This window comes from Chromatiales bacterium (genome assembly GCA_014323925.1).
GTDB lineage: Bacteria > Pseudomonadota > Gammaproteobacteria > Poriferisulfidales > Oxydemutatoraceae > SP5GCR1.
In genome coordinates, this window is the sequence record JACONC010000003.1 from 1 (window position 1) to 57,671 (window position 57,671).

Genomic DNA, 57,671 nt, shown 5'->3' on the forward strand with positions numbered 1-57,671 from the left:
TGTTTTCCTCTCATATACAATACCTCCTTTTAGATATTTAATACTAGTTTATCCGGAAAACTCTCTTTCGATGTGGACCGATTTTCGGGGGAAAGGTCAGTAGTCGCCTAAATTTTTCTTACTAATGCCTCTGTTATTGTATGCAGCAGCATTGTTTGGGTCTAATGCTATTGCTTCATTAAAGTCATCAATTGCGCCTTGGTAGTCGCCTAATTTTCCCTTACTAACACCTCTGTTACTGTATGCAGCAGCATCGTTTGGGTCTAATGCTATCGCTTTAGTGTAATCGTCAATCGCCCCTTTGTAGTCGCCTAATTCGCCCTTGCTCACACCTCTCAAATAGTATGCAAAAGCATCGTTTGGGTCTAATTCTATTGCCCTAGTATAATCGTCAATTGCGCCTTTGTAGTCGCCTAATGCGTGCTTACTAATACCTCTTTCAATGTATGCAGAAGCATCAGCTGGGTCTAATGGATCGGCGACTACCGTTGTATATACGACTGCAGACTGACACAAAGCAATCGCTGACAATAAGAATATACTTGCTAGCCTCTTTCGTGATATATATTCGTGCATGGGTTAATACTCCTTTTAGAACCACATTATACATACACTAAAATCTTTTATTTACAACCATCCATTACCTCGTCAATCGCACATGCTACTATTGACTCACTGCAGTTGGCTACTACTTTCGCTTTGCTATCGCCATCGCAGTACGCCGTGCAAATAGCCGTGCAAATAGTAATGCCGCCGCTGATTTTGCGAATCTAGTTGAAATCGTATTGCCCAGTAATACCACCCAAATACTTACTGATAACGCCAGCGATTTCTAAGGAGACTATGACGCTTATTTACAACAATGCCATATCAGAATGGCTATCCTTATCCTCGCAGCCCTAAAATGAATGCTCTCAACGAGAGATTCCATCGTACTATCCGAGAGGCGTTTGTGGCTTATCGTAAAGATTTACTAATGGAAGATATATCTGTGTTGAACGATGTCATTTGAACATCTTGGTCGCTTCAACTTTAAGCGACCACATCAAGGTCTAGGTTTTCAAACCCCAGTATAACGCTTCGCTGCTTCATTCCCCTCATTCGTCGCAAATGTTGTGGCATCGTGCACATACTTGACAAGATAGAGTAATTTTCTATCATAATAATTATAGTCAATCGTCTGTCCAGACTGGTTTTGTCATTAAGCTAAACTGGGAATGCCTTATCTGACAGGAAGGCTACAGCTAAGTTTTGGAAGCGTTCTTTAACAGCGGCTCCTTGATTTGGAACTTGATTTAGAGAAAGATACAAATATATAATTCTGAAAAGTAAATAATTTTCAAAGTAAAGTACAAATCTGATAATTAAATACGCAAGCTATCTTACACTATGGCAAATAATGAGATAAATTCTAAAAAGTATATTTCCTTTTCAATCGCACGCGGCGACATAGACGAAGTATTTAGGATTATAAACACTTTTTTTATCGAGGCCTTACACTTAAAACGAATACCTGTAATAGGCAAATTCACGGTGCCACCCTCTCAGGGCACTAAACGCAGGTATTTCTGCTTTAGCGATTATATTGATTTATCAAAAGGCACTGTGCGCAAACAAGATAGCGTAGATCGTATCATTACAGATCACCAAAACTGGATTGCAGAAGAGGATCTGAAGCTAGAGACCTATCCGGCAGACAGAGTGTGTCAGATAAAGAATAATATTATTTCCAAAGAAATGAACGAAAAATACGATGTTATTATTAGAAAAGATCTAACAAAAAAATACGTTTATAATTACTACAGACAACAACCGTCTGATGTTTTCTTGGATTTTCCCTACTCAGAGAAAGTAAATAAGCTCACCGACATCGTGCTAGATGCCTTCGGAACAACCCGAAAAGAGGCCTGGGCGACGATCTGCCACTTTCTAGATAAAGTCGGCACGATGCGCTCGTGCTTTGATGAGGGCACAAGAGCACGGGGCAGTAGCATCAGTTTACAAAGGAGAGGACATTATGCATGCCTGCGTATGCCAAACGCTAAAGAGATGCGCAATGCACAGCATCCAGTTCAGCTATTTTCATCGGCCGAGTCGCAAATAAAAGAAGTGCTTAGCTATGCGATTAGTAAAAAGTCGCGAATATATATAGCATCCGATATACCAAACCCGCACTATTTTGATTTCTTAAAGAAAGATTATGAGGTCTATCGTTATCACGATTTTCCACAATTAAAACAACTGATCTCCGACAACGATGGCAACAGCACTGACAGTGTAATGCTCTATTTGGTTGAAAAAAATATTATGAAGTATGCAACCGTTAAAATTTTGCCACCAAACCATGGTTCTACAATTTCCCACTTAAACGAAGTTTACAATATCTCCATACTAAAAAATCCACTGCTGGGAACCACGAAATCCAGCGCCGAAAACTAAGACTTTTTGCCTAAGCAACAAACAAAAATGGAAACGGCTATTGGTATAGTGTCACAAACAGGTATATAGATCAGGTATATTTAGATTAGGCTTATCTATGGCGTTAGAAAGTTTAGCTCTTTAAAGAAATTTCTCTATCGCCTCGAACTCTAACGAGTAAGTGTTCGTCACAGAATTTAGCTGTTTTCAGAGGAACTCTACTGCCCGGAATCTCGACAAGGACAGGCTGCATGCCAATTGCAACCACTTGGCATACACATGATACGATGCTATTTATTCTCGTCGTCTTGGGAAGGATATACATATTGTTGACGAGACCGTCCTTCTCCTTGCCCACCGCGCGTCTGTCGACTATCTTGTACCGATACCTGAACATTCTCGCTAGTCAATCGCTCGCCTAACAATTTTTGTATATCAGACTGCTTTTGTTGTATCAGCATTTGGCTATCTTGGGAGGAAGTTATAAACTCAACTTGAAGGCGGCCGGCGTGCCGGTAGATACGCACTTCGGTATTAGGTAATACCGATTCTTTTAGCTGTATACGAATTTCTTGCCCGCCGGCAGGATTGTTGTCCGGAGTAGAGACCAGTATACGATTGGCAATTTCACTAGCAACATTATTGATATCCGCAGGCGGTGGCTGTGTGTTTTGTACTGTAGGCGCAATATCTTGTTGTAACGGCTGGCTTTTGGCAACTATCGCGGCGATATCAAATGTGTCCAGGCTTTGCGGTAAATCATCTTTGCCCGCGGCTGCGGATGACTTAGATTTATCCGACTGCCTATTTGCTGTCGGATGCTGTTCGGTATCTTTATTTTTTGTCGCTTTGCTGACCTGTTTTAACTGCTCAGCGGCGGTTTTATCAGAAGATTTTTTCGTGTGTGGTTTAGATTTAGAATGTTTGCTTAATACTGGCTGTTCTTTTTTCCCTTTTTTATGCAACAAAGATGAGAATTCTTGTGATGCCTCTTGCGATACGGTGCTGGCATCAGGTTGCTTAGATGAAGCCTGGGTAGTTTTTTTATCGCTAGTCGGGGGAATGCCTTTAATCATGGTCGGTGCACAGTATGCAGGTTGAATTCTTCCGCTTCCAATTCTTCGCGTCTTTCTTTCTCTTTATTCTCCGTAGTTGCAATGATGTTTTTATATTCCTCGTATTTTTGGGTTGTTTTATAAGCATCCATCCGCGCTTCTTTGGCTTCCGCGAGACGCTCATTCGCATCTGTCACTGCTGCTTCGGCCTGTTCTATCTCTTCTTTTAGTTTTTGCTGCTTTTCTTGGAATGATGTTATTTGATCCCTCATAGTGTTGAGATTATAAGCGTGAACTGTCTTATTCAAAACCTCTGCATACAGTCGCTGCTCCTCAGCTTTGCGCCACTCTATATAATGATCGTGCTTGATAACTTTACGCTCTAAATCCTTTCTACACTGCTCAAGTTGCAACTGTTTCTCGTTCATTGCTTGTATCGCGGCGTCCTCCCTTATTCGTTTTACGCGTAGCAATTCGTCTATTAACAATAGCACTATAGTGTATCTCCTACAACCTCTTCTAGTGCTTCCAGAACCTGCTGCAGAGTAAATACTTCGTCGGTTGCTTGCGTTAAGAAATCGTTGATATGATCGATTTTAGCTACCGCTTCATCAGCTACTTCGTCGGCTCCCTCTTTATATTCTCCTATCTTAATCAACAGCTCCACTTCCTTATATTTAGCAAGCAGCTCACGCATTCGTCCGGCCATTGCTATATGTCTCTTATCAGCGATGTCACTCATCACGCGACTAACACTCGCCAATACATCCACCGCAGGATAATGATTGGCACTCGCCAACTGGCGCGACAATATGATGTGCCCATCTAGTATCGAGCGGGTTTCATCGGCAACCGGTTCGGTCATATCATCACCTTCTACGAGCACTGTATACAGCGCAGTAATTGAACCTTTATCGGATTGGCCGGCGCGCTCCATTAGTTGTGGTAAAGTTGCAAAAACCGACGGTGGGAAACCGCGCCGGGTGGGTGGCTCACCAGCGGCTAAACCGATTTCGCGTTGCGCTCTGGCAAAACGAGTAACTGAATCCATCAAAAATAAAACCCGCTTGCCTTGATCTCTGAAATACTCGGCAATTGCAGTTGCCACATAGGCTGCCTTGACGCGCTCCATAGATGGACGGTCAGATGTTGAAACCACGACAACCGAATGTTTAAGATTCTCCGCACCAATGTCACGCTCTATAAATTCCCTCACTTCACGCCCGCGCTCACCAATTAGAGCAAGCACTGTTACATCAGCATCTGCGCTTCTAACAAGCATTGACAGAAGGGTACTTTTGCCACCGCCGGCGGCAGCGAAGATCCCCATTCTTTGTCCTTCTCCGCAGGTTAATAATCCATCTAGCACCTTTAATCCCATCGGCAAAGGCTTATCGATGATTTTTCTTTTCATCGGCTCAGGTGGGTCGGCATAAACTGGATAAAAAGTAGAAGTCTCTAATGGGGGGCCGCCGTCAGAGGGGCGGCCGAGACCATCAAGCACCCGTCCTAAAACCGCCGCACCCACCGGCACCCGATGTGAATGTCCGCTTGGGTAGACTTGCGTGCTGTTGGAAACACCTAGCATATCACCCATCGGCGTCAACAACACTCGCCGGTCTTCAAAACCAATGACTTCAGCCATCAAAGAGCCTTTCTCACCAGGATTGCGCAATGTGCATAACTCGCCTATTTTGACACCCGGCACCACGGCGCGTATTAGGGTGCCAGTCACTTCCAATACGAAACCACGTACACCAAGCAATTCGGTGTGCTTGATAGTATCCTCAAGTGCTTCGGTTATATAATTAAAGCCGGTATTAATATCGTCCCTCTCTATTAGTTATGCAATTTCTTTTCAACCATTAAAACATTATGCCCCACAGAGTGTGTATAAGCAATATGATCTATTATTTGTTGTGCTATATATATACCACGCCCACCCTCCTGCTGCTGATGCCCATCTTCGTGCATATCAAGCACCCACGGTTTTGAAGGATCAAAAGCGTTACCTCTATATTCCAGCACCATAAATGCGCTATCGCCTTGCTTGGCGATATGTAATTTAATCTCCGTAGCCTGCTCCGAGACTTCGTTGTGACGAATGATATTGGATACAAACTCATCTGCGACTACACATAAATCGGCGGCTATTGGCTCTTTAATACGGTAATCCTGGCAAAATGAATCTATTAATTTCATGACCTTCCCGATTGCCTCAATATCATAACCGATGGCGATTTGGTGTTGAAAAGTTAGATTGCGCCACTCGCTAATGTCAATGCTCGTATCGTCCAGCGAGCGATTAGCAGTAATGCGCTGTCTCTCCTCACTTTCCTCTTTTAGCATCGCGCATAGTAAAGTCATATCGTCAAACTTTGTTTGGCCACGTGCAAATCGACTAACACCGGATAGAACATTCTGCACACACCCCATAGCCGACTGTGCTGTAGCCATCTCTTTATACCGGCTTAAACAGTCAAATAGCCGTTGCTCTCCGAATTCCTCCGCATTTATATTATGGGCTTCGGTGATGCCATCGCTGTACAACAGTAGTATGTCGCCACGCTTAAACTTAACTTTGTGGGTCTTATAACGGGCGTTCTCGAGCACTGCCAGTGCTACACCGTGCTGTTGATCTAACCACTGTACGCCGCTATCTTTCCCGACCATCAGCGGTGGATTGTGTCCTGCATTTGCGTAAACCAATTCACCTTGAGATAGATTGATAAGCCCATAGAATAAAGTTATAAAAGCATTTTGCTCAGTGTCCTCCTGCATCAGGAGCTGATTGATTTTTTCAAGACAGACATCAGGTTGCGGTGTATTTGCACTTTGTGCTTTGAACAAACTAAGACAAACTGACATCATAATTGCCGCCGGCATACCTTTGCCAGACACATCGCCGACAACCAACGCAAGGCGGTCTTGGTCTATTTTAGAAAAGTAATAAAAGTCGCCGCCAACCTCCTTAGCCGGCATAATACATGCATGGATATCTATATCGCTGAATTGTGCTTGTCCTCTACGGTATGGTAAAAGCGACATTTGTACATCGCGCGAGATATTCATCTCGCTATTGATCCTCTCATTTTTTGCCGTAACCCGCTTGAGATCGGAAAAATACTTCTTTAATCGTTTAACTGTTTGATTTAGATTGTGCGACAGACCATTGAGTTCTAAGCAAGAATCAGTCTCTGGGAATCTGACATTCAAATCACCCGTAGCTAAAGCCTCTACTTTCCTGCCAAATGCGGAAATCGGCTTGACTATGGACTTTGAAATCACAAGTATCAATAGCAATAAACCTAAGAAGGCAATTAATACGATAATCACCTCTACTAGCTTCGCCTTATAGAGATATACCAGAGCCTCTTCGGTAGGCAATAGCACAGTGAATTGCATATCGGGACCTAGATGGGATGATAATTGCGAGATAAATACCTGCCCTTCTCCGTCCAACGGATCCTCTATATAAGTAATATCCGGGGGCGATGGTGGCTGCCGGTTCATATTGTCTACCGGCTTTGGAATATTGATTTTATGCGACATATCAAGTAGCGATAATGCTGGTTTATCTGGGGATTTTGCATCTAATAATAATGTTTGGCGGGTACCGTTATCTTCTAGTACGGTCAATAGTATCTTGGCCTGTTCGATTGCTTGAGTAGTGAGGGAGTTTTTAACTAGATTGTACAGCGAAACGCGCACTGCGACGATGCCATTGCTGTCGGTTAATGGAGTTTGAAAAGAAGTTATATAGCTGGTTTGCCAACTGTTTGCCTCTGACCTAATATGACCCCAGGTGCTTCGGTGTTGAGTCTGTTGAAGGTAATGTCGGTAATTGGGGTCATCGCTATCGTCAAAGCGGCGCATTCGTAAATTGGATGGCAGATTACCTTTTATACTACCTTCTATCACCCAGGGTTTGCGCACGATAAAAATACCATATTCTTCACCAGCAACTAAAAGGCTATCCAGTAATTCAAGAATAGTCGGCGCATTGATAGATTCTTCGCTGCGCAGGTAGGCAGTCAGCACATTAGCTAATTCCTCTATCTCCTTTACTTGGATGCTTAAGCGACCATCGGCTTGACGCGCAATACTGTTAAGATAATTATAGGTAAGTATCTTAAGTTGATCGCCAACATAAAAAAAGTTGATGATTAGCAATCCAATTACGAACAAGATAACCGGCACACCCAAACCGCGAAGTATTTTAGAATACAGTGTTTTCATAGTCTTTGACGCAGGCAAATAAATCCAAGCCTATATCTTTAGATATACAAGACATGCTACACCCGACATGCAGCTCTTGCTAATCGCTATGGGGAAATAATCATAGTGTCAGGAGAATATCGTTTGACATTCTTGGCAGCGATGAAATATCGGTATTCTTCTAAGGCATTGCTGTAATTTTCAAGTATCTCAAAAAAAGCACCAAGGTTTATAGTATCCATATCAAACCTCTCAAACAAAACCAGATTACCATCTTCGGACAAACCCAAAGCACAGCTCTGAGATTTAATTCTGGTTAACGCATGATGCATGAGATCTTTCAAAACGACTGGTAAATCATTTGCCTGTTCTGGCAATGTAGTCAGGTTAGAATACAAATATCCTTTGCCCAGCCTTTCAAAACATTTGATTTCCATATCGTCAATGCTCAAACTGTAAATACCTCGATCATCCGCAGTCGGCAGCTCAAAGTGGTGTTGTTTGGAAAATTCGCTTAACAACAAACTGAGTTTAACCACGGTGCACCAATCCTTTCAAAATTTGCATTATTCGGATGTTTCCGATTCAGAATCAGAATCGAAATTCTTTAGTAACGCATTGTGTAAGGCTTGTAATTGCAGGTCTACACTAGTGTCCACTGAACCCATCTCAGTTTCCACTTTGCAAGCTGCTTCCTCTAGGCGGGCATCTGCTACCACATCTATAAAACTTATATTTCTATAGTTTGTAGTAATCTCATTAATTTGGGCGCGGATTGCATCGGCGTGCTGCGGACAAACACGCAAAGTAATCTTGCTTTCGTTGCGTACTTTATCAAGGGCTTGCTCAACGATGCCTTTGGTAAGTTCAAGATCGTCAAAATTGCTTAAGATTTTTCGAGTTGCAGCCATCACAATGTCGACCACTTTGTTTTCTACCTCGGAGAAATAATTAACTGCTTCTATCGTTGCAGTCATCATTTTCTCGGACTGAACCGCTTTACCTTCCATACAACCATCTTGATAACCTCGCGCCTTCTCGTCTTTATACGCCGCTTCGGCAGAAGCTATTATTTTTTTTGCTTCCTCTTCGGCTTGCGTGATCAGCCGTTTAGCTTCGGATACAGTGGCGTATTCGTCGGCTTTTAATATTCGGCTATCTCCTTCAACCTTGAAGTTTGCGCCGTTAATAAGCCTGAAGTTGCTCACGACAGCTTGAACTCCTTAAATAAGCGTGGTAAGTGAGTGCTCATATAGTGATAGTCGTCCTTGCTGCCATTAGAAAGCGAGGCATCCCAGGTTTTAGGTAGCTTGAACAATATCCGCTGGATAAAACCTTTTGGCATACCATCTAATAAGCTTAGCAAACAATGCAAGCCGCTTTGATACACCTGCTGCCTAAAGTCACTATAATTGTATGTTTTGTTATTACGCGTTGTCATTTTATCACTGCGATGCAAGCGACGCATAACCATTCTGTTTTTAAGTGCGTATAAGTAATCTTCCTCACCTAAAGATTGCTTAATCGCCTGTTGTGCTTCTTTTTCAATCACATCGGCTATCGTATCCGATTCGATCATTAACCCTAGCGAGTACAGCAGAGCCTTTAAGTCGGCACTGCTCAGTAAAGCTATTCGCTTTTCGGGGGTTGAAAAATCGCTATAAACTTCTTTCTTAAGTTGATACCTTGTTAAAATAAAATCGGATAACTTACGCCGTGCTGCGCTGATTTTTTTAAGCTGCTTAAATAGCGCAACTGTCACATGTTCTTGTGGCCACCAGCTGTCATCCATTTCCGACACTGGGGAAAAGTTAAAATCTATAATGCGATGCAAGTTGTAGTTTGGTATAACAGCATCTGTTTTCATGCCGTTTTCTCCTCATTAGTAGCAACCGGCTCAGCGGCCACTTGTTGCTTATTAGCTTGATTTTGTCTGTCTATATATAAATAAATACTACCGGAAATTCCGGCGAAAACTAAACCTATTAACACTATGAGTAACATATAGAAATGACCCACTGATGCCGGGCTTATTTCCAAGCCTAATACCAAACGATATTCGGTTGGATAAAAATCAGTACGCGTTTCTTGTCTGGCCGGAAATAGAGAAACACTAACTTGGTCATATGAAAGACCTTCTATCGCATTTGCAACAATTGATTTCATTTGTGGGATGTATAAATCCAAGTCGTAATCGGAATTGTATTTGATAAAAACCGACGCCGATGCAGGATAAATCTGTTTATTCTGGTTGCTGGAATTAGAACTAGATTCTTCGGGTAACACGACATGCACGCGGGCGACCAAAACCCCATCTATCTGTGACAAAGTCTCGGATACTTCCTGGGATAAACCATAGATATAACGGGTGCGTTCCTCAAAGGGTGTAGAAACCAAACCTTCACCACTGAAAATATCTTTAATCGTTGTAAACCTCGTTTTGGGATAACCGTGATTGCTGAGTATTTGTATCGCGCGTGCAGTTTGGTTTTCGTCTATAAAGAGGTTGATGGTATTATCTTTGCCTGGTTGTTTTTCGCTATCTATACCGTGCTGAAGCAACAAGGCTAGCATCTCGTTACCCTCTTGTTCGGGCAAGGCTGTGTAGAGTTCTACTTTACAGCCATAAAGGGATAACAACAACAGTGCTATCGCCAGTAGCTTAGATGCTCTTCCAAACAACATCAGAAAGGTTATGCTTAGCCAGCAATGTGTTGAGAGTTTACGGCCACTCTCGCTACTGGGCGGACAGTGTTTTTATTGTTGCTTGAGCAAGGAGTCAATATCTTTAGATGCTTTACCAATGGTCGCAGATACTACGCTTTCTTCAGCACCCAGTTTGGTGACCCTTATGTTCAGTCTCACTTCTTCGGAGACACTCATTGGGTCTGAGTGTTGATTCAGTGCTTCCACCGCTGTTTTATCCTGCCCCATGCTCTCCAGCTTATCTAAGATTTGCTCGCCAGGAGATTTAACTGATTGACAGTCGTTTACTTTTTCAGTGGCATCCTTGGCCGAAACTCCTTGCACCTGTTGACTGTTTTGCTCTCCGCTAGCCATCTGTTCCTGAAACGCCTTTACATCTTCCGGATTGGCACCATCTTTTTGGGCAACTTGTTTCTCAGCTCGCTCTTGTATCTTGTCAATCAGATGCTGCTGCAAATGCAAATTATCAAGTCCCACAACCATGCTATTTGCCCTCTAGCTGTTCTAATAGTTTATTGGCTAAATCGATTGCGTCGGTATTGCTATCATTACTTTCCGCAACTAATGCTTTGAGTACTTGTTGGCTTTCCGAGGAGCGTTTAGCAATATACAAGCATAAGCCCAAAAAAGCCCGACAGACTGATGGCCCCGAACTACCTGATATGTTATTTTTCTTAAGAAAATTAACCGCCTCTTCGGGATCATCGTCGCAATTTAGATAGACCATAGCCTCTCCTATAATACTCGCTGGGCTCTGCGGACAAGCAATGCCTGTCGCTTTAAAAATAGCAAGTGCATAATCCTTAAAAGCCGGCCATCTGCAGGCAACCATGCCTAGCTGCGTGGCGTAAGCTAACGCTTCTCTTTTATATGTCAATGCCATAACTCTGCCAGCCTGTACTACATGCGCTGGGTTATATTATCAACCATCTTTTTAACCGAAGATACCAAAGCGGACAGTGTCTCTACATCCATAGAATACTTGCTGTATTCCATGTTTAATTTCATCATATCTGCAGTATTAGATGGATCTATGGTCTTTGTCATAGAGTCTATTTTTTTTTGCTCATCGCTAATGTGGGTACCAATACCTCTAGCAGCACTATCTATGTCTACAGCCATTTCTCACCTCCTTCTAAATACAGTGATTTGTCGTTAAATTACTGTCTTAGCTTAGCACAAATGCACAAATAAAACAAAAATATTTAGCGTGTTGCAAGCGCAACATAGTTTTGTGCGCTTTGGCGTCAGATAATCAGATGCTTGCCGGCTAGCAATCTGTCAGATAGACACAGTTCTAACACTTTCTCTCTATTTATTGGCTGTTTATTGTCGCTAATATGCTGGAGCCTTTTCAACAGCATCACTTTTCTAATTGGTGCATACAATAATTAGAATTATTTCTCTTTTAGGGTTATGTTATGTTAATATTAATCCCTACTTCACAACAACAATATAACAGGAAATTTCTTATGAAACTCTGGCAAGATTGTGTCAAAGAACTTGGGTATTTAATCTCAGAAGAAGATATTAATAGATGGATACGCCCGTTGTCTGCCAAAGTAGCAAACAACCAAATAAAACTTTTCGCTCCTAATAAAATTCTCTATGAAAAAGTAAGTGCACTATATTTAGAACAAATACGCCAAGTGCTTCTTTTACTCCAGAAAAACCTCAATGAAGAACCAGTAGAATTGTTACTGGAATCAAAAGAAAGGCCACAGAATCCAATAGTTAGCTATATAAATAAGGAACAGGTTTTTGATAACTTTATAGAAGGAAAATCCAATCGCCTGGCACGCGCTGCCGCCATGCAAGTGGCAACCCAACCTGGACTTTCTTATAATCCTTTTCTTATCTACAGTGGTGTTGGACTTGGCAAAACACATCTGCTACACGCCATCGGCAATGCCATACACAAAACCTTTCCCGAAAAGCGAGTACGCTACCTACACTCAGAAGAGTTCGTTTCGAACATGGTCGATGCTCTACGAAATGGCCGCATGGATAAGTTCACTCGTTATTACCGTGGGCTTGATGTTTTACTAATAGACGATGTGCAGTTCTTTGCCGGGAAAGAGCAAAGTCAGGAAGAATTTTTCCATACTTTCAATCACCTTTTCGGTAGCCAAAGCCAAATTGTAATGACCTGCGATCGTTATCCGAAAGAAATTGATCGTCTGGAAGACAGACTCAAATCGCGCTTTAGTTCTGGGTTAACACACATAATAGAGTATCCTGAATTAGAAACTCGCGCGGCTATTATTATGAGCAAGTCAAAGCAATATGGTCTGGATATCTCTAGCGAGATTTCTTTCTTTATCGCCGAAAAACTTAAATCCAATATTAGAGAGTTAGAAGGCGCTCTGCGACGGGTGGAGGCATCGGTTAAAATAACCAAACAGCCGTTAACCATACTTTATATTGAAGAGATATTAAAAGACCTGATTATTGCTAATAACCGCCAAGTATCTATAGAAAATATCCAAAAAGCGACTGCAGAGTATTACAATATTCAGCTGAGCGATTTACTCTCCTCCCGCCGTAGCAGATCCGTTGCTAGACCAAGACAAATGGCAATGTTCCTGTCAAAAGAACTCACGCATCGTAGCCTCCCTGAAATTGGTAAAGCCTTTGGTGGGCGCGATCACACAACTGTGTTGCACGCCTGTAGAACGATAAAAAAACTAAAGGAACACGATGCGAATATAATGCATGCATATAAAGCTTTGGTAAGAATCCTAAACTAGTGAAAATATCTTAGAATAACCTCTGGATAACTGTAGGATAAAAAAACCGTTTTATAATATTCACATTTTGAAATACAGATATTCACAGGAATGAAATATATTTTTTGCTTTGTTTGTAAAGAAAACAACTAAATATCAACAGAAAAGAGGTTTAACAACAACTATAAAGTAACATTATCATTAATATAATAGTAGTTATGCATATAAGACTAAAAAACAAAATCCTTCTGGAAATTTTATCATCCATTAAAGGCGTTGTTCCTTCAAGACCAGCCTTTCCAATTCAGAGCATGGTTTTACTTGTTCCTGAAGAGGGAGGTTGCTATTTTTACACACAAGGACCTGAAGCCCAGATGCGTTATTTTTCGCCTGATATCAAAATAGAGAAACCTGAGAAAAAACTTACATCTGTTTCTAGGGTTTTTGAAATATCAAGGAATTTTCCAGAAGATAGTGAGATTTCGCTTAAATTTAGCGGTGATTCTTTGCAAGTTTCATGCGAAGGAGGACAATACAAACTAAAGAGTCTTCCCTCAGATGATTTTCCATTAATGAATGAACCTGAGAAAAAAAACATTGTCAAATTACCAGAAAAAGAGATAAAGAATTTGTTAGAGAAGACCGACTTTTGTATAGCATTGCAGGACCCAAGGCACTACTTAAATGGGTTATTACTTTCGCTGAATGATAAAAAGTTATCTGCAGTTTCAACGGATAGTCACCGTCTTGCATTGAGTTCTGTTGCGACATCAAACACTGGAAAAGCAGAAGGTATATTACCACGCGACATAGTTGCAGAAGCGAAGAGAATATTATCCGACACCGAACAGACGGCAGAGATAGGAATAACACCCCAAAACATTTCTATTTCTTTGCAGAACATCCAGATTTTAGCGAAAGCACTAAATGGGCAATTTCCTGAGTATGAAAAGATAATACCAAGGGATTTTTCTATAGATATTACTCTAAATAGAGAGGAGTTCTTACGCTCACTACAACGAGCCTCAGCAATACTGGCATCCTCGTTTTCAGAGGAGGTCATGTATGTAAGCCTTATTTTTTCGAACAAAGAACTATTGGTTAAAAGCAGAAACCCGGATGGTGAAGAAGCAGAAGTCAAACAAAAAACACAGTATGAAGGTAAGGAATTTGAAATAGCCTTTAACTCTCGCTATTTACAAGATGTTATGAAAGCGCTGGATACAGAGAAAGTTAGTTTGCAAATTCGTGACTCAAGTAGCGGTGTAAGAATTATAGGCTATGGTTCTACGACTGAAGAATATGTGGTCATGCCGCTTCGTCTGTAGAAGCAACAATGTAAACACAACTATTTGTTTCACGGGAAACACCAACCGGCACCAGCCAATCATCCAAGAGCATGTTTCCCGTGAAACACTCATTTACAAGCCTTAATATCTAAAAAAACCATGAAGACGGATATAAAAGCATGGCTTATTGTTAGCCAAGCCCCCGGGCTGGGCACCCTGAAATTCCATACCTTGTTGAAACAGATAGGTACCCCGGAGCAAATTATTGAGTCATCCGAAAGTAAATTATTAAAGGCCGGATTAGAAAAAAAAACGGTTGATTTTATAAAAAATCCTCCAGACGAGAAAATAACTCAAAATTTAGTGTGGGCAAGCGCACCAAATCATGAAATACGAACGCTGTTTTGCCGACAATATCCCGAACAGCTTAAACAAATAAAGGATGCTCCACCACTACTTTATATAAAGGGTAATGAAAAACTTCTCAAGGAACCACAGATAGCAGTCGTCGGTTGTCGACAGCCAACGCCGGGTGGGCGAGCAAATGCAAAAAAAATCGCAAGCAGTCTGGCCAAAGCGGGTATTATGGTGACGAGCGGGATGGCCGCCGGTATAGATGCTGTCGCCCACGAATCAGCAATGCAGTATGGACCTACCGCAGCTGTGGTTGCAACGGGACCGGACAAGATATACCCAGCCAAAAATAAACCATTAGCTGAACGCATTGCAAATCAGGGAGTATTAATCTCCGAGTTTGCTGTTGGAACAGCACCGGTTCGATCTAATTTTCCCCGCCGCAATCGCATCATTAGCGCATTATCCTTCGGTGTCGTTGTTATAGAAGCAACATTACGAAGTGGCGCGCTTATAACAGCACGCATAGCTGTCGAACAAGGAAAAGATGTGTTTGCAGTGCCTGGATCTATCCAAAACCCTAAAGCCCAAGGGTGCCATCATTTAATTAAGCAGGGAGCTAAGTTAGTCGAAAAGGTGGAAGATATTTTATTTGAATTGCAATCTCAGCTTGAGTGGCACCTAAAAGAAAAAGATACTACGGAGACTATGAACAAAAAAGGCTATGCAACCGACAAGCAAGTAGAGTTAAAAGGCTTACATAAAAATATTCTAGAAGCTATGGGTTATGATCCTGTGGATGTAGACACAGTGGTTGCGCGCTGCGGCTTGCCAGTGCACACAGTTTCCGCAGCGATGCTCACACTAGAAATGGAAAATTATGTTGATTCTGATAACGGGGTTTATACTCGGTTACGCTAGCTTTTAGTACTACTTTGGCAAATTGTCGACAACCGTTAAAGTTTAATGCTACTTAGTAAGATCTACACCGAAACTGAACGCACTAGTCTATCAATCGCCTTGTGTGGTTTCGTAGAAAAGAGCATGAAAACTCTCTTTGAAAATGGACCTAAAAAAGGAGGTCAGGAGCATGCAGACTCTTATAATAGATGGTCATCAAAATAGCGGAGGTGCGAACCAATGGCGACTGCTTGTCCTATCCATGCAAACGGTCAATTAGTTGTTATACAACGAATAAATAATTCAGAATTAAAATGACTGGTATTTGGTGCGGAACATGCTATGCTAGAAGCAGTCTTTTTGGAGAAGTTAGACAAATTTGATGGATTATGACGACAAATAAGATACTTATTATTAATGGACCTAACTTAAATTTGCTAGGGAAACGAGAGCCTGATATTTATGGTGCGAAGACCTTAGCGCAAATTATTGCCGATGTGCGTGTAAAAGCGGACGAACTAAATGCTGAGATAGATGATATGCAATCAAACTCAGAGTCCGAAATTATCGAGCGCATACACCAGGCAATGGACGATGGCACTGAGTGTATTATTATTAATCCTGGTGCATTCACACACACAAGCATCGCTTTACGGGATGCTTTTTTATCGATATCTAAACCGTTCATAGAAATACATCTTTCTAATGTGTTCGCGCGCGAAGCATTCAGACAGAGGTCTTTCTTGTCAGATATTGCAGTGGCAGTTATAGCAGGAGCTGGTGCACACGGTTATGAACTTGCGCTTCAAGCGGCAATCAGACATTTGCGGGATTGAACAATGGACATACGAAAAGTTAAAAAGTTAATAGAGCTCTTAGAGCAATCAAGCATCGGAGAAATAGAAGTAAAAGAAGGCGACGACACGGTCAGAATTAGCCGTGCTGGTGGTGCTACGCCAGTGGAACCACCGGCCGCCACTGCTGCAAAAAATGTACCAGTAGAGGGTAAAGATGATCCTGCAGAAGCAACTAGTGAAACAGCTTCGTCTCATCTACACGATGTTGAAGCCCCTATGGTTGGGACTTTCTATAGATCGCCTTCACCCGATGATGCGCCATTCGTTGAAGCAGGCAGCAAAGTTAAAAAAGGAGAACCACTTTGCATTATAGAAGCAATGAAAATGATGAACCACATCGAGGCTCCGGTTACTGGAAGCGTTGAAGAAATTCTAGTGGAGAACGCAGAACCAGTAGAGTTCGGGCAAGTTATCATCCGTATAGATCCATCCTAACGCGCCTGAAGTTGATGCTTGACAAAGTATTGATAGCCAATCGCGGGGAAATAGCTCTGCGCATTTTACGGGCCTGCCAAGCCCTCAATATCAAAACGGTTGCAGTTTATTCAAAAGCCGATCAGGACCTAATGCATGTCAAGCTCGCTGATGAATCCGTATGCATAGGCCCGCCGCCGGCACAGCAAAGTTATCTGAATATCCCGGCGATTATCAGTGCTGCTGAGGTAACCGACTCCATGGCGATACACCCAGGCTACGGCTTTCTCGCCGAAAGTGCCTCTTTCGCAGAACAAGTAGAATCCAGTGGCTTTATTTTCATCGGCCCTAAACCCGAAACTATCAAATCGATGTCGAATAAAATTACTGCTAAAAAAACTATGCTAGAAGCAGGCGTGCCTTGTGTGCCGGGAGTGAATAGTCCCTTGCAGATGGAAATAGAACGGAATTTTGAACTAGCGAAGGACATTGGCTACCCAGTAATCATCAAGGCTACTGATGGCGGTGGTGGGCGCGGCATGCGAGTGGTACATTCCGAGGGAGCCTTAGCGAATGCCTTGGCATTAACTCGCGCCGAAGCCAAAGCCGCATTTAACAGCGATGAAATTTACATGGAGAAATTTTTTGAAAAGCCACGCCATATAGAATTTCAAGTATTAGCCGATAGCCACGGCAATGTCATCCATCTGGGTGAGCGCGATTGTTCTATGCAACGCAAACATCAGAAGGTAATAGAAGAAGCCCCATCCCCTGACATTAGCCGAGCACAACGCGCCGAGATTGGCGATATAGTAACCGAAGCCTGTCGGCGCACTCAGTATCGCGGCGCTGGAACCTTTGAGTTTTTGCTTGAAGATGGCAAATTCTATTTCATAGAGATGAACACTCGCGTGCAGGTCGAACATCCGGTCACCGAAATGATTACCGGCATAGATATAGTGAGAAAGCAGCTTGAGATAGCCGCAGGTCTGAAGCTAGATATAAAACAACAAGATGTACGCTTCGAAGGACACGCAATAGAATGTAGGATTAATGCCGAAACTCCCAAAACCTTTATACCTTCACCAGGCACCATCGAGCACTTGCATCTTCCGGGTGGTCCCGGCATACGCGTAGACTCACACATCTATGGCGGCTATACGGTGCCGCCGTTTTACGATTCAATGATCGGCAAACTAATTGCACACGGCGACAATCGCGACATTGCCATCAAACGCATGCAAATTGCGCTCAACGAAATATACATCAACGGAATAGACACCAACATCCCGCTTCATAAGCAGATACTAGACGACTCGGCATTCGCTGGCGGAAAGTTTAATATACATTATCTGGAAACTAAACTTCCGCACTACAACTTGTAAGTGAAAAGTTAATAAAGTCCGCCTTGTTTGCGAACCCAGCTTAAGAGTTGCTTGATACCATTGACATCATTGCCGAAGTTCTTGCTTGTATAGTTCTCATCGCTCAATAATAATGCCAAATCTAAAGTTTTCTTTGCGACATCCACGCCAGTGGTGGTAGCTTGTTTAGGTTCCATTGTCATCCTGCCTTACCATTAGGTAGATGGTATGTCATCATAAGCACGGTCTGGGAAAGCTCTGACCACGACGCTTAAATAGGTCAATACGAGATCTAATAAGTCCCAAGCTGCCTTTCGAGTTCTATAGCCAAAGCGCCAGAGGTGTGCCGATCAAAGTATCGAACTTTTAGTTCAGCGCTTACATTGGTGTGTCACCTCTGGCTTACAAGGCATTGCACATACCCAAGCGTTTCGCTTACAGTAAATAAGCCAAATCTAAATATATCTGGTTTGACACTTCTTTTATTTTTCCTCAAAAAACTTATCAAGAATTTAAGGAGATGTTAATATAGGCACTTAATACGAACTATCAATGAAATTACTTTCCTTAATATCGACTGTTATAGCGTGGGTGCTGGCTGTAATTCTAGTTATGCAGATGTTGTCCGGTAATTTTAGCGAACGAACTTGTCAGACTGCTTGCGTGCAGGGCATCTACTGGACATCGTTAGCTTTTTGTATACTCGGACTGATAATCGGTTGGGTTGTTATCAAAAAACCGCGACCGCGTTTCATTATTTCCACCAACACTGCGCTACTGATATTACTTACTATGTACTTAATTATGATGGGGATTGGTACGTTTGCGTAGAAAAAATAGTTCTGCGTACAATATTGGTTTCTCTCTCAGGTGCGGTTGAAATCATATCAACGGAGATACCAATGAGTTGTTCTAAACATTCTATGTAGTTGCGGGCTTGCTGCGGGAGATCTCGATAACAAGTGATGCCGCGCACTGGTTCTGTCCAGCCCTCCAACTCTATATAGTGCGGTTTACATTTTGATAAATCGTCATTTGCTGGCTCGTAAGCATCACAGATATATAATTTTTCAAGTCCGCTCAAAACATCAATTTTGGTTAGACACAGATAGTTTACGCCGTTGATATTAATCGCTTTTTTTAAGGCGACGGCATCCAACCAACCACACCTTCTGCTTCTACCGGTAGTTGCTCCTTTCTCTTTACCATATTTTGATAGAAATTCCCCTACCTCATCATTCAGTTCAGTAGGAAAGGGGCCATTGCCTACGCGTGTTGTATAAGCCTTGCTAATTCCTAAAACATAATCCATATCTTGCATTGCGGTGCCGGCGCTACATGCGGCGTTGGCGGCAATCGTATTGGAAGAAGTTACATAAGGATAAGTACCGTGGTCTATATCAAGCAGTGTGCCTTGCGCCCCTTCGAATAATATGTTCGCTTTTCGCTCTTTTAATCCATTCAGTTTATTGGTTATGGCAGTAGTCCACGATGTAAACATATCTCTATATTCGGCTATAAAGTCTAGTTCTTTGGCACAATCTACGGTCGTATACTTGTAGTAATGCTTTAATACGAAGTTATGGTAGTCAAATAATTCGGTTATCCTCAGCACAAAAGTGTCCCAGTCACGCAGGTCTCCTAAGCGTAGCGCTCGTCTTGCCACTTTGTCTTCGTAAGCCGGGCCTATGCCTTTTGCGGTCGTGCCTATCGCCGATGATCCGCGGTGCTGTTCACGCGCTTTATCTAGCATGCGGTGACACTCAAAGACTAGCGGGCAGGCATCCGAGATATACAAGCGCGAGCCAATTTCTATGCCTGCGGAAGTTAACTCTTCTATCTCTTCAAGTAGGGCGCGCAATGACAAGACCACACCGCTACAAATAAAACATGCTATATTGTTATGTAAGGCACCCGACGGTAGCAGGTGCAAGATATGCTGTTTATTGCCTACATAGATCGTGTGTCCAGCGTTGTGTCCACCTTGAAAGCGGACAACGGCATCCGAGTAGCGGGTGAGATGGTCGACTATCTTACCTTTACCTTCGTCTCCCCACTGTAGACCAACGACTACGACACAAGTCATTTATATAGTCTCAATTATCCATTGGTTGCCAGTCTTAACAAACTGCCTATCGCACCCACATTCATGAGCTTGTTCGTTGCCTAGCTGCATGATGACTCTATCGCCACGCTCCCGAGTGGTCGCGATCACCTCCTGTAGTTGCGGATCTGTTATGCGCGGCGCAAAAATAGCGCTTTGATTTTTCACCGTGTGAGCTGCATTATTTTGATTAATATCGAGCAGTAATTTGATGTCACCGCTAAAACCAACTGCCGGTCGTGCTCTGCCGAACGGCTCGCCGACTCCGTCGTAGCAACCACCTCGTGCCACCTCTTGTTTAAGATCTAGAGCAAAAGCCGAGAAAACTATGCCTGCCTCATAGTGATAGCACGGTAGCTCAGAAAGATCTAAAAGTATTTTGTCGGTGTGTGCCGATAAACTATCGGCGACAGTTTTTAGTTCACTTAGCAATCTTGTCATCTTATCCGATATATCGCTATAGCGAGACTGCGCTGTCTTCAACACGGTTATATCTCCATTACAGTCACACAAGTCGGTAAACCATTCTATTTGTCGTTCAGATAGTTGTACTTCTTTGAGGTATGCATAAATTTCATGTTTAGCTTTAGCATGTAACAAAGGAATCAGGGCGTTATTTTGCTCGGTTTGTAGTTTTGTAGCTTTAATCAATTCTAGATAAATCCCTACATGACCCAATGACAAAAGACTTTGTTTAGCACCGGCTAGCTTCAGTGTTTTTAGCATTAATTGTATTATTTCAATAGTGCTTTCTATACCCTTGTATCCGTATATTTCAGCGCCAAACTGTATAGGGGTTCGAGATCTTCCGACTCCTTCGGGTTTAGTTTTCAAAACCGCACCGTAGTAACACAAGCGGTTAATTTTATTTGCACTCAATGCGTGCGCATCTATACGAGCGATTTGCGGGGTCATATCAGCGCGCACTCCCAGAGTTTTTCCACTGAGCTGATCAGTCAGCTTAAAGGTTTGTAGCAAAAGTTCGTCTTCGTTGGCAGCGACTAGAGATTCTAAGAATTCAACGATCGGCGGGTTGACTAAGTTATAGCCCCAACTGTCAAATAGATCAAGAAGCTGCCGTCGTATTACCTCTAAACGTTTTGCGTCAACTGGCAGTATATCGTCGATGTTTTCTGGCATAAGCCACTTGTTATTCATATTCCCCCTAGTTTCTAACATAATAGATAAATACCAAACCGCATATCATAAGAATTAAACCACCTATCCTCAATGTCGTGTCACTGAGTTCTCCTATGGTATACAACATTTGTTTCCATTTTCTTGGATTTAGAAAAGGCATAATCCCTTCAAGGATAAGCACCATACCTAGTGCTGTAAAAAAATCAGTCCATTCCATCTTTAACATTCAAAACGACCTCAGCAGAGCACTCTCTAGCCAGCCGACACCACCGCGTCCGTGCGTATAGTGTTTATTTATTATTGGTGTCGAAGTTATCCTTGGTGTCGAAGTAACGGAAGAAATCGGATTCTGGTTCTAGAATCAGAGTATCAGCACCGCCAAAAGCGTTTCTGTAAGCTTGTATGCTACGCGTGAATGAGTAAAATTCCGGGTCTCTACTGTAAGCGTCGGCGTATATTTTTGTCGACTCAGCATCGCCTTCACCGCGTATCTTCTCTGATTCGCGATAGGCTTCAGCAAGAATAGTGATGCGCTGACGATCAGCATCTGCTCTAATCCGCTCGGCTTGTTCCATGCCGCGCGCCCTAAAATCTCTAGCCACCCGCTCGCGCTCGGCGCGCATTCGGGCATAAACGGAATCGCTAACATCGTCTGGCAAATCTATGCGGCTGATGCGCACATCAACGATTTCTATACCTAGTTCCCTTGCAGTCTCGTTTGATTTAACCCTTAAGACATCCATAATTTCTCTACGCTCGCCGGAAACCGCTTCTTGTATGGTACGTTTACCGAACTCGTTACGCAGTTGGTCTTTCATAATTTGCGATAGGCGACTTAAGGCATTACGCTCGTCGCCGCGGGTCGAGCGATAGTATTGCCCTACTTCCATGATGCGCCATTTGACGAAGAAGTCGACGGTTACATTTTTTTTCTCCACCGTTAGAAAACTCTCGGGTTGGGCATCTAGTGTGAGGATGCGGGCGTCGAAAAATCTAGCGTTGTTGACTAACGGAAACTTGAAGTGCAAGCCCGGCGGAATATCTTCTTTGATAATCTCACCTAGCCTAAACAGTAATGCTTTCTCACGCTGATCAACTATATAGGTGGAAGTATAAATAAGTGCCAATAGGATGACTACGATTACTGGTAAGAATTTGCGTATCATCTGTTACCTCTTATTTGTTCTATTCCTGAGCGAATTCTGTCGCGTGCATTTTGGGTATTATTGTTTTTGTTTTTGTTTGATGTCGCCGCCGGCGGTCGCGACATAGCATTGTCGGTTCTCCGAGTCGCATCTTCCAACATTCTATTTAACGGCAGATAAAACACATTATTGCCGTCTTCTACATTAACCATAACTTTGTTCGATTTTGATAGCACTGATTGCAGAGCTTCTATATAAAGGCGTTCGCGCGTCACCTCAGGTGCTTTACGATATTCGTCGAATAACTTATTAAAACGTGCCGCTTCACCTTTAGAATTTTCTACCACTTTATCTCGGTAAGCATTTGCTTCGGCTAGCATGCGCGCAGCTTCACCGCGTGCTTGTGGGATAATCCCATTGGAGTAGGCTTCGGCTTCGTTTACAAATCTAATCTCGTCTTCACGCGCTTTAACAGCATCGGCAAATGAACCTTGCACGGCAGCCGGCGGTTGCGATTGTTGCAGGTTGACATTTAAGACAATCAGTCCAGAGACATATTCGTCTAATATGGTTTGCATTAAAACTTTTATTTTTGCGGCTATTTCTGCTCGTCCTTCGCCGAGTATAAAGTCCATAGTATTTTTACCTATTACCTCACGCAATGCACTTTCCATTACTTGAAAGAGGGTTCCTCTTGATTGATCACCTCTATCAGTATCAATATCAGGCAGGCGTACATTAAAAAGATAGTTGGCAGCATCTTTCACGCGGTATTGCACTGCCAGTTCTACTTCAACGATATTCTCGTCTTGGGTAAGCATGGATACTTTATTCTGCGCCGAGCGCACTTTGTCTACATCTACTTTTTCAGCGGTTTCAATTGGATACGGGAAATGCCAGTGCGGACCTGGTAGCGTGACCTCGCGATACTCACCGAACCGCAGTATCACTCCGCGTTGTCCCTCGCTGATTATATAAATGCCGGACAATAACCATACGATCAAGACGATGCCTAGTATCAATGAGAAATTGAACGGATTAGATCTGCTAAACCCGGAACCGAAAGGCGGCCTTTTTCTATTAGGTGGTTGGTTTTCGAATGAACCGCTCTTTTTAGATTTATTTTTCTTAAACCCGAATAGCGCACCTAGTAGGTCCATCAAGTCAGGCGGCGCATTAGATGCTCCGCCGTCGCTTGGTCTTTTCCTACTATCTTTGTCTTCGCTCCAAGGCATTGTTTAACTACGATGGCTGATTAAAGAGGTAATCACTATATAAAGAAATCATATGACAAAATTATACCATCATTCATACTAAAAAACTATTTTGCGACTTCAAAGCATCGTTATAGCCTATGCGGTTGCGAAATCGGGCTCTGTATAGCAATCGCTTGGGCATATCGTCGGAGTCTCTAAAAGCACTACGGCTGTGTAGCACATTGTTGCAAATAACACCCTCGCCGGCAGCCAGTTTGTAAGAGATTGTATATTCGGTTGTACGTAATAATTCTCGCAAATGGTTCAGTGCTTCTATGCACGACGGATGCCATTGAATGTGTCTCGCCCGTTCAGTATAGTGCATCAGTAGCTGATTTGTTACTGGATCGATTCTGAATACTGGTGAGCTTCGGCAACCGCGTTCACTGTCGTTTGCCGGAATAGTAAATGCCTGTGGGTGTTTTAATGCTTCAACATAAGCTGGCTCTTTTTGATAAAGCAGGAGATAGATAATTTCGTGGTCTAGATAGGTGTTCACCCCGCCTTCGGTGGCTGGTTGCACACAATGCATCATGAAGGTTCTGATGATGTCAGCATCGTCGTTGTAATAACCGTCTGTGTGCCACGATAGTGCACGGTTGGTATAGGGAATGTAGCGACTATTTTTAGTCGTTGTTATATGGCTAATTTTATTCGCATCTGCCTGCGGATTATCACATAGACTATCTAGACCTAATTGGGTCGCTAGTGCTCTGAAGCTACGACTATCCGATATAGGTTTGCGACTACGATAAAAACTTAAATTGTTGGATTGGCAGTTTTCTAGGATTTGCTGTCGCTCTAGTTTGCTCAACGCTACTGGATTGTCAATTTCAACCATAAGTGCCTCGGCATTGACCACCCGCCGCCGTAGCTTAAGTTGTTGCCATTGCTGAGTTTGTGTCATGACTTGCTGGTTTTGGTTCATATAGATCTTGGCTCATTCAGTATGATATTTTTAAGTTTTTATATGTTTGGTAACTAAGTCTTGGTCATGGTGGGCTAGCACTGCTGTTGGTGTGATTTTGACATGCTCTAAAGCCATGCTATATTAGCATATCCTAATACAGATTTTGATAGGTTGATAGTATTCAGTAGTTTATATAAATCCGAATACTATCTTTGTAATGTTAAACTATAGTTAAGTTAAAAATAAAGGAGGTATTGAAAGATGTCTACAAAACAACCTCACGATACACCTATGTTGGACGAACTAGAAAAAGGTCCTTGGCCTAGTTTTATTTCCGGCATTAAGCGTTTAAGAGATCAACACGAAGACGATCGCGTCAACAGTGTTGCAAATGACCTGCTGGGTCAACTTGAACATTCCTACGAGACTCGCAAGGGTTACTGGAAAGGCGGCACGGTCAGTGTTTTCGGTTACGGTAGCGGTATTATTCCACGCTTCTCCGAAGTCGGTGCGGCTTTCCCGGCATCAAAGGAGTTTCATACTCTGCGAGTGCAGCCGCCGTCTGGGAATTACTACACGACTGATATGCTGCGCAAGCTCGCCGATAGCTGGGAGAAATGGGGTTCTGGTTTGGTTACTTTTCACGGTCAGACCGGCAACATTATGTTCATAGGAGCGACTACTGAGAACACGCAACACTTTTTTGACGATATAAACGAATACGGTTGGGACTTAGGGGGTGCTGGCCCTTGTGTGCGCACTGGCCAATCGTGCGTTGGTGCGGCTCGTTGTGAGCAATCCAACATTGATGAGATGCGTATACACCGCACCCTACTGAACAATTTCACCGACGATGTGCATCGTCCGTCGTTGCCTTATAAGTTTAAGTTTAAAGTTTCGGGTTGTCCTAACGATTGTATGAACTCTATAGAGCGCGCTGATTTTGCAATTATCGGAACTTGGCGAGATGATATGAAAGTCAACCAACAAGAAGTTAAAGCTTATGTTGCTAAGAAGGGTCGCCAATACATTATTGACAATGTAATTTCGCGATGCCCAACGAAGGCATTGTCGTTAAAAGATGACGACACCTTAGATGTGGATAACCGCAACTGTGTGCGCTGTATGCATTGCTTGAATGTTATGCCGAAGGCACTGTCTCCGGGTGATGACACGGGCATCTCAATTTTGATCGGCGGCAAGCGCACGCTGAAAATCGGCGATTTGATGGGTACCGTGATCGTTCCTTTTATGAAACTGCAAAGCGACGAGGATTATGAACGTCTAGTGGAATTGGCTGAGGAGACTATAGATTTCTGGGCTGAGAACGGTCTTGAACACGAGCGTTGCGGTGAGATGATAGAGCGCATCGGCTTAATCAATTTTCTCGATGGTATTGGTGTCAGTGTAGACCCCAATATGGTTAGCGACCCGCGTACGAGTTCCTATATCCGCATGGATGAGTGGGAGCAGGAAGCTAGGAAGTGGTTTGAAGCTAAAGCGAAAAACAACACCGAGCAAAAACAAGCAGCCACCGCTTGAACGGTGAAATAGAGCAAGGAGTAGAAAAATGGCACAAGAACATCGTTCACCGATTGAATCGGGTTGTCCCGACGGTTTTCAATATATGCATCCGGTGATGCGTAAGAACTATGGCAACTGGGCATACCACGACGATCCACGCCCTGGCGTGTTAAAACATGTATCGCACGATGGCGATGCGATTTGGACGGTAAGAGCCGGCACCCAACGTATTTTAGATGTGTTTACGTTACGCAAGCTGTGTGATCTTGGTGATCAATACGCCGATGGCTATGTGCGTTTCACGATACGCAGCAACATAGAATATATGTTGGACGACGAAGCTAAAGTGGAACCGCTGATCAATGCTATTGAAGATGCTGGTTTCGTGGTCGGTGGCACTAAAAACTCAGTTACAATGATCTCACATACACAAGGATGGTTGCATTGTGATATTCCGGGCACTGACGCCTCTGGGGTTGTGAAAGCGATGATGGACGAATTGATAGAAGAGTTTAAGAACTGGAATATGCCGAACCGTGTGCATATCACCACATCGTGTTGCCAGATTAATTGCGGTGGTCAAGGTGATATTGCCATCAATGTGCAACATACCAAGCCACCTAAGATCAATCACGATTTGGTCTCTAATGTATGCGAGCGGCCGTCGGTGGTTGCCCGTTGTCCGGTGGCGGCCATACGCCCAGCGATGGTCAACGGCAAGCCATCGCTAGAGGTTGATGAGAAAAAGTGTATTTGTTGTGGTGCTTGTTATCCGCCGTGTCCGCCGATGCAGATTAACGACCCTGAGCATACCAAGCTGGCTATATGGGTCGGCGGCAATCATTCCAATGCGCGTAGTAAGCCTTCTTTCCAAAAATTGGTCGCTGCAGGTATTCCGAATAATCCACCGCGTTGGCCAGAAGCAACGGCAGTGGTGAAAAAGATTTTGAAAACCTATAAACAAGATGCTAAAGACTGGGAGCGAATTAGCGACTGGATTGAACGTATTGGTTGGCCTCGTTTCTTTGAATTAACCGAACTGCCGTTTACTAAATTTCACATTGATAATTGGTTGGGAGCCCGTCGTAGCTTAAATGCTTCAACGCATATTCGCTTCTAGTTTCTTAGTTATCAGGCACTATGAAGTTTTCTATCTTAATCAACGAAGGTCCTTATACGCATCAAGCATCTGATACTGCGTATCAATTTATTAAAGCTGCATTGGCTAAAGGACACGAAATATTTAGAGTGTTTTTTTATCACGACGGTGTATATAACGGCACGCGCCTGTCGGTACCACCGCAGGATGACCGCAATATATCGCAGCGATGGTCCGAATTGGCTGACAAACACCAGTTGGATTTGGTACTTTGTGTAGCCGCTGCCCAGCGTCGCGGTGTATTGGATGAAGGCGAGGCTAAGCGCGGAGGCAAAGACACCGACAACATTGCTCCGGGTTTTCGTATCTCAGGCTTAGGACAACTAATAGAGGCCGGAATAAAAGCAGATCGCTTGATAACTTTCGGGGATTGAGGACGATTATGAGTGATAACGCCGAAGCGACCGTTAAGAAATTTATGTATGTGAACCGTAAAGCACCTTACGGTACAATTTATGCACTGGAGTCCTTAGAGGTGGTGTTGATAGCGGCGGCGTTTGACCAACAAGTCAGCTTGGCGTTTATGGATGACGGTGTTTATCAGTTGATGAAATCGCAAGATACCGGCAGTATAGAAATGAAAAACTTTTCTCCCACTTATAGCGCTTTGGGTGATTACGATATAAAGACTATCTATGTTGATAAGGAATCGTTGACCGAACGAGGTTTATCGGCTGATAATCTGCAAGCCTTAGTGTATGAAGATGAGGATGCTGATTGGGAAGAGAAAAGCGCAATGCATTTTGTTGACCGCAAAGAATTAGCCCAGATAATGGCCACGCAAGATGTTATTCTAAGTTTCTAGGATGTCTCTATGGCTATGCTACATATTGTTAATAAATCACCGTTTGAACGCAACGCATTGTCGTCGTGTTTGGAGACTGCACAAGACGGCAGTTCGGTACTGCTGATAGAAGATGGTGTGGTAGGTGCAACAATTGGCGGCCGCCTCAGCGATGCGATCAGCCAGGCAATGGAGCGTAAACTGGTTTTTTATGTGCTGACCCCCGACCTTAAAGCTCGCGGTTTTCTTGATAATCAAGTGCTGGAAGGTATAAAATTAGTCGGCTACGAGGATTTTGTTGATTTGGTTGCAGATCACGTTAATGTACAATCATGGTTATAAATTATTAGAGAGGAGATAGAAATATGTCTTTAGATATTGATGGTAAAACATACGAGACTGATGAGGAAGGTTATTTGGCTAACTTGAACGATTGGAAACCGGAACTCGCCGAAGCGATGGCTAAAGTAGACGGTGCCGAGTTGTCGAATAATCACTGGGAAGTTATTAATTTTCTTCGCGAGTATTACGAAGAATATCAAATTGCCCCAGCGGTTAGAGTGTTGACCAAAGCGATAGGTAAAAAGTTAGGTAAAGATAAAGGTAACAGCAAGTACTTATATGAGTTATTCCCTTACGGTCCTGCCAAGCAAGCGTGTAAATATGCAGGATTACCTAAACCTACCGGTTGTGTCTGATACTGCATTAGGTTGCATTGAGGAATTTTCGGACTGAGCAGTTATGCCGATGTCCGCGCTGAGCATCACCTATGCTGGGCTTTTTTATATTGCAACTATATTATTGGTCGGTGGCTTAGCATATAAATGTTGGCTTTATTACAAAGTTCCTGCACCGCTAAAGATACCGACGACACCGGCCCCGATCACCCGCAGTGGTGTGAGTTATCGCCTGTTCAAAGAAGTTGTCTTCTTTGAGAGCCTATTTAAGTCCAACAAGTGGATCTGGTTATTCGGATGGCTATTTCACTTTGGTTTGCTGTTAGTGCTGTTGCGCCACTTGCGCTATTTTACTGAGCCAGTCTGGTTCTGGGTGAATTGGATACAGCCTCTCGGTAAATATGCATCGCTGATGATGATTATAGGATTGTCTGGATTACTGCTCAGGCGCATTGTCGTCGACCGAGTGCGCTATATATCGTCACCGTCTGATCATTTGATGCTATTATTGTTATTAGCGATCGGAGTGACCGGGGTTCTGATGACCTTCTTCTACCCAGTAGATGTAGTCTCTATGAAAATATTCTTCTTGGGGCTAATGCGCTTTGATCTACAGCCATTACCAATGGATCTGTTGATACTAGTGCATCTAGCACTGGTTGCACTATTGATGATTATATTCCCATTCAGTAAACTATTACATGCGCCGGGTGTATTTTTCAGCCCGACTAGAAATCAGGTAGATAACCCGCGTGAGAAACGGCATATCACTGCGTGGGCATTGAAATTGGAGCAACAAAAGAGTTGATATAAATATGGCAGCAGAATTTGAAACCCCGAAGTACAGAGAAGACCGTGCAATTCCTAAATTGCAAGAGGATGTGATGAAGCATAGTCAGCCTTTTGTCGCCAAGCCTGAGTTTCAAAAACCGCTGGGCTTTCCAGGTGAGCTGGTTGATAATTGGGAGCAAGTCGCAGTTGATAAGATGGGTGAGCTGGTTGGCAAGTATCGCTCTTTACAAGTATTTTTAGATGCGTGTGTTAAATGCGGTGCTTGTACCGACAAGTGTCATTACTACTTGGGTACTACTGACCCTAAGAATATGCCGGTTGCTCGCCAAGATTTATTCCGTAAAGTATATCGTCGCTACTACACTTTTTCCGGTAAGTATCTGCCGTGGCTGGTTGGGGCGGAAGATATGAGTAAAGAAGTATTGGATGATTGGTACAGCTATTTTCATCAATGCTCACAATGTCGCCGTTGTTCGGTCTATTGTCCCTACGGCATAGATACTGCTGAGATATCTATGGCGGCGCGTGAAATTATGGATCATATTGGCAAAGGACAGAAGTACTGCAACGAGATTATCGGCAAGGTGCATGTAATTGGTAACAACTTAGGTTTACCAGAACCGGCGCTGGCGGATACCTTAGAGGGCTTGGAAGAAGAAGTCTACGAAGATACCGGTGCGAAAGTACGCTTTCCGCTCAATGAAGAAGGTGCTGAGGTATTATTGGTAACCCCGTCTGCCGATTTTTTTGCTGAACCCCATGTCGATGGTTTAATCGGTTATGCGAAGGTATTTCATCAGGCCGGCATATCTTGGACTTTGAGTTCACACGCTAGCGAGGCAGCAAACTTTGGTATGTTCATAGGCAATTACGAGAATATGCAAAAACTCGCGTTAAGGATTCGCGAAGCGGCACTGAAGCTGGGTGTTAGACGTATCGTTTTCGGTGAATGTGGACATGCCTGGCGCGTCGCTTATAGCTTCTTAAATACATTAGCTGGACCTTTTGATTTCCTAGATGCCGAATACCCGGTCCCGCAACACATCTGTGAAGTGACATACGAGCTTATACAACAAAATAAACTGACTCTAGATGCCAGCCAAAACGACGATATGATTTTAACTTTTCATGATTCCTGCAATATTGCACGCGCTTCGCGAATGGGCGACATGCCGGGCGGTCAGTTCGTCATTCCTCGCGAGATTATTAAAGCGTGTTGCAATCATTTTTACGATATGTCTCCAGAGGCAATTAAAGAAGGCACTTACTGCTGCGGTGGTGGTGGTGGTTTATTGACCGACGACTTAGTAGAGTTACGTGTCAAAGGCGCGTTGCCGCGCATGGAAGCACTAAAAGAGGTTATAGATAATTATGGTGTTACACACATGGCAGCAATCTGTGCAATATGCAAAAGTCAATTTACTAAAGTCTTTCCGTATTACGGATTGACAATGGATCAAGTCGTCAGCATCCATCAGCTAGTGAGTAATGCGATTGTCTTAGAAGCAGACGAAGCACAGGAACAGGAAGCAACAGATGACGGCGATGTAGCCGCTTAAATGACACATAGACAAGGAGTATAGCTATGACAGCAGTAAAACAAAACGAAGCAATAGAAACGCAAGAAGAGCAGAAGCTAACATTTAGACGTTTCGTTGACGGTGATCATAAATGGAAGAATTTTTCTGAGCAGATATTCAGTGCCGACCATTCGCATAAATGTCCGACTTATGTACACAGGACACCTCCTTGTCAAGGCAGTTGTCCTTCGGGTGAGGATATTCGCGGCTGGCTTGCGATAGTGCGCGGTATAGAGAAGCCACCTGAGGGTGTAACTATGCAGCAATATGCGTTTAATCGCTCGACGGATGCCAACCCATTCCCATCGATGATGGGGCGTGTTTGTCCGGCTCCTTGCCAAGACGGTTGCAATCGCAACCATGTAGAAGACTATGTAGGTATCAATGCGGTTGAGCAGTATATAGGTGATACTGCAATAGCGGAAGGTTTTAAGTTTGATTGCGATGTTCCGTTGGGCGGTAAGAAGGTTGCAATTATAGGTGGCGGTCCTGCTGGATTAGCTGCTGCCTATCAGTTGCGTCGCAGAGCGTACGGTAGCACGATTTTTGACGAACACGAAGAATTGGGCGGAATGATGCGCTACGGCATTCCTGGTTATAGAACCCCGCGTAAATTATTGGATGTCGAGATTCAGCGTATACTGGATATGGGCGGCATAGAGACGCGCTTATCCACCCGAGTCGGCAAGGATGTAAGCGTTGAAGAGTTAGAGAAAGAGTTTGATGCGATTCTTTGGTGTTTGGGATGTCAGACTGGCCGTTCGCTGCCAGTGCCAGGCGGCGATGCGCCGAACTGTGTTAGCGGCGTTAAGTTTCTAGAAGCGTTTAACGAGGGTCGCCTGCAAGTTACCTCCGATAGGGTTATTTGTGTCGGCGGTGGTGATACTTCCATTGATGTAGTCTCGGTTGCGCGTCGTCTAGGTAAAATAGATAAGCTCTCTGACAAGCAACGAGCCGAGCATGTTATAGGTGGTTATGCCGCTCACGACTCGGCTTTTGCCGCTGCTCGAGAAGGTGCCGATGTAACCCTAACCTCTTTGTTTCCGCGTCAAGCGATGACCGCCAGTGATCACGAAATAGAGGATGCGTTAAAAGAAGGCGTGAAAATTCTCGACGGCGTGATGCCCGTGGAGGTGATATTAGCTGATAACGGCAAAGCCACTAAATTGAAAATGGCAAAATGTGAGATAAAAGACGGTAAACCAGAAGCTATAGCAGGTACTGAGTTTGAAATAGAGTGTGATTTAATCGTCTCGGCAATTGGTCAAGGTGGTAATCTCGAAGGTTTAGAGCAATTTGACAACGGTCGCGGACTGATGAATGTGGATCAGTATTATGCGCTTGCCGATAGACCCGGGCATTTTGCTGCCGGTGATATTATTCGCCCACATTTACTGACTACGGCAATTGGTCAAGCATCTATTGCGGTGGACGGCGTAGATTATTATTTGCGTGAAGACGAGATGAAAAAACGTCCTAAAGTAGATGTCCATCATTTTGATTTACTCGACAAACTCAAGGAGAGCGGATTAGACCCGACATCGTTTGAGGGTGGCGATCCACGTGGTACCTGTGATGCCGATTTTTCAGTGCACAACTACGAGGATCGATCAGCACAAGAAATTGCATCTTACGAAAAACTATTTTTAGCCCATTTTCCTCATACACCCAGGTATCAACGTCGCACATGTGGTCCTGACGAGGAGCAAGTATTAGGCCACTTTGAAGAGCGTCTGATAGGTTTAGACGAAGAACAGGCAGTGAAAGAAGCCGAGCGATGCATGAGTTGTGGCATGTGCTTTGAATGTGATAACTGTGTTGTGTTCTGTCCACAGGATGCGGTCTACAGAGTGGATAAGTCCAAACAAACACTGGGGCGCTATGTAGACACCTATTATGATAAATGCATCGGCTGCCATATATGTGCTGATGTGTGTCCTACTGGCTATATTGATATGGCATTGGGTGACCACTGATACTAAGCAAGGATAAACTCACTATTGAGGTGAAGTTTATATTATGAGTAGTGCCTGGGACGGCCTAGAGAATTCACTAACTCGAACCCAACTTCCGCATTACGCTTAATATAGATGTTCCCGAAGATACATTTTATAGTGATCGCAAAATTGCTGAAAAATGTGTTAAGAGCTTCTTAAAGGTATGCCGCAGGCATAAAATTAAATTGTCCGACTATACATTTATAGAGCCTTCCGCTGGTGAGGGTTGTTTCTATGACTTTTTACCGCAAAATAAAATCGGACTGGATATTGCACCGCAAAGCAAGCAAATTAAGAAAGCGGATTTTTTAACTTGGCAAGCGTTTAGCGTACAGTAAATAAGTCGAATCTAAATATACCTGTGGGGCTGTCGAAAAAGTCTCTAGTATAGGTGATAATGAAAAAGGAATTTTTTATGCCAGGGCAGGAACAAGCAATCTATATGCTAAACTTCTATGTCTTGATAAGGTCAGGCTACGCTTTTTATATTGGATGAAGAGTTCTTGAGAAAAAAGCAGGAATTTTATCGTGACGATAGATCAATTTAAGTCTAAAAAATACTTGCTGTTTCCGACTTTCAGGTCGGATGCCGGAGTGGATCATATATTCACAATACTAAGCCTTATTTTCGCGGAAGCACAGCATTTAGATAGAGTTCCAGTGATTGGTGGATTTGCTATGGGTTATCAACACAACTTAAATAAAAGCGTACCACTTACGAGATTTGAAAATTACCTTGATTTAACAAACAGCGTTGTATCCCGATCAAAAGAAAATCCTTGTCAGCCGAAGATAAATCATCTTGAGTGGCTAAAGGAAGAGGAGTTTGATGCTTGTTTTTTTGATAAGGCATATCTTCTCTCCGACGATGAAATAGTTGATGAGCAAATAAACAGTCGCTATGATGTAGTTATTAGAGATAATCCGAGTTTTAAGTATGTGATCACTTTTAAGCGCTATTGTTTAGGTGAAGTGCAGATAACCTTCTCGTATTCCGAAAGGATCAATCAACTCACCGATGAGGTATTAGCTGTTTTAGGGATATCACGCCAGCGCGCTATTGCTGCACAACATTATTTCTTCAGTAAAATAGATAATCCACAACTATATGGCAAGCAAGATCCGAAAACAGCCGATGCCGGTATTCCCTTAAATAAAAGCTATTATGCGTGTATGCATGTACGGGCGTCTATTAAAGATCGAGACTTCGCACAGCGCATATTTCCCTTCTCGTCATCAGCGCAACAAATACAATTGGTGTTAGCAAACACTTTAAGCAAAGGTGCAAAACTTTATATTATGTCCGATATACACCAAGTTGCCTTTTTTGACTTTTTGAAAGCCGATTATCAAATATATCGCTATCACGATTTTCCAGCATTAAAACGACTGGTTTCAGGTGAAGATGATAATGAAATCGATAATGTGATGCTGTACATGGTTGAGAAAAACATCATGCGCCACGCAACGGTTAAAATCTTGCCGCCACATAAAGGCCCGATGATCTACCACCTTAACACAATTTATGATGTTTATAATCTAAAGAAGCCTCCTGTCTTAAAGAGGCTTCCAGCAATCAAGCATAATATTATCGGAACTATCAAAGGTATACGAAAGCACCTAGGAGAGTAACTAAAGTTTTGTTATGCATAATCACTCGCTAAAATCCAAAAAGTATCTTATGTTTTCTATGGCTAATCGTAAAACGGGTGTGGACAATATATTTAGAATGTTAAATCTTATATTCCAAGAAGCTTATTTGTTAGACAGGGTGCCGGTGATAGGAAAATTCACTATGAGTTCAACACACAATTTAGGCAATCTTAAAGCGAATTTCCGTTTTGATGATTATCTTGATTTATCTAACTATGCGCTATTTAGGGGAGGGCGCAAACAGCTTATCTCTAGTTCGAATTGGATGAAAGAAGAAGAATTTGATCTAGCGTCCTGCATCCCCGACAGCGTACGCGTGCTTTACGATGATGAGATAGTCACCGAAAAGATGAACCAGTGCTACGATGTTCTTATACGCAGAGATCCGACCTTTAAGTATGTAATGACAAACAGGAAGTATAGTAGCGGTATTGAAATAAAATTCCCGCATTCTAAAAGGATCAATCAACTCACCGACGAGGTATTAGCTGTTTTAGGGGTATCACGCCAGCGCGCTATCGCTGCGCAGCATTATTTCTTCAGCAAAATAGATAATTCACAACTGTATGGCAAGCAAGATCCGACAACAGCCGATGCCGGTATTCCCTTAAACAAAAGCTATTATGCGTGTATGCATGTGCGGGCGTCTATTAAAGACCGAGACTTCGCACAGCGCATATTTCCCTTCTCGTCATCAGTGCAACAAATACAATCAGTGTTAGCCAACATTTTAGGCAAAGGTGCAAAACTTTATATTATGTCTGATATACACCAAGCCGCCTTTTTTGACTTTTTGAAAGCTGATTATCAAATATATCGCTATCACGATTTCCCAGTATTAAAGCAATTGGTTTCGGGTGAAGATGGTAATGAAATCGATAATGTGATGCTGTACATGGTTGAGAAAAACATCATGCGCTACGCAACGGTTAAAATATTGCCACCGCACAAAAACCCGATGCTATACCACCTTAACACAATTTATGATGTTTATAATCTAATGAAGCCTCCTGTCTTAAAGGGGCTTCCAGCAATCAAGCAAAATATTATAGAAACTATTAAAACTATAGAAACTATCAAAGGTATACGGAAGTAACTAGGAGACTAACTAAGATTTTGTTATGCATAATCACTCGCTAAAATCCAAAAAGTATCTTATGTTTTCTATGACTAATCGTAAAACAGGTGTAGACAATATATTTAGAATGTTAAACCTTATATTCCAAGAGGCTTATTTGTTAGACAGGGTGCCGGTGATAGGAAAATTTACTATGAGTCCAACGCACAATTTAGGCAATCTTAAAACGAACTTCTGTTTTGATGATTATCTTGATTTATCTAACCAACAACTATTGAAGGGAGGGCGCAGACAGTCTTTCTCTGCTTCGAATTGGATGAAAGAAGAGGAATTTGATCTAGCGGCCTGCATTCCCGACAGCGTACGCGTGCTTTACGATGATGAGATAGTCACCGAAAAGATGAACCAATGCTACGATGTTCTTATCCGCAGAGATCCGACCTTCAAGTATGTAATGACCAGCAAAAAATATAGCAGCGGTATTGAAATAGAATTCCCTTATTCCAAAAGAATAAATCAACTCACTGACGAGGTATTAGCTGTTTTAGGGATATCACGCCAGCGCGCTATCGCTGCACAACATTATTTCTTCAGCAAAATAGATAATCTAAAACTACATGACAAGCACGATCCGACAACAGCCGATGCCGGTATTCCCTTAAAAAAAAGCTATTATGCGTGTATGCATGTGCGGGCGTCTATTAAAGACCGAGACTTCGCACAGCGCATATTTCCCTTCTCGTCATCAGTGCAACAAATACGATCAGTGTTAGCCAACACTTTAGGTAAAGGTGCAAAAATTTATATTATGTCTGATATACACCGAGCCGCCTTTTTTGACTTTTTGAAAGCCGATTATCAAATATATCGCTACCACGATTTTCCGGCATTAAAACGACTGGTTTCAGGCGAAGATGGTAATGAAAACGATAATGTGATGCTTTACATGGTTGAGAAAAACATCATGCGCCACGCAACAGTTAAAATCTTGCCGCCGCACAAAGGCCCGATGGTGTATCTCCTTAATACAGTGTATGATGTTTATAACTTAAAAGATGACCCTATCCATCAGAGAAAAATGGGCTGGAATCGGAAGATATTTCTGAGTTATTAGTAGGCATTAAAGATAGCCTATTTTTATTGAAGCGAGCCGCAGATTATTGGATGATGCCGAGCTGGGGTTGGATACTGGTAATGAATCTTAGCTATAGAATGCAAAGATAGATTTAGCATTGAACAAGAAGTCACATGAAATGGATTACAGGCTCAATAGTTTTAGGTGCAGGCACAAGCGTGCTTGCAGTAAAAATGAAACGACTTGTTGTACTCCTTTCTAGAAAACCTTTAATCAAACCCACCAACCATAGTATTACAAGTAATCGGAGATGTTTACAAACAAAGATTAATTTGCCACTAACCCGCTGTTATATTCAAACATCTCAATGTGACCAATTAGGTATAAAATACCGTTATGGTTAAGTTAAAGAGAAGCCGTATGGCTACCAAATATGCACTGTTGTTGATTGCATTATTGATAACAGTAAACAACATAGCTGCTGATATTAGCCGAGATCCGGTGTATATAGAAGCGCTCGCAAAGCTAAAGCAGAATGATTTAGAAGAAGCACATCGTTTATTCAAACGGTTGCAGGAAGACTACCCCGATAACCCTACAGTATTGAACGACTTCGCTGCTGTTGCCGCACAACTCGGCCAGCTTGAGTTTGCGATTAGACTCTTAGAGCATGCGATGATGAGCCATCCGACGCTTTCAATCAGCTATAAAAACCTACAATCGCTATATAACTATAAAGCAGCACAAGAATATAAAAAAGCATTGGCTTTGGATGCTATGGAAGTTGCCGTCCCGCAATTAAATGTTGTCGGTATCCCGACGCAAACTGCCGACCCAGTCGTGGCATCGGAACTTGTTTTAGCTCAAGAAGTGATAGATCAACCTCTGGTTGAGGAGGCTGAGCCTTCACCTTCTGAAGATGATCAAGCGCAAATTGCTGACCACCTAAAACGATGGGCCGAGGCCTGGAGCCGTCAGGATTTGACCGCTTATTTCGACAGCTATATAAAGGATTATCGCCCGCGTTCTGGAAGCGCACACTTGCGTTGGCGAAAGCTGCGAGAAAGCCGTATTGTTAATCCACAATTCATCAACATTCGGATATCAGATCTGTCTATCAAAAAGCAAGACGACAACAATGCTCTACTCACTTTCAGGCAACATTATCAATCCAATCTGCTCAAGAGCACCGTTGTCAAAGAACTAGAATTTTATAAAACCGAAGCCGGTTGGAGGATTAAATCGGAGCGGGTTGTCACACCTTCGTAAATTTGAATGATGAAGCGCGTAGGATTTTTGCTGGCATTGTACCTGTTACTTGTGGGCACTGCAATAGACGGTATAGCAGTAGAACGAGAGGAAGCGGAGATCAGTCTGGAAAAAGCCTTTGTCGAGATTGTCAAAGGCAATACACAACAAGCAAAAGCCATTTTAATAGACACGCTAGCAGATTATCCTGACTTTCATCTGGCAAGAATGATCTATGCTGATCTGGTGGCTGCACGAGCGCATCACCTTCCTCTGCTATCTGACCCGGCGGCGCAAGCCCGGACCCGTACAGCCGATTTAATTGAAGAGGCTGAAGCGCGCCTTGCATACAGGTTAAGCAATTCGGATAAATTACCTGCCAACATCGCTAAACTATCAAAATACCATCGCCACGCACTGTTGTTCGATGCTGACCACTCGCGTCTGTATGTCTTTGAAAATCACGATGGCACGCCATATCTGATAGGTGATTACTATGCATCCGCTGGCAAGGGTGGCATGAACAAAGCACATGAAGGGGATAACCGTACACCCAGTGGCATCTATAAAATCACTGAGACATTAAATGACGATCAATTACCCGAACTATATGGTGCGGCGGCATATGTGCTGAATTACCCCAACCAGTGGGATAAAACACAAAACCGTAGCGGTTCTGGTATATGGCTACACGGCGTGCCGCGCATCACCTACAGCCGTCCGCCGAACAGCAGTCGCGGTTGCATCGTCAGTAGCAATGCAGTTATAAAGCAATTAAAGCAAACCATTGTTGTCGCCCAAACGCCGGTGATATTAGCGATGCAAGTTGGCTGGCTAGATAAAACACAATGGCAAAAACAACAAGCTCAACTATTATCGCACATCGCACAATGGCAAAGCGATTGGCAAAGCTTGGATACTGAGCAGTACTTAGATCACTATTCTCATGAATACCAAGATATAAAGATGGATTATCAACAAATGCTCACTCAAACGCGGCGCAACGCAAAACGCAAAACCTTTGTTGAAGTGACTATAAAAAATATAGATTTACTGCGCTATTCGACACAACCGCAACGCTATGTCGCGCAATTCGACCAGAATTATAAAAGCAACAATTACAACATCTCTTACCGCAAACAACAAATATGGCAGCGCGAAGAGTCGGGCTGGAAAATTATTTTTGAAGGTCGCACCTAAACGATTAAAACGCTTAGTTAGATTTTGGGATGTTATAGCGTAGCCAACGCACTAAATCGACCCACATCGTGCGTATGTCATCATCGCTAGGCATGTAACGCGCTGACTGCAATTCTATTGTCAAAACTGGTATGGCCATATCTTCCCCAGCATAGCGACCTAAAGAACCTGGGAAAGTATTTAGATCATGGAACTTTAACGGCCCCAGAGATGCCGGCGGTCGCACCGACGCTGGCCCATCGTAGTCGACTAAACCGTAGGGAGCATGTAGCGAGATAATTACATCGGGCTTAAAATTTTTAATTTCTTCAACCAGCCATCGGCTCTCACCTTCGCTAAGCGCCGCCGGCCCCGGGTAACGGCGTGCATCTCGGCCAGTGTGTTGTGTCCAATAAGATAAAGCATCGCTTGGCCAATCAGAGCTCGCTAGGTTTCTATTTAGGTCAACTTGGTTAGCGTTGACTCGCGTAGCCGGGCTTTGTAGCAAACCATCTAAATTGATTGCTGGTGCGAAATGCCAATGAAACAATCCTGAATGATGCTTATCCAATGTTGCCATCCACTTAAAGGCGACACTGAACGAAGCATATTCGTCGCCATGAATGCCACCAATGAACAACACTCGCGCATTGGGCTCTTTGCCAGCCAATGGCGGATATTCTTTATGTAGAATTGCTCGTCCTTGTGCGGTATAAGCACCGCTTTCCACCAACTGTAAATTCAAGCACTCTTGCACACTCACCGAAGATAGTTTATTACCAATTGATTGACAAGCTGATTGCACCGCAACACTCTGCTGTGCGCAGACGGAAGCTACAGCACAAATAATAAATATTGAAAATAAAAACCGCATAACCATAGAATTTTAACTGATAAAATAGTAAAAACTATTATCAACTCTCATTGTAATAAGATTAAAAGTCGGAAGCTAGCCGTTGGGTCGTTTTAGTATAAAAATGTTTTACCAAACGGTCAGGCGGTTTGCTATGCTAGGGCTGGCTGGCAGACGCTTAGGACAATTTTAACGGTACTACTCAACTTGTACGGATAACTATCTGCGAGCTCGCACGCCCGGCATTCTGAGGGTGTGTCCGCTACGGATAGATTTTGAATAGCGCGAGGCATCGCTATTTAAGGAGGCGATATATTTTTTTAAGACCGGCAGATAGTCGCGTAGTTTTATAAAGTCGGAGCGAGCAATAAACATCAAGCGGCTTTCTTCAAGCGCAACCAATCGCCCAGTAGTCAGCACTTTCTCTTCTATAGTGCGTTCACCGAAATGATCGCCTGGTAAGATCTCTCTTGTGAATAGGCTGTCGCCTTCTTTAACTTCTATTTGCAGGCGGCCTTTGACCACGGTATACAGGCCGCGCAAAATCTGATTACTTTCAAAAACGACATCGCCGGATCTAAAGCGCATAAAGCAAGTACTGGAAGGTAAATGCTGTTGTATATGGACGATATTGCGTGGGAAGAAATAGTCAAATAGCCAGTTTAGCATGATACGCAGCCGCGCAACAGCACCAGGAAACATAGCCAGATAGATAACTCTCCACAAAACCCAAGCTATAAATCCGGAGATACGCACCCCCTTAATTTCGGCAACACCGCTATAGTCACCTATTGAGGCGAGTGCACCGCGCGGTTTATAGGAAAACGCAGTCAACGGCCGATTTTGTATTTCTGCAGCTATATTCGCTGCCAGACAACGTGCTTGTTGAACTGCAAACTGGGCAGTTGGTGGGCAAGGACTGCCGCCAGTAGCTGCATTTGGCACCAGCGCAACATCCCCTAGCGCCCAGAGGTGGGGATAGCTACTGATGCGCAGTTTGTCATCTACCACCAATCTACCGCGTTCAGTCGGCAAGCCTATATTTTTTAACATCTCTGGCAACGAGTTACCAACTGTGGAGACCACGGTATGGGTATGTATGACATCACCGTTGTTAAGTTCTACGGCATCTGCGGTCATCCCGGTGAGCATCGTATTGGTGATAATCTCAATGCCGCGAGATTCGAGTTTGCTACGCACATACTTAGAGAGTTTCTCCCCCATCTCTGGTAAAATTCTATCGCCGCTATGCACGAGTATCATACGTATACTTGCTTTATCTATGTGTGGATAAAAATCTAAAGCAAGGTGTATCATTTCTTGTAGCTCACCAATCGTCTCAACACCGGAAAATCCACCACCACCGACGACGAAAGTTAGATTCTTCAAAATGGTTTGCTCATCTTTACTTGAGTCGGAGTTCTCCAAACATTCAATCACATGATTTCTTAGTAAATAGGCATCAGATAGATTCTTCATCACTAGGGCATGCTCGGCAAACCCCGGCAACATAGACAATTCGGGCTCTAGCCCAGTTGCAATCACCAAATGGTCATAGGGTATTTCAGCCAACTTAGCATCGGGACTTTCGGCGACATAGACGCATTGCTTAGTTTTATCTATATCAAGCACTTCGGCGAAATGTACATCAATGCCTTTGAGCATCAAGCGTATTGGCAAGACCGCATCTTGTATATTTATAATACCTGATGCAACTTCTGGTAGTAGTGGCTGGAAAACGAAATAGTTTTCGCGATTAATAATCTCTATGACATGGTCTTTACCAAGCAATTTATGCAAATATTTAGCTGTATATGCCCCTCCGAACCCAGCTCCAATAATAACCACACGCATATTTTTAATACAATTCCTCAATAACCATGCTTTAAGCAATTATTTTATAAGATAATGAATAGTATTTGAAACTATAATGCCAAATCTCTAATAAAATATAAAAAAGGCTTGATTAGAAACCGTCCTTTCGTTTATGATAGCCCATTGCTTGGAAAGATGGGAAGAAATATTTCGAATTACCCAGATGTAAAATGTAAAAATGAAAACATATAGTGCGAAAGCTAAGGAAATAAAGCGCAATTGGTATGTGGTTGATGCCAGTGGACAACCGCTTGGTAGGCTGGCATCGGAAATTGCTAAGCGTTTGCGCGGTAAGCATAAGCCGCAATACACCCCGCATGTTGATGTCGGCGACCATATTATTGTTATAAATGCTACACAAGTGGCAGTGTCGGGAAACAAGATGCGCGATAAAATTTATTACCGTCATAGCGGCTATACTGGTTCTATAAAATCACAGTCGTTGGAAAAGCTATTGGCCGAACATCCTGAGCGAGTAATAGAAAATGCGATTAGAGGCATGCTACCGAAAAACCCCTTGGGTCGAGCAATGTTTCGCAAACTACGAGTGTATGCTGGTAGTGATTATCAGCAAACTGCCCAGCAACCGCAAGCCCTGAGGATTTGACATGCCTGAGATCTCTGAGACCAACAGCAAAAAAGCAAATCAAAGCGTACGTTATTATGGAACTGGACGGCGCAAAGCATCAGTTGCACGCGTTTATATGAAAACCGAAGGTCAGGGTACAGTACGTATAAACCGTCGCGACCTGAACGATTATTTCACCCGCGAAACTACGCGCATGTTGGTGCATCAACCGCTCGAAACACTTCACGGCAAAGAGAAATTCGATTTTGAAATCACTGTTAAAGGCGGTGGTATTAGCGGCCAAGCAGGTGCTATACAACTGGGTATTGCCCGTGCCTTGGTTCGCTATAAGCAAGAGTTTAGGAAACTATTGCGCGAAAGAGGCTTTTTAACTCGCGACGCTCGCGTCGTCGAACGCAAGAAAGTGGGATTGCGCAAGGCGCGAAAAGACGAGCAATACTCCAAACGTTAGAGTCCGACTATGTATGCAATTATTAAAACCGGCGGCAAGCAATATAAGGTCTGTAAAGGCGACCATATACAAATTGATAAGTTGGAAGTTGCCGCTGATAGTACAGTGCACTTTGATAAGGTTTTAGTGCTAAGCGATGCTGACGATGTTAACATCGGCACACCGTATTTGGCGGATACTGTGGTGTCAGGTAAGGTAGTACGTTCTGCGAAAAAAAATAAAATAAAAGTCATTAAGTTTAAGCGGCGCAAATGCTATACGCGCACCGCCGGACACCGTCAAGCATTTAGCGAGATAGAGATTACCGATATTAAAAAGACATCAGGAGAGGATAGTGGCACATAAAAAAGCTGGTGGTAGTTCTCGCAACGGTCGTGATTCGCAATCTAAACGTTTAGGCGTCAAGCGATACGGCGGGGAGATCGTCAAAGCAGGCAATATACTAGTACGCCAACGCGGTAGTGGCTTTCATGCTGGTAGCAATGTCGGCTGTGGCAACGATTATACACTCTATGCGCTGACTGCCGGTCGGGTGGTTTTTGAACGTAAGGGGCCACTCAACAAGAACTATATTAGCATTCTCCCCACTTAGTTCACCGTAGCAGCGTGATAACATGATCACGCACGCATTGATATAATTCATCGTTCATGCGATGTTATTCCAAGGATGAAGTTTGTTGACGAAGCGACAATTACTGTGCAAGCCGGCAGGGGTGGTGATGGCTGTGTTAGTTTTCGCCGAGAACGTTGTCTGCCATACGGTGGTCCGAATGGTGGCGACGGCGGTGACGGTGGTTCGGTCTATCTCATTGGGGATGAGGGTCTAAACACATTGGTTGATTTTAGACATCGCCCGCTATTCAAAGCAGCCGACGGTGCGAGAGGACAAGGCTCTAATCGCAACGGTAAACAAGGTACCGACTTATTCGTTAGGGTACCTACCGGCACAGCTGTTCATTATCAACCGACCGGCGAGTGCATCGGTGATATTTTAGAACATCGCAAGCAGCTACTGGTTGCCGTCGGTGGTCGACATGGTTTGGGCAACACTCGTTTTAAGTCGTCGACCAACCGTGCCCCTAGACAATTTACTCGTGGCGAAGTGGGTGAAAGCCGAATACTATATCTAGAGTTAAAATTGCTCGCCGATGTCGGTTTACTAGGCTTGCCGAATGCCGGCAAGTCTACTTTGCTAAGTGCTGTTAGTTCAGCACACCCGCGTATTGCTAATTATCCGTTTACCACATTGTATCCGACACTTGGTGTCGTTCAAGCATCGGCGTACCATAGCTTCGTGATGGCTGATATTCCTGGTCTCATTGAAGGTGCATCTGAGGGTGCCGGTTTAGGCATACAGTTTCTAAGACATTTACGGCGCACGCGATTACTATTGCATCTATTAGATATTGGTACGGTTGAATCAGTTGCCGCCGCCGCGCATAATATACGCTGCATAGAAAAAGAAATATCTAATTTTGATGAACAACTAGGTACTAAGGAGCGATGGTTGATTTGCACAAAAGCTGACAATATGACTGACGAAAAAGTGAAGAGATTTTGCGGCAAGTTGATTGACAAAATCGCCACCAAGCAACCTTGTTTTGCAATTTCCGCAATCAGTAGCAAAGGATTGCCTGAATTAATCAACGCGTTATCAGCACGATTAGCACAAATGGATGATGAACGAGAACATTAAAAACAAATGCTGGATTATTAAGATAGGCAGTTCTCTGGTTACCCGCGGTGGCTGCGGCTTGAATCTTGATGCAATACACATCTGGTCTATGCAGATCAGGATGCTTCGAGATCGTGGCTATCGTATTGGTGTTGTGTCTTCCGGCTCTATTGCTGAGGGTATCCACCGTTTAGGATGGCGCACGCGGCCCGACAAACTGCACCACTTGCAAGCAGCAGCTGCAGTCGGACAAATCGGCTTGATGCAAGCCTACCACTCAATCTTTGAGCAGCAGGGTTTGGGCAGCGCACAAATACTATTGACGCACGCCGATCTGAGCCATCGCTTGCGTTATAACAATGCACGTGCAACATTGCTATCGTTGTTTGAGATAGGCACAGTTCCGATAATCAACGAGAATGACACCGTTGCAACCGAAGAAATACGATTGGGTGACAACGACACACTCGCAGCCCAGGTAGCTAATTTAGTCGATGCCGATATATTGCTAATGCTAACCGATCAAGCAGGATTATACGATGGTGATCCGGCGGCTGACAGTCATGCTAAAGTTGTCTCACATAAAAATGCTTTTGACCCTGCTCTAGATAAGATTGCCGGGCCGAGCGCAAGCGGCTTGGGGCGAGGTGGGATGATTACCAAAATTAAAGCAGCCCGTACCGCTGCCTGGTCTGGCACCTCAACGATCATCGCTCACGGTATGGAGGATCAAGTCATGGTGCGTATTGCCGACGGTGAGAAGCTAGGTACTTATTTGGAGGGGACAAGCCAACCAATTACATTGCGCAAAAGATGGATTGCCAATCTAAAGGCGCAAGGTGCATTAATAATTGATAACGGTGCGGTTTGGGCATTGCGTGATCGACAAAAGAGTTTGTTGCCTATTGGTGTGGTTGCTGTGGAAGGCAGTTTTAATTGCGGCGATATGGTGTTATGCAAAGATAGCGAGGGTGCCGTTATTGCCTATGGTCTATCTAACTATAACGCGCAGGATGCCCGTAGCATCGCTGGTAAAAATAGCTACCATATAGAGGCTCTGATGGGAGATCGTTATAAAGCGGAGATCATACATCGCGATAATCTAACCCTGAAAGGTGGTTGAACGGCAAGCCAATGGCGCCGACTTTCAGTTAAGACAGTTAAGAATTGCGCAGTAGATTATTTAAGCGACTCTTATGACGCGCCGCTTTATTTTTATGAATCAAATGCTTGGTGACACCGGAATCAATCAGTGGTAACGCATTTTTATAGGCTTCTTTGGCGCGGTCTTTATCACCTGTAGCGACTGCATTGACTACGCTTTTGATTGCTGTTCTAAGGCGCGAGCGCAACATAACATTATGCTGTCTATGTTGCTCCGCTTGCCGCGCACGCTTGCGCGCCGATGCACTATTTGCCATATTTACTCCGTTCTATTGCTAAAATCAACAGCAATTATAGAAGGTAGAGCATAGTTTGTCAAAGCAATGTACGATGCTTGTAAGCACAGGTATATTTAGCTTCGGCTTATTTACTGTAAGCGAAACCCTTGGGCATATGCAGTGTCTAGGAAGCCAGATCAAAGGCTACTTTTTGAATAGTCCGAGACCTATATAGTCTCCCTAGTCAAGTTATAATTTCCTTTGCTCCTGCAGCCTTTCGTTAGCACCAAGCAACGCATTATATGCTATAGTTATCAATCTAGTCGGAGTGTAGCTCAGTTTGGTAGAGTACTGCCTTCGGGAGGCAGGGGTCGGAGGTTCAAATCCTCTCACTCCGACCAGTTATAACCGATATATCTTAAATCTACACATATTTTATTGCCAAGCCTAGAAGAGTGGTTTGAGCGTAAAAGCATTATCCTATCTATAAAAATGTATTTGGTCGCCGAGAAGCGACAGTTCATCGGTATTTTTTAATCATCAGTGTTCAAGCTGTACATAATAGTTACTTTATAAGGAGATGCTTATGACTATTAAACACTGGCCGGATAAAGAGAGACCACGTGAGAAGCTACTTGCCTATGGAGTGGAGAACCTATCCGATGCAGAACTATTAGCAATCTTGATCAATTCCGGCACATCCGGAATTTCAGCTATTGATCTTGCGCGACAGTTATTGAAAAATTTCGGTAGCCTACGAGCTATTGCAAAAGCAAATAAAAAAGATCTATGTCGTAATAAAGGTATAGGCGATGTGTACTATGCGCGGCTACAAGCAGCACTTGAGATTACCAGACGTATGTTGTTGGAATCCATGAAGAAAAAAGATACTGTTGCTAGTCCCGATAGGGCGCGTAAATACTTAACCTTAAAGATGCGTAACTATTCCTACGAGGTTTTTGCGTGCTTATTCCTCGATAATCAGCATCGTGTTATTGCTTTTGAGGAATTGTTTCGTGGCACTATAGACGGTGCCAGCGTGCACCCTAGAGAAGTTGTTAAACGTACTCTGCATCACAATGCAGCGGCGGTTATCTTGGTTCACAATCATCCCTCTGGATCTAGCGAACCCTCTCATGCTGATCGCCATATAACCGAAGAATTAAAGAATGCTCTGGCATTAATTGATGTGCGTATACTAGATCATTTCGTAGTTGGTGAAAAAGTAACATCATTTACTGAGTCAAATTTGCTTTGATAGTTATTAGGCAGTGTTTGGCTCTATCGTCAGATGAATCCAGAACTTTGTATTATAATGTTTCATCGTAAAGGAAACATTATGCGAAAAATACCGATAACTAAATTAGGAGCAGAGAGGCTTAGGGAAGAGTTAAAACGCCTTAAAACCGTAGAACGGCGAAAAATAATTGACGCAATTTCTACTGCCCGTGAACATGGCGACCTTAAAGAAAATGCCGAATACCATGCAGCACGAGAACGGCAAAGTTTCATAGAAGGACGCATTAAAGATATAGAATTCCATCTATCCGAGAGCGATATTATTGATATTCTAAAACTCAAGCACCATAACACTATAGTATTTGGTGCAACAGTTATGCTGCGGGAAATAGATACCGAAACGGAGTATTTATATCAAATTGTCGGAGAAATAGAGGCTGACATCAAGCAAGATAAAATATCAGTGACATCGCCCTTAGCGAGAGCAATGATCGGCAAGTCGCAAGGCGACGATATTTTTGTAGAAACCCCGAACGGTAAAAAGACATACCAAGTTATAGCGTTCAACTACGCTTAATCCAATAGAATATTCAATCTAAATTGCTTACTCAGACATCTACAGCGATGATGATTTAACCTTATTCGATAACTACATAACTTTATTTGGTCTGTTTTTTTCTACCGTTCAAAGGTTTATACAGAAAATATAGTTGTATAAAGACTAAAAATATGTGTGAGGTTGCTTTGCTAGTTAATCTCTTAGCAGATACCTGCCAACGATGCCGCTTATGAATATTTTCAGTGACTCTATATTTCCAAGCTATTGTCCGGTATGTTTGAATACCGTTAATACCACAGGTTTATGCCGAAACTGTCTGTCCAGTTTAGTTCCCGCAGCACCAGGTTGCCGAATATGTCTCGCACCAATTGCACAACACGAGGATAGCATCTGTGTGCGTTGTTCGGCCGGTGTGCCTTTTGATAGAGTTTATGCTTTGACTCGTTATAGACCGCCGCTGAGTGATGTAATTTGTAGATTGAAATATCGCAGCGATATAAATTTAGCTAAAATACTCGGCACATTACTTACAGATCATCTAAAGAAGTACAATCCAACACTACCTGAATTACTCACCACTGTACCTCTACATAAAGGCCGCATAAAACAAAGAGGATTTAATCAAGCTGTAGAAATTGCACGCACGGTATCCGCACAACTACGCATAAAAGCGGATTACCGTTGTATAGAGAAATCTAAAGTTACTCCGCTACAAACCACGCTGAACTCCCATCAGCGTCGGCATAACTTAAAGAGGGCTTTCCGTTTACATCATCCACTTTATGCAAAATCGGTTGCGGTACTAGACGATGTGATGACTACTGGTGCAACCGTATCTGAGATAGCATCGTTATTAAAAACAAATGGTGTGTCTCGTGTTGAAGTGTGGGTGTTGGCAAGAACTGCACCTTCACTTTAATAGAGTGAATCTATAAGTAAGCCAATGAATACGACCATACCAAAATAATTATTATTGTTAAAGGCGCGTAGACATAATCGCGTATCTCGGTTTTTAATAAGATATTGTTGGTATACGATAAATGCTACGGCCACAGCTAAACCGTTGTAGTAAAACCATCCTAATGCTTGCAGATAACCCGCAAGCACCAACAATATCATAGACATTATCTGAAATACAGCAATCACTAGGCGATCATAATCGTCAAATAACAAAGCCGAGGATTTTATGCCAGCTACTTTATCATCGTGTCGGTCTGCCATTGCATACATCGTATCGTATGCGAGCACCCAAAAAATATTCGCAACATATAGCAACCAGCCTGCCAATGGTGGCAATTCATTGGTTTGTGCGGTGTATGCCATAGGGATAGTCCATCCGAAAGCTAAACCTAGATGTAATTGAGGTAGTGAGTGTATGCGTTTTATGAAGGGATAAGATATTACTAAAAATAATGCAATAAATGCCATATAAACAGTTAATACATTGGTCTGTATTATCAAAAAAAAAGCTAAAACTATCAATACTGCAAAAACAAAGAGTGCTTCAAGTGGCGAAATACGACCAGAGGCAACTGGTCGGTTTTTAGTTCTTTCTACTAAGGCATCTACTTTATGATCGGCATAGTCGTTAATTGCACACCCTGCAGAGCGCATTAGTATCACGCCGATAATAAAAATCAACAGTACTCGTCCATCAGGCACTCCATCGGCAGCCAACCATAATGCCCATAGTGTCGGCCATAATAATAAATAGATACCAATAGGGCGATTCAAACGCACCAGCATCAAATAAATTTTAAGGTGGCTAATTATTTGCAATTTATTATTAGATAAGGTGAACCTATATGCTCACCTATTGCCACATACCTACCTAATTAGCTTTTTTTCGGGCTGCTTTTTCTGCTCTTCTTTCAGCTAGATATTTAGCTCTCCTTTTGGCTTTATGGCGAGCTTTTAGTCGTTCTGCTTCTGCTACTTCCATCGCATTATAGAGCTTTTGTGTAAGGGTTTCTATTCTCTCTTTGGTCTGTTGACTGCCGGGAAGATTTTTGGCACTTTCTAGTATACGAAGCGCTTCTGCCGAATTATTTTCACGTATTTTAGCAATAGCTTTTGTTAAGTGAATTGATGCTGATTGAGAACCATCCTCTATCCAATTGTTCATCAGTGATTCAAATTCTTCTATTCTACCAGTTTCTAGATAGACACCCGCTAATGCATTTAATATTTGGCGTCGGTACGGATAATGCTCTCGCATCTCTTCAAAAATCGGCAGTGCTTTATCATATTTTTTATTTCTATAGTAGTAATCACCTATGTGATACATAGTTCTTTTTCTTATAGGGAAATTCTCATACGATTCTTGAGCTGATTCAAACGCAGTTTTATAATTACCCGAACGATAATTTGATACCGCCTTAAAGTGTAAAGTATCAGATTGATACCAAATAATTTGAAGTGCCAACATAGCGATAGTTGCTAAAACCGCTGACGAAGCAACCACTACATTTAAAGTAGGAGATGATATACGCCAGCGATAAAAACTTTGTTCGTTGGGACTGAAAGCATGCCAAGTGGCAGCGGTAAGAATGGCTACATAAATCATCGTAATAGCAATAGTAATGGGTTGTTGCAACGGAAAACTAACGGACGCGTTAGATGCAATACCCATTAAAGCCACAAAGCAAACCATTACCATTACCTGGTCTTCCTCTCGCAGTTTACTCTTTTTAGAAAACACATAGAATATGCCGAGTAGTACAGCTCCTGTCACCCACAACATCAGAAACATCCCGACTAGACCTAGTTCGGATATAAACTCAACATAATCGCTATGCGCATTAATGTGAAAGAGTGACTCACCGCGTAATGCAGGATCAACTGCATAGGATTCTTGATATTTAGGGTAATAAACCATCCAATTACCTATGCCGACACCTAGCAGCCAGTGATCCTTAAGCAGGTTAAAGGAATTTTTCCACATAATAATGCGTTGCTGTTTAGTGGCAGCATAAGTCTCTTTGGCTTTTTTCACGACATCAGCAGAGGACTCGCCTTGCACTGCTCCCCCAACTGGGTTTGTTTCTTGCTCAATTCCTCCGGTATTTTTTTCTAATATCGGCACCGTAGAAACGAAGAATTTTGGGGTTGTGTTAATCAATGCAAAGGTTAGCAAGACAAACCCTAATGCAGCGATAATTTTCGGCATCTGCCATTGGTATTTGTGAGCTAATCCGTATTTAAGATAAATGAGTAAAATAGCAAATACGATAATCTCAACGATAAAAGAAAACCACGAACCGCGTGTGCGACCGTAGAATAATGAAGCCAGTGCGAAGGCCGACCCCAGACTATAAAACCACGACGCTTTTATATTACGGCTATTTATGAAAAGACCCACACCTAATACCCAAGTAAGAATTAGAAATTCCCCGTTCATGTTTTTATTGCCGAATGTAGCTGCCGGAGAGATATGTTGTGGAACCCAATCTATAGATAACAGATATTGTCCCACGCCTAATAGCGAGATTAATACTGAACCACAGTATAAGCAAAATACCATCGGAAATATTAAGCGTCTATCCCGCAACGACAGCAAGACTACAAAGAAAATAATAATCGCAGCTCCCCAATCCAACACCTTAACTATTGCTTCATAGAAATTGTGCGCCCAAAATAAAGATACAACCATCCACAAATAGAATGCTGCCACAGAGAATAGCAAAAATGATACGCGGGGAATTAAGATGCCGGGGCTTTTATTCCTATACATTAGGTATAAATAGACGGACAAAAAGACTAATGCACCTACCTGAAGCATTGATGCCATATATAAATCAGGGTTATAGCCAAAAGGGGTTTGTCCTATTGGCGCGAAAACTGCAACCAGTGCAATGAAGGAACCCAAAGACCACACATAAGCTGGCGGTATTTCAGATATTACCTTTGAGTGTTCCAGTGTTAAGTTAGAACTTTCTTCTTTCTTTGATAGACCAGTTTTAGTGGTCTGTTTTGACGAATGTTTCCCTTTTTTCTTAGCAGCCATCTTATATTGCTTTTGAATTAAAATCCGTATCATACCATAAGTCCGTGGGATACAGAAAACATAGGCTTATGTACTTATAGCTACCCATAGTTACCCCATAATAGGGTTAGGGAGTGTAGTAAAAATAATTTCTCTATATGGGTATTTATAAAGTGTACTATAGGTCTTTGGAAGTATGTGGATAACTCTGTGGATAGCTTATTGTATAGTTATATAAATCCCTTGTCTGAACTAAGGAAATCCTACTGGCTGCTATCTCAATGATGCTAAACTACTGTTTTCACAGCATAAATTTAAAATATTGTCATATATCATTATATTCGGTAGCGAATATACTTTTTTGTCGTGATTTCCTAATCTGTGTATAAACATTAGGTATTAGAGGCGTCCGGCAAGCAATATAAAAGGATTTCATTCAAGAATCGAATGCCGTACGCAGTCGGTTTTAAGAGATGTTTTTCAGATATAATCCATTTTTTATCTATGAAGGGAGAAAGCTTTTGTTCGAGCAAGCTATCATTTTGCCCAGTTCGGCTAAATAGCTCTCTGGAAAAGCCTTCTGTTAGTCTTAACGCGTTTAATAAAAACTCGAAAGTCGCCGTAGGTGCGTCAAGCCTGCGAATTCCTACGCAACTGCTATTTTCCATAGTCCTTTCCATGTACCGTTCGGGCAATCTGTGTTTGTGGGTGCGCACGATTTTATATCCTGCTGCCAGCGTTAGCTTTCCGTGCGCACCCGCCCCAATACCCAAGTAGTCTCCAAATTGCCAATAATTTAAGTTATGTAGGCAAGGTTTGTGGTGACTATACGCCGACACCTCGTACCGTTTATAACCACTTTCTTTTAGTGTTTGTATGCCGGCCAGCTGCAGTTGCCAAACAGCATCGTCATCAGGTAGCCGGGGTTTACGAGTATAGAAGAGCGTATTGGGTTCAATCGTTAACTGATACCAAGAAATGTGTTCGGGTTTGAGTATAATAACGCTGGTTAAATCAGATAATGCCTGTCTTTCAGTCTGTTCAGGTAAGCCGAACATAAGGTCGCAGTTGATATTGGCAAAGCCCGCCAATCTCGCATTTTCAAAAGCTTGTACTGCTCGTTTGGCATTGTGGGCACGACCTATGTTAGTTAGAAGTTTGTCGTTTAAGCTTTGTATCCCGATGGATATTCTGTTAACTCCGGCTTGGCGTAGCCTTTTCAGTTTAGCCAAGCTAGCGCTCTCTGGATTAGCTTCTATAGTAATTTCGCAATTGGGTTTAAGTTTGAGGTGAGCTTTTACTCGTTCCAGTAACATTGCCACGGCATCGGCGTCAAATAAAGAGGGTGTGCCACCGCCTATGAATATACTATGCAAAGGACGATTTTGCACATAAGGTAAATCATGCTCTAAATCGGCAATGAGCGCTCTGATATATCGTATTTGGTCAGGAGGGGTGCGCGCAGCATGTGAGTTAAAATCGCAGTAAGGACACTTTGATACACACCACGGTAAATGTATATACAACGACAAGGGTGGTAGTGAGTATTTTTTTACTTGTGTTACATTTGTTGCAATTGGGTACATAATTTTCTAAAAGCCAAGGCTCTATGGCTTAATCTATTTTTAGTAGCGGCAGACAATTGTGCTGCGGTACAGTTTAATTCGGGTAGATAGAATAGCGGATCGTATCCGAAACCGTCTTTTCCTCTTGGTTTGCGAATAATATATCCGTGCCAGTCGGCTTCTGCAATAATGGGCGTTGGATCGTGGGTATGACGTAGATAAGTTGCTGCACAATGAAAATATGCGTCAAATTTATCTCCGTCGTATGCGGCCAACTCGCTCAACAACCGTTCTAGGTTATCGGCGTCTTTGGCATCTTTTCCGGCGTAGCGGGCAGAATAAATGCCGGGTGCACCACCTAGTATTTCTACGACTAAGCCTGAATCGTCCGCTATCGCCGGCAGATTCGTTGTCGCGCTTGCATGACGCGCTTTGATTAATGAATTTTCGACGAAACTTAAGCCGTTCTCCTCTACAGACCTAACGCCTAACTCTGACTGCGGTAACAACTGTGCATCTAGATCACTAAGGATAGCTTTTAGTTCGCCTAGTTTGGATGGATTAGCAGTTGCAACAACGATGGTTTGCATTTTATTTAGCGAGACTATGTTGTTGTAGCTTAATTATCTTTTGAATGTTGCAATGTCCTATATTTAATAATGGTGGAAATTCGTCCGAGCGTAGTGCCTGACCCTCAGCGTGGCAGATATAATGTTGCTCAAAAACGATATACACGATATTACGTGGTTCCAAACAAGTTCGCTCGTCGGCGCGCTTATAATGATTTACTGCAACTGTATTCATCGTCTTTGTCTGCTATCTGTTTACTGACACGGCTATTGATCTAAACATTGAAAAAAAAAATAGGATATTTAGGTATTGCTTATCCTCTTACTTATCTCTTTAGATTAAATTTTAATAGTACTTATATGATACGCTAAAAAGTTATATTTAAGATACGGCGGTTATAATGTTATGTAGACCAAAAGTATCAATGAGATGATTAGCAAAGTGATAGCTGTATAGTGAGCACCCATGGCGACAATACCTGAGGCAATTATTTCTCCTATTATGGATGAACTAAGCAGCTTGGATCAATTAATAGAAAAAAAACTTGATTCCAATCTGTCTTATATTGTTGAATTAAGCAACTACTTGATGACTGCCGGTGGTAAACGCATGCGCCCCATATTGGTATTGTTGTCAACCTTAGCAAGCGATTACCGTTCGGCGGATAATAACCATATTGCACTAGCTGCCATCGTTGAGTTTATCCACACGGCAACTTTGCTCCACGACGATGTTGTCGACGATGCCGATCTGCGGCGCGGCAGAAAAACCGTCAAAGTATTATGGGGGAATAGCGCCAGTGTACTGGTCGGAGATTTTCTGTATTCGCGAGCCTTTCAGCTATTATATGGTATCGGTCATGCCACTATCTCAAAAGATATCTCGGATGCCACCAATGCAATATCTGAAGGAGAAGTACAGCAACTAATCAATTTGCAGCGCAAAGATCTAGACGAAGCCACTTATATGGAAATCATTACCCGTAAAACAGCGACTTTATTCAAAGTCGCTTGTCGCGCAGGTTCGATGTTGAGCAACCCAGCCGCTGACATCACACAGGCGATGACTCTTTACGGACTAAACCTAGGCCTTGCTTTTCAACTCGTTGATGACTTGATAGATTATAACCAGAATACTAATAAAAACTGCGGGCAAGACCTAGCTGAGGGCAAACTGACATTACCTATGATCTATGCAATTAAAAACGGGGATGCCGTCCAAACCGAATTCTTAGAATTGGCACTATGCAACGGCGAAGCCGTCGCCCAAGTACGCGAAATACTAGAAGCAACTGGCGCAATCGCCTACACTAGAAAGCAAGCACTGTACTATGCTGATCAAGCATACCGTAATCTACAACCTATACCTCCCTCTCCGTATAAAGAATCACTTAAGGCGTTAAGCCGATTTATTGTGCAGAGAACTTTATAGCTGCCGGCAGTATTGGTTATGTGTATCGCAGAGATTGATTCAGTTATCGCCGTTGGTCTAAGAGAAAACTATGCCGCAATAAAATAACAGATGGATTCAATCACACAAGCAGCATTGGGCGCAACGGTCGGTGGTATCGTCGCCGGCCGGCGTACTTCTAAAAAAATATTATTGTGGGGAGCGATTGCCGGCACGCTTCCTGATTTGGATATACTCTATAATTTTTTCACCAATGATGTGGGTCAGCTTGTTTCGCATAGAGGAGTGACGCACTCGTTTATTATTGCACCAATAGCAGCCTATTTATTCTCTAAATTATTCTTCCGTATTGCGCCGCGTAGCGGATTATCGTCTCGGCAATGGTTTTGGCTGTTCTTTTGGTGTTTCACCACGCATATCTTGATAGATTGGATGACCGTCTACGGTACACAAATCTTCTACCCATTGAGTCGCTATCCTTACGCGCTTTCAAGACTATTTATCATTGATCCTTTTTATACAATACCACTGATTGTCGGACTCGCATATTTTGTGATATCAAAGGCACCTGTTATGAGCCGCCGTAGTGTTTTAGTGGCAACGGCCACACTGACTAGTTTTTATATAGTTGCTGCAATTACATTCGGAACATACGCAAACCACCGTTTTGAGGAAGCACTGGCTCGGCAAGAAATAAATTATCGGCAAATGCAAACCTACGCTGCTCCCTTTAATATTCTAATTTGGCGCACTATCGTCATCACTGAAGACGGTAGCCTAAATGCCTGGTATTCTTTATTGCATCCGAATAAAGCAATCGTATTTAATCGCACTGATGTGCATCCTGAGCGAACGAAGTTAGATACATTTTTAGCCAGCAACACTGACCTCGCTAAGTTGAAGCGTTTTTCCAAAGGTTTTTATCGCTATGTCGAGGTCGCCGAAGGTATTCAATGGATAGACTTGCGTTTCAGTGCTGGTGGCATGTACCCATTTCGCTATTTAGTTGCAAAACGCGATGCTACAGGCGAACTGCAACCGCTGCCAACTGCTAGGCGCGTTGAGGTTAAAAGGCGGCCGTCAATAAAGGTGATTTTTGACGAATTATACAAACACATCTAACAAAATGCTCTCCATTTGCTAGGGCAAACTAATGGTTGCGTGATTTAATAGATCTCCTTCTGTGCTTTTTAGCTTCATCCATTAACCTTGTTGTAAGTTATAGTTTTGTAAGTTATAGATTGTATAAAATAGTTTTTCTTATGATGTTCATAGGTGTGGTTGTTTACATGGAATTGACCCTCGTCAATATTACCGCGATGCTGGCGATCAGAGTAGGCTATGGTGGCATCCTTCTTGATTTCGGTACTGTCGATTTCAAATATTTCAATCACATCCTTATTGTCCTATGTTGATGTCAATGATGCGGTCTCTAAATGGGTCACTTTTCACTACATGCAATTTCCTTGATTCTGTTTTTCATAGTGTGAAAATAGGCTTCATTATTCTCAAAGCCTATATATCTTCTATTTTTGTTGATCGCTGCGATGATTGTGCTACCACTGCCAGCAAAGCAGTCGAGCACAACATCACCTTCGTTACTAAATATATTCAATATCCTGTCCATTAGCTGCAAGGGCTTTTGTGTCGGATGATTGACTCTTTCCTTACTCCAAGGAACGATCGGAGAAATATCCGTCCATACATTGGACATGGCTCTGTATTCGTTGCCATTTTTCCTTCCTATAGTTCCGCCAGTTTTCTTTTTTATATTGGATGAGATTTTGTTATAAGTATAGCTATTTTTATCGTTGACAAACCACAGTATATCTTCTCTGGTCGACACAAGATTGGTTTTTGTTCCACGACCTTTAACTCGGTCGTAAATAATCCAATTTTTTAGATAAAAATGT

At 42.9% G+C, this 57,671-nt stretch carries 62 protein-coding genes and 1 tRNA gene (1 of these 63 running past the window's edge); 35 read left to right on the forward strand and 28 right to left on the reverse strand.

The features are described from left to right. Window positions 1–96 precede the first annotated feature (96 nt). On the reverse strand, window positions 97–576 hold the full coding sequence (locus GDA45_01950; GenBank protein MBC6413684.1) for a tetratricopeptide repeat protein: 480 nt from the start codon (window positions 574–576) through the stop codon (window positions 97–99). A 286-nt stretch (window positions 577–862) separates the two neighbouring features. On the opposite strand from GDA45_01950, the gene GDA45_01955 reads away from it, so the two are divergent. Both GDA45_01955 and GDA45_01960 read left to right on the forward strand, forming a co-directional pair. Next, window positions 863–1,012, forward strand: a complete 150-nt coding sequence (locus GDA45_01955; protein MBC6413685.1) for a hypothetical protein — start codon at window positions 863–865, stop codon at window positions 1,010–1,012. Between the two features lie 377 nt (window positions 1,013–1,389). After that, window positions 1,390–2,439: a hypothetical protein gene (locus GDA45_01960; protein ID MBC6413686.1), complete on the forward strand. Its 1,050-nt coding sequence runs from the start codon at window positions 1,390–1,392 to the stop codon at window positions 2,437–2,439. Between the two features lie 269 nt (window positions 2,440–2,708). Here GDA45_01960 and GDA45_01965 read toward each other — a convergent pair whose 3' ends face one another. From GDA45_01965 to GDA45_02015, 11 genes are all read right to left on the reverse strand, one after another. After that, window positions 2,709–3,494 (reverse strand): hypothetical protein, encoded by a 786-nt coding sequence (locus GDA45_01965; protein MBC6413687.1) that lies wholly within the window; start codon window positions 3,492–3,494, stop codon window positions 2,709–2,711. Next, window positions 3,491–3,967 (reverse strand): YscO family type III secretion system apparatus protein, encoded by a 477-nt coding sequence (locus tag GDA45_01970; protein ID MBC6413688.1) that lies wholly within the window; start codon window positions 3,965–3,967, stop codon window positions 3,491–3,493. The genes GDA45_01965 and GDA45_01970 overlap by 4 nt, the downstream gene beginning before the upstream one ends. Continuing rightward, on the reverse strand, window positions 3,967–5,298 hold the full coding sequence (gene sctN / locus GDA45_01975; GenBank protein MBC6413689.1) for a type III secretion system ATPase SctN: 1,332 nt from the start codon (window positions 5,296–5,298) through the stop codon (window positions 3,967–3,969). The genes GDA45_01970 and sctN overlap by 1 nt, the downstream gene beginning before the upstream one ends. Before the next feature lie 14 nt (window positions 5,299–5,312). After that, complete coding sequence (locus tag GDA45_01980; protein MBC6413690.1) at window positions 5,313–7,712, reverse strand: SpoIIE family protein phosphatase; 2,400 nt, start codon at window positions 7,710–7,712, stop codon at window positions 5,313–5,315. An 86-nt stretch (window positions 7,713–7,798) separates the two neighbouring features. Further along, the gene (locus GDA45_01985; protein ID MBC6413691.1) at window positions 7,799–8,230 is read right to left on the reverse strand and encodes a type III secretion system chaperone; all 432 of its coding nucleotides are present in this window, start codon (window positions 8,228–8,230) and stop codon (window positions 7,799–7,801) included. A 27-nt stretch (window positions 8,231–8,257) separates the two neighbouring features. Next, window positions 8,258–8,899: an HrpE/YscL family type III secretion apparatus protein gene (locus GDA45_01990; GenBank protein ID MBC6413692.1), complete on the reverse strand. Its 642-nt coding sequence runs from the start codon at window positions 8,897–8,899 to the stop codon at window positions 8,258–8,260. Next, window positions 8,896–9,558 carry a SctK family type III secretion system sorting platform protein gene (locus GDA45_01995; protein MBC6413693.1) on the reverse strand — a complete coding sequence of 221 codons (663 nt, stop codon included), beginning with the start codon at window positions 9,556–9,558 and terminating at the stop codon, window positions 8,896–8,898. Before GDA45_01995 ends, GDA45_01990 begins: the two co-directional genes overlap by 4 nt. Continuing rightward, complete coding sequence (gene sctJ / locus GDA45_02000; protein MBC6413694.1) at window positions 9,555–10,376, reverse strand: type III secretion inner membrane ring lipoprotein SctJ; 822 nt, start codon at window positions 10,374–10,376, stop codon at window positions 9,555–9,557. Before sctJ ends, GDA45_01995 begins: the two co-directional genes overlap by 4 nt. 72 nt (window positions 10,377–10,448) lie before the next feature. Next, window positions 10,449–10,880: a hypothetical protein gene (locus GDA45_02005; GenBank protein MBC6413695.1), complete on the reverse strand. Its 432-nt coding sequence runs from the start codon at window positions 10,878–10,880 to the stop codon at window positions 10,449–10,451. Window position 10,881: 1 nt separating this feature from the next. Then, window positions 10,882–11,280 carry a hypothetical protein gene (locus tag GDA45_02010; GenBank protein MBC6413696.1) on the reverse strand — a complete coding sequence of 133 codons (399 nt, stop codon included), beginning with the start codon at window positions 11,278–11,280 and terminating at the stop codon, window positions 10,882–10,884. Window positions 11,281–11,297: 17 nt separating this feature from the next. Continuing rightward, entirely contained in the window at window positions 11,298–11,519 is a 222-nt protein-coding gene (locus tag GDA45_02015) for a hypothetical protein (GenBank protein MBC6413697.1), read from the reverse strand. Window positions 11,520–11,869: 350 nt separating this feature from the next. On the opposite strand from GDA45_02015, the gene dnaA reads away from it, so the two are divergent. The 6 genes from dnaA (at window position 11,870) to accC (ending at window position 18,325) form a co-directional block, all read left to right on the forward strand. Next, the gene (gene dnaA / locus GDA45_02020; protein MBC6413698.1) at window positions 11,870–13,147 is read left to right on the forward strand and encodes a chromosomal replication initiator protein DnaA; all 1,278 of its coding nucleotides are present in this window, start codon (window positions 11,870–11,872) and stop codon (window positions 13,145–13,147) included. A 197-nt stretch (window positions 13,148–13,344) separates the two neighbouring features. Further along, window positions 13,345–14,454 carry a DNA polymerase III subunit beta gene (dnaN, locus tag GDA45_02025; protein ID MBC6413699.1) on the forward strand — a complete coding sequence of 370 codons (1,110 nt, stop codon included), beginning with the start codon at window positions 13,345–13,347 and terminating at the stop codon, window positions 14,452–14,454. Window positions 14,455–14,574: 120 nt separating this feature from the next. After that, a complete protein-coding gene (gene dprA / locus GDA45_02030) occupies window positions 14,575–15,690 on the forward strand; it encodes a DNA-protecting protein DprA (GenBank protein ID MBC6413700.1) in 1,116 nt (371 codons plus the stop codon). Between the two features lie 365 nt (window positions 15,691–16,055). Then, window positions 16,056–16,505: a type II 3-dehydroquinate dehydratase gene (aroQ, locus tag GDA45_02035; protein ID MBC6413701.1), complete on the forward strand. Its 450-nt coding sequence runs from the start codon at window positions 16,056–16,058 to the stop codon at window positions 16,503–16,505. Window positions 16,506–16,508: 3 nt separating this feature from the next. Then, window positions 16,509–16,961 carry an acetyl-CoA carboxylase biotin carboxyl carrier protein gene (locus tag GDA45_02040; GenBank protein ID MBC6413702.1) on the forward strand — a complete coding sequence of 151 codons (453 nt, stop codon included), beginning with the start codon at window positions 16,509–16,511 and terminating at the stop codon, window positions 16,959–16,961. 14 nt (window positions 16,962–16,975) lie between these two features. Beyond that, complete coding sequence (gene accC, locus GDA45_02045; GenBank protein ID MBC6413703.1) at window positions 16,976–18,325, forward strand: acetyl-CoA carboxylase biotin carboxylase subunit; 1,350 nt, start codon at window positions 16,976–16,978, stop codon at window positions 18,323–18,325. An 8-nt stretch (window positions 18,326–18,333) separates the two neighbouring features. Here the strand turns inward: accC and GDA45_02050 are convergent, their stop codons facing one another. The 7 genes from GDA45_02050 to GDA45_02080 form a co-directional block, all read right to left on the reverse strand. Next, on the reverse strand, window positions 18,334–18,501 hold the full coding sequence (locus GDA45_02050; protein MBC6413704.1) for a hypothetical protein: 168 nt from the start codon (window positions 18,499–18,501) through the stop codon (window positions 18,334–18,336). Window positions 18,502–19,106: 605 nt separating this feature from the next. Next, the gene (locus tag GDA45_02055) at window positions 19,107–20,390 is read right to left on the reverse strand and encodes an adenylosuccinate synthase (protein MBC6413705.1); all 1,284 of its coding nucleotides are present in this window, start codon (window positions 20,388–20,390) and stop codon (window positions 19,107–19,109) included. After that, window positions 20,391–21,566, reverse strand: coding sequence for an ATP phosphoribosyltransferase regulatory subunit (locus GDA45_02060; protein ID MBC6413706.1), 1,176 nt, complete (start codon window positions 21,564–21,566; stop codon window positions 20,391–20,393). It lies immediately after the preceding gene. 7 nt (window positions 21,567–21,573) lie between these two features. Continuing rightward, entirely contained in the window at window positions 21,574–21,765 is a 192-nt protein-coding gene (locus tag GDA45_02065) for a DUF2065 domain-containing protein (protein MBC6413707.1), read from the reverse strand. A gap of 73 nt (window positions 21,766–21,838) precedes the next feature. After that, a complete protein-coding gene (gene hflC, locus GDA45_02070; GenBank protein ID MBC6413708.1) occupies window positions 21,839–22,714 on the reverse strand; it encodes a protease modulator HflC in 876 nt (291 codons plus the stop codon). Further along, on the reverse strand, window positions 22,711–23,928 hold the full coding sequence (hflK, locus tag GDA45_02075; protein MBC6413709.1) for an FtsH protease activity modulator HflK: 1,218 nt from the start codon (window positions 23,926–23,928) through the stop codon (window positions 22,711–22,713). Before hflK ends, hflC begins: the two co-directional genes overlap by 4 nt. A 73-nt stretch (window positions 23,929–24,001) precedes the next feature. Next, window positions 24,002–24,856: a TauD/TfdA family dioxygenase gene (locus GDA45_02080; GenBank protein ID MBC6413710.1), complete on the reverse strand. Its 855-nt coding sequence runs from the start codon at window positions 24,854–24,856 to the stop codon at window positions 24,002–24,004. A gap of 264 nt (window positions 24,857–25,120) precedes the next feature. Between GDA45_02080 and dsrA the strand changes: the two genes are divergently transcribed. The 15 genes from dsrA (at window position 25,121) to GDA45_02155 (ending at window position 39,626) form a co-directional block, all read left to right on the forward strand. Further along, window positions 25,121–26,401: a dissimilatory-type sulfite reductase subunit alpha gene (gene dsrA / locus GDA45_02085; GenBank protein ID MBC6413711.1), complete on the forward strand. Its 1,281-nt coding sequence runs from the start codon at window positions 25,121–25,123 to the stop codon at window positions 26,399–26,401. A gap of 28 nt (window positions 26,402–26,429) precedes the next feature. Continuing rightward, window positions 26,430–27,503 carry a dissimilatory-type sulfite reductase subunit beta gene (gene dsrB / locus GDA45_02090; GenBank protein ID MBC6413712.1) on the forward strand — a complete coding sequence of 358 codons (1,074 nt, stop codon included), beginning with the start codon at window positions 26,430–26,432 and terminating at the stop codon, window positions 27,501–27,503. A gap of 20 nt (window positions 27,504–27,523) precedes the next feature. Further along, window positions 27,524–27,916, forward strand: a complete 393-nt coding sequence (gene tusD, locus GDA45_02095; GenBank protein ID MBC6413713.1) for a sulfurtransferase complex subunit TusD — start codon at window positions 27,524–27,526, stop codon at window positions 27,914–27,916. Window positions 27,917–27,924: 8 nt separating this feature from the next. Next, window positions 27,925–28,347: a sulfurtransferase complex subunit TusC gene (gene tusC / locus GDA45_02100; protein ID MBC6413714.1), complete on the forward strand. Its 423-nt coding sequence runs from the start codon at window positions 27,925–27,927 to the stop codon at window positions 28,345–28,347. Window positions 28,348–28,356: 9 nt separating this feature from the next. After that, a complete protein-coding gene (gene dsrH / locus GDA45_02105; protein MBC6413715.1) occupies window positions 28,357–28,668 on the forward strand; it encodes a sulfurtransferase complex subunit TusB in 312 nt (103 codons plus the stop codon). A gap of 23 nt (window positions 28,669–28,691) precedes the next feature. Then, entirely contained in the window at window positions 28,692–29,024 is a 333-nt protein-coding gene (locus GDA45_02110; GenBank protein MBC6413716.1) for a TusE/DsrC/DsvC family sulfur relay protein, read from the forward strand. Window positions 29,025–29,073: 49 nt separating this feature from the next. Further along, window positions 29,074–29,811 (forward strand): respiratory nitrate reductase subunit gamma, encoded by a 738-nt coding sequence (locus GDA45_02115; GenBank protein ID MBC6413717.1) that lies wholly within the window; start codon window positions 29,074–29,076, stop codon window positions 29,809–29,811. 7 nt (window positions 29,812–29,818) lie between these two features. Continuing rightward, window positions 29,819–31,354 carry a (Fe-S)-binding protein gene (locus GDA45_02120; GenBank protein ID MBC6413718.1) on the forward strand — a complete coding sequence of 512 codons (1,536 nt, stop codon included), beginning with the start codon at window positions 29,819–29,821 and terminating at the stop codon, window positions 31,352–31,354. A 26-nt stretch (window positions 31,355–31,380) separates the two neighbouring features. Next, on the forward strand, window positions 31,381–33,351 hold the full coding sequence (locus GDA45_02125) for an NAD(P)-binding protein (GenBank protein ID MBC6413719.1): 1,971 nt from the start codon (window positions 31,381–31,383) through the stop codon (window positions 33,349–33,351). 206 nt (window positions 33,352–33,557) lie between these two features. Next, on the forward strand, window positions 33,558–33,710 hold the full coding sequence (locus tag GDA45_02130) for a hypothetical protein (protein MBC6413720.1): 153 nt from the start codon (window positions 33,558–33,560) through the stop codon (window positions 33,708–33,710). 190 nt (window positions 33,711–33,900) lie between these two features. Then, window positions 33,901–35,004, forward strand: coding sequence for a hypothetical protein (locus GDA45_02135; GenBank protein MBC6413721.1), 1,104 nt, complete (start codon window positions 33,901–33,903; stop codon window positions 35,002–35,004). Window positions 35,005–35,062: 58 nt separating this feature from the next. Beyond that, window positions 35,063–36,121 carry a hypothetical protein gene (locus tag GDA45_02140; GenBank protein MBC6413722.1) on the forward strand — a complete coding sequence of 353 codons (1,059 nt, stop codon included), beginning with the start codon at window positions 35,063–35,065 and terminating at the stop codon, window positions 36,119–36,121. A 70-nt stretch (window positions 36,122–36,191) separates the two neighbouring features. Beyond that, window positions 36,192–37,217, forward strand: coding sequence for a hypothetical protein (locus GDA45_02145; GenBank protein ID MBC6413723.1), 1,026 nt, complete (start codon window positions 36,192–36,194; stop codon window positions 37,215–37,217). A 381-nt stretch (window positions 37,218–37,598) separates the two neighbouring features. Continuing rightward, the gene (locus tag GDA45_02150) at window positions 37,599–38,447 is read left to right on the forward strand and encodes a tetratricopeptide repeat protein (protein ID MBC6413724.1); all 849 of its coding nucleotides are present in this window, start codon (window positions 37,599–37,601) and stop codon (window positions 38,445–38,447) included. A gap of 6 nt (window positions 38,448–38,453) precedes the next feature. Beyond that, entirely contained in the window at window positions 38,454–39,626 is a 1,173-nt protein-coding gene (locus GDA45_02155; GenBank protein MBC6413725.1) for a L,D-transpeptidase family protein, read from the forward strand. Between the two features lie 13 nt (window positions 39,627–39,639). Here the strand turns inward: GDA45_02155 and GDA45_02160 are convergent, their stop codons facing one another. Continuing rightward, on the reverse strand, window positions 39,640–40,485 hold the full coding sequence (locus GDA45_02160; protein MBC6413726.1) for a murein peptide amidase A: 846 nt from the start codon (window positions 40,483–40,485) through the stop codon (window positions 39,640–39,642). 192 nt (window positions 40,486–40,677) lie between these two features. Then, window positions 40,678–42,312, reverse strand: coding sequence for an FAD-dependent oxidoreductase (locus GDA45_02165; GenBank protein ID MBC6413727.1), 1,635 nt, complete (start codon window positions 42,310–42,312; stop codon window positions 40,678–40,680). Window positions 42,313–42,511: 199 nt separating this feature from the next. Between GDA45_02165 and rplM the strand changes: the two genes are divergently transcribed. The 6 genes from rplM to GDA45_02195 all read left to right on the forward strand — a co-directional run bounded on the left by rplM (window position 42,512) and on the right by GDA45_02195 (window position 46,171). Next, a complete protein-coding gene (gene rplM / locus GDA45_02170; GenBank protein MBC6413728.1) occupies window positions 42,512–42,940 on the forward strand; it encodes a 50S ribosomal protein L13 in 429 nt (142 codons plus the stop codon). 1 nt (window position 42,941) lies between these two features. Further along, entirely contained in the window at window positions 42,942–43,373 is a 432-nt protein-coding gene (gene rpsI / locus GDA45_02175) for a 30S ribosomal protein S9 (GenBank protein MBC6413729.1), read from the forward strand. Between the two features lie 9 nt (window positions 43,374–43,382). Next, a complete protein-coding gene (gene rplU, locus GDA45_02180) occupies window positions 43,383–43,718 on the forward strand; it encodes a 50S ribosomal protein L21 (protein ID MBC6413730.1) in 336 nt (111 codons plus the stop codon). Continuing rightward, window positions 43,708–43,965: a 50S ribosomal protein L27 gene (gene rpmA / locus GDA45_02185; GenBank protein MBC6413731.1), complete on the forward strand. Its 258-nt coding sequence runs from the start codon at window positions 43,708–43,710 to the stop codon at window positions 43,963–43,965. The genes rplU and rpmA overlap by 11 nt, the downstream gene beginning before the upstream one ends. A gap of 75 nt (window positions 43,966–44,040) precedes the next feature. Further along, window positions 44,041–45,069, forward strand: coding sequence for a GTPase ObgE (gene obgE / locus GDA45_02190; GenBank protein ID MBC6413732.1), 1,029 nt, complete (start codon window positions 44,041–44,043; stop codon window positions 45,067–45,069). Beyond that, window positions 45,053–46,171, forward strand: a complete 1,119-nt coding sequence (locus GDA45_02195) for a glutamate 5-kinase (GenBank protein MBC6413733.1) — start codon at window positions 45,053–45,055, stop codon at window positions 46,169–46,171. The genes obgE and GDA45_02195 overlap by 17 nt, the downstream gene beginning before the upstream one ends. Window positions 46,172–46,208: 37 nt before the next feature. On the opposite strand, the gene rpsT is transcribed toward GDA45_02195, so the two are convergent. Continuing rightward, the gene (gene rpsT / locus GDA45_02200) at window positions 46,209–46,469 is read right to left on the reverse strand and encodes a 30S ribosomal protein S20 (protein MBC6413734.1); all 261 of its coding nucleotides are present in this window, start codon (window positions 46,467–46,469) and stop codon (window positions 46,209–46,211) included. Window positions 46,470–46,754: 285 nt separating this feature from the next. Between rpsT and GDA45_02205 the strand changes: the two genes are divergently transcribed. The 4 genes from GDA45_02205 (at window position 46,755) to GDA45_02220 (ending at window position 49,147) form a co-directional block, all read left to right on the forward strand. Continuing rightward, a tRNA-Pro gene (locus GDA45_02205) sits at window positions 46,755–46,831 on the forward strand. Between the two features lie 185 nt (window positions 46,832–47,016). Further along, a complete protein-coding gene (radC, locus tag GDA45_02210; protein ID MBC6413735.1) occupies window positions 47,017–47,688 on the forward strand; it encodes a DNA repair protein RadC in 672 nt (223 codons plus the stop codon). Between the two features lie 81 nt (window positions 47,689–47,769). Beyond that, window positions 47,770–48,246 (forward strand): transcription elongation factor GreA, encoded by a 477-nt coding sequence (greA, locus tag GDA45_02215; GenBank protein MBC6413736.1) that lies wholly within the window; start codon window positions 47,770–47,772, stop codon window positions 48,244–48,246. 211 nt (window positions 48,247–48,457) lie between these two features. Beyond that, window positions 48,458–49,147, forward strand: a complete 690-nt coding sequence (locus tag GDA45_02220) for a ComF family protein (protein ID MBC6413737.1) — start codon at window positions 48,458–48,460, stop codon at window positions 49,145–49,147. Here the strand turns inward: GDA45_02220 and ubiA are convergent. The 5 genes from ubiA to GDA45_02245 all read right to left on the reverse strand — a co-directional run bounded on the left by ubiA (window position 49,144) and on the right by GDA45_02245 (window position 54,582). Continuing rightward, a complete protein-coding gene (ubiA, locus tag GDA45_02225) occupies window positions 49,144–50,001 on the reverse strand; it encodes a 4-hydroxybenzoate octaprenyltransferase (GenBank protein MBC6413738.1) in 858 nt (285 codons plus the stop codon). The genes GDA45_02220 and ubiA overlap by 4 nt on opposite strands. A gap of 58 nt (window positions 50,002–50,059) precedes the next feature. Beyond that, window positions 50,060–52,267, reverse strand: a complete 2,208-nt coding sequence (locus tag GDA45_02230; protein MBC6413739.1) for an O-antigen ligase family protein — start codon at window positions 52,265–52,267, stop codon at window positions 50,060–50,062. A 338-nt stretch (window positions 52,268–52,605) separates the two neighbouring features. Continuing rightward, window positions 52,606–53,799 (reverse strand): radical SAM family heme chaperone HemW, encoded by a 1,194-nt coding sequence (gene hemW, locus GDA45_02235; protein MBC6413740.1) that lies wholly within the window; start codon window positions 53,797–53,799, stop codon window positions 52,606–52,608. Continuing rightward, window positions 53,775–54,368 carry an RdgB/HAM1 family non-canonical purine NTP pyrophosphatase gene (gene rdgB, locus GDA45_02240; GenBank protein ID MBC6413741.1) on the reverse strand — a complete coding sequence of 198 codons (594 nt, stop codon included), beginning with the start codon at window positions 54,366–54,368 and terminating at the stop codon, window positions 53,775–53,777. The genes hemW and rdgB overlap by 25 nt, the downstream gene beginning before the upstream one ends. Window position 54,369: 1 nt before the next feature. Continuing rightward, the gene (locus GDA45_02245) at window positions 54,370–54,582 is read right to left on the reverse strand and encodes a hypothetical protein (protein MBC6413742.1); all 213 of its coding nucleotides are present in this window, start codon (window positions 54,580–54,582) and stop codon (window positions 54,370–54,372) included. Between the two features lie 231 nt (window positions 54,583–54,813). On the opposite strand from GDA45_02245, the gene GDA45_02250 reads away from it, so the two are divergent. Together GDA45_02250 and GDA45_02255 are read left to right on the forward strand one after the other, a co-directional pair. Continuing rightward, complete coding sequence (locus GDA45_02250; GenBank protein MBC6413743.1) at window positions 54,814–55,779, forward strand: polyprenyl synthetase family protein; 966 nt, start codon at window positions 54,814–54,816, stop codon at window positions 55,777–55,779. A gap of 90 nt (window positions 55,780–55,869) precedes the next feature. Continuing rightward, the gene (locus GDA45_02255; protein ID MBC6413744.1) at window positions 55,870–56,880 is read left to right on the forward strand and encodes a metal-dependent hydrolase; all 1,011 of its coding nucleotides are present in this window, start codon (window positions 55,870–55,872) and stop codon (window positions 56,878–56,880) included. A gap of 319 nt (window positions 56,881–57,199) precedes the next feature. On the opposite strand, the gene GDA45_02260 is transcribed toward GDA45_02255, so the two are convergent. Continuing rightward, window positions 57,200–57,671 carry the 3' portion of a site-specific DNA-methyltransferase gene (locus tag GDA45_02260; protein MBC6413745.1) on the reverse strand. It continues 314 nt past the right edge of the window, so 472 of the gene's 786 nt are visible here — the last part of the coding sequence; its start codon lies off the right edge, out of view; its stop codon occupies window positions 57,200–57,202.

Bases quoted from the DNA above. Each gene is read 5' to 3' on its own strand.
- GDA45_02140 (MBC6413722.1), top strand. From the start codon at position 35,063: ATGGCTAATCGTAAAACGGGTGTGGACAATATATTTAGAATGTTAAAT.
- GDA45_02115 (MBC6413717.1), top strand. From the start codon at position 29,074: ATGTCCGCGCTGAGCATCACCTATGCTGGGCTTTTTTATATTGCAACT.
- tusD (MBC6413713.1), top strand. From the start codon at position 27,524: ATGAAGTTTTCTATCTTAATCAACGAAGGTCCTTATACGCATCAAGCA.
- GDA45_02150 (MBC6413724.1), top strand. From the start codon at position 37,599: ATGGCTACCAAATATGCACTGTTGTTGATTGCATTATTGATAACAGTA.
- GDA45_02050 (MBC6413704.1), bottom strand. From the start codon at position 18,501: ATGGAACCTAAACAAGCTACCACCACTGGCGTGGATGTCGCAAAGAAA.
- rplM (MBC6413728.1), top strand. From the start codon at position 42,512: ATGAAAACATATAGTGCGAAAGCTAAGGAAATAAAGCGCAATTGGTAT.
- GDA45_01965 (MBC6413687.1), bottom strand. From the start codon at position 3,494: ATGATTAAAGGCATTCCCCCGACTAGCGATAAAAAAACTACCCAGGCT.
- GDA45_02230 (MBC6413739.1), bottom strand. From the start codon at position 52,267: ATGATACGGATTTTAATTCAAAAGCAATATAAGATGGCTGCTAAGAAA.
- GDA45_02160 (MBC6413726.1), bottom strand. From the start codon at position 40,485: ATGGTTATGCGGTTTTTATTTTCAATATTTATTATTTGTGCTGTAGCT.
- rdgB (MBC6413741.1), bottom strand. From the start codon at position 54,368: ATGCAAACCATCGTTGTTGCAACTGCTAATCCATCCAAACTAGGCGAA.
- GDA45_02155 (MBC6413725.1), top strand. From the start codon at position 38,454: ATGATGAAGCGCGTAGGATTTTTGCTGGCATTGTACCTGTTACTTGTG.
- GDA45_02055 (MBC6413705.1), bottom strand. From the start codon at position 20,390: ATGACTTGTGTCGTAGTCGTTGGTCTACAGTGGGGAGACGAAGGTAAA.
- sctJ (MBC6413694.1), bottom strand. From the start codon at position 10,376: ATGTTGTTTGGAAGAGCATCTAAGCTACTGGCGATAGCACTGTTGTTG.
- dprA (MBC6413700.1), top strand. From the start codon at position 14,575: ATGAAGACGGATATAAAAGCATGGCTTATTGTTAGCCAAGCCCCCGGG.
- GDA45_02040 (MBC6413702.1), top strand. From the start codon at position 16,509: ATGGACATACGAAAAGTTAAAAAGTTAATAGAGCTCTTAGAGCAATCA.
- dnaN (MBC6413699.1), top strand. From the start codon at position 13,345: ATGCATATAAGACTAAAAAACAAAATCCTTCTGGAAATTTTATCATCC.
- GDA45_01960 (MBC6413686.1), top strand. From the start codon at position 1,390: ATGGCAAATAATGAGATAAATTCTAAAAAGTATATTTCCTTTTCAATC.
- GDA45_02080 (MBC6413710.1), bottom strand. From the start codon at position 24,856: ATGACACAAACTCAGCAATGGCAACAACTTAAGCTACGGCGGCGGGTG.
- GDA45_01995 (MBC6413693.1), bottom strand. From the start codon at position 9,558: ATGAAAACAGATGCTGTTATACCAAACTACAACTTGCATCGCATTATA.
- GDA45_02245 (MBC6413742.1), bottom strand. From the start codon at position 54,582: ATGAATACAGTTGCAGTAAATCATTATAAGCGCGCCGACGAGCGAACT.
- obgE (MBC6413732.1), top strand. From the start codon at position 44,041: ATGAAGTTTGTTGACGAAGCGACAATTACTGTGCAAGCCGGCAGGGGT.
- hemW (MBC6413740.1), bottom strand. From the start codon at position 53,799: ATGTACCCAATTGCAACAAATGTAACACAAGTAAAAAAATACTCACTA.
- rpsI (MBC6413729.1), top strand. From the start codon at position 42,942: ATGCCTGAGATCTCTGAGACCAACAGCAAAAAAGCAAATCAAAGCGTA.
- GDA45_02005 (MBC6413695.1), bottom strand. From the start codon at position 10,880: ATGGTTGTGGGACTTGATAATTTGCATTTGCAGCAGCATCTGATTGAC.
- GDA45_02125 (MBC6413719.1), top strand. From the start codon at position 31,381: ATGACAGCAGTAAAACAAAACGAAGCAATAGAAACGCAAGAAGAGCAG.
- greA (MBC6413736.1), top strand. From the start codon at position 47,770: ATGCGAAAAATACCGATAACTAAATTAGGAGCAGAGAGGCTTAGGGAA.
- hflK (MBC6413709.1), bottom strand. From the start codon at position 23,928: ATGCCTTGGAGCGAAGACAAAGATAGTAGGAAAAGACCAAGCGACGGC.
- GDA45_02255 (MBC6413744.1), top strand. From the start codon at position 55,870: ATGGATTCAATCACACAAGCAGCATTGGGCGCAACGGTCGGTGGTATC.
- rpsT (MBC6413734.1), bottom strand. From the start codon at position 46,469: ATGGCAAATAGTGCATCGGCGCGCAAGCGTGCGCGGCAAGCGGAGCAA.
- GDA45_02060 (MBC6413706.1), bottom strand. From the start codon at position 21,566: ATGAATAACAAGTGGCTTATGCCAGAAAACATCGACGATATACTGCCA.
- rplU (MBC6413730.1), top strand. From the start codon at position 43,383: ATGTATGCAATTATTAAAACCGGCGGCAAGCAATATAAGGTCTGTAAA.
- GDA45_02250 (MBC6413743.1), top strand. From the start codon at position 54,814: ATGGCGACAATACCTGAGGCAATTATTTCTCCTATTATGGATGAACTA.
- GDA45_01955 (MBC6413685.1), top strand. From the start codon at position 863: ATGCCATATCAGAATGGCTATCCTTATCCTCGCAGCCCTAAAATGAAT.
- GDA45_02220 (MBC6413737.1), top strand. From the start codon at position 48,458: ATGAATATTTTCAGTGACTCTATATTTCCAAGCTATTGTCCGGTATGT.
- GDA45_02120 (MBC6413718.1), top strand. From the start codon at position 29,819: ATGGCAGCAGAATTTGAAACCCCGAAGTACAGAGAAGACCGTGCAATT.
- GDA45_01980 (MBC6413690.1), bottom strand. From the start codon at position 7,712: ATGAAAACACTGTATTCTAAAATACTTCGCGGTTTGGGTGTGCCGGTT.
- dnaA (MBC6413698.1), top strand. From the start codon at position 11,870: ATGAAACTCTGGCAAGATTGTGTCAAAGAACTTGGGTATTTAATCTCA.
- GDA45_02145 (MBC6413723.1), top strand. From the start codon at position 36,192: ATGACTAATCGTAAAACAGGTGTAGACAATATATTTAGAATGTTAAAC.
- dsrH (MBC6413715.1), top strand. From the start codon at position 28,357: ATGGCTATGCTACATATTGTTAATAAATCACCGTTTGAACGCAACGCA.
- GDA45_01950 (MBC6413684.1), bottom strand. From the start codon at position 576: ATGCACGAATATATATCACGAAAGAGGCTAGCAAGTATATTCTTATTG.
- GDA45_02065 (MBC6413707.1), bottom strand. From the start codon at position 21,765: ATGGAATGGACTGATTTTTTTACAGCACTAGGTATGGTGCTTATCCTT.
- GDA45_02110 (MBC6413716.1), top strand. From the start codon at position 28,692: ATGTCTTTAGATATTGATGGTAAAACATACGAGACTGATGAGGAAGGT.
- GDA45_02010 (MBC6413696.1), bottom strand. From the start codon at position 11,280: ATGGCATTGACATATAAAAGAGAAGCGTTAGCTTACGCCACGCAGCTA.
- hflC (MBC6413708.1), bottom strand. From the start codon at position 22,714: ATGATACGCAAATTCTTACCAGTAATCGTAGTCATCCTATTGGCACTT.
- GDA45_02015 (MBC6413697.1), bottom strand. From the start codon at position 11,519: ATGGCTGTAGACATAGATAGTGCTGCTAGAGGTATTGGTACCCACATT.
- accC (MBC6413703.1), top strand. From the start codon at position 16,976: ATGCTTGACAAAGTATTGATAGCCAATCGCGGGGAAATAGCTCTGCGC.
- GDA45_02165 (MBC6413727.1), bottom strand. From the start codon at position 42,312: ATGCGTGTGGTTATTATTGGAGCTGGGTTCGGAGGGGCATATACAGCT.
- tusC (MBC6413714.1), top strand. From the start codon at position 27,925: ATGAGTGATAACGCCGAAGCGACCGTTAAGAAATTTATGTATGTGAAC.
- dsrB (MBC6413712.1), top strand. From the start codon at position 26,430: ATGGCACAAGAACATCGTTCACCGATTGAATCGGGTTGTCCCGACGGT.
- dsrA (MBC6413711.1), top strand. From the start codon at position 25,121: ATGTCTACAAAACAACCTCACGATACACCTATGTTGGACGAACTAGAA.
- GDA45_02195 (MBC6413733.1), top strand. From the start codon at position 45,053: ATGAACGAGAACATTAAAAACAAATGCTGGATTATTAAGATAGGCAGT.
- radC (MBC6413735.1), top strand. From the start codon at position 47,017: ATGACTATTAAACACTGGCCGGATAAAGAGAGACCACGTGAGAAGCTA.